Below are 57005 nucleotides of genomic sequence, written 5' to 3'. Positions count from 1 at the left end.
GTTTGAGGGCCTCCACGGGTCATCACAGCGCGAAAATAGGGTGTGTAAATCTGAAACGGCTTGCCGGATTTGTTCGCGATCTCCCACGGCTCGTTGAGAAGCTTGCCGTTGAAGCTCCGCACATCCACGCCGCGATTCGTGAGGCGCGTCTTGAGCGCGCTATCGATAGCGATTTCCGCCTCCTGATAACGCCTGTTCCAGAAAATCGCGCTCGCATCAGTGGCTATGACGATCCGCTCGACAATCTCCTCGGTCGAGCCGTGAAACAGGGCAAGGCGCGAATCAAGGCCTTCCAGAGAATGGCCCAAGGATTGGAGCGACCCATGCAGCCACCAGCGCGCCGCACCGCCCGGCTGACGCAAGCCCGGCAATTCCTGGTCCAGGACGACGAAGCATAAAATCGGGGCGCCGCTTTTGACGGCCTCATGAAGGGCAGGATTGTCGGAGATGCGGTAATCGTCGCGAAACCACATCAAAACGGGGCGAGCCAAAGCAATCCTCGATAGCAAAATTCAAGCAGGAGCCGCGATTATACGGCGACTGGCTTCGCGCATATCAGATTTTCTTGGGCAATAATCTCAAGGGGAGATGGCTCCGGCGGTAGGATTCGAACCTACGACCAACGGATTAACAGTCCGCTGCGCTACCGCTGCGCCACGCCGGAATATCTCCCAGATGCAGAAAAAGGACCTAACCTCTCTCCGCCTCGAACGGGCCCGGATTAACCGAAACGGCCCGTCGATTTGCTGAGGCCCGGAGGCATATATCAGCGTCTGGCCCGTTGCAACCCCCTTCATGAGGCGAGATGTTCATTCTGAGCAGTTGCTCTTTGGGGCAACGCTCTGCTATGGAGCACCCGCCGCATTGGCGGCTCCCCAGGATGGCCTCGTGGCGGAGTGGTTACGCAGAGGACTGCAAATCCTTGTACGGGGGTTCGATTCCCTCCGAGGCCTCCAAACTTCTTTCGTGAGGCATCCATGGTCGATTTCGCGCAAGCGCGCCGCACGATGGTCGATAGCCAACTGCGCACATTCGACGTCAACGATATTCCCCTTCTCGACGCCATGGATGCCGTTCCCCGGGAACGGTTCGCCCCCCCTGGGCGCGAGGATCTCGCCTATATCGATCAGAATGTTCCGGTCACGAACGGCCCCGAGCCACGGTTCATGCTCTCCCCGATGGTTCTGGCCCGCATGATCCAGGCGCTCGATATCGAGCCGGGAGCGAAGGTTCTCGATGTAGCCTGCGGACGCGGCTACTCATCGGCGGTGATGGCCAAGTTGGGCGCCAATGTGGTCGGGTTGGAGGCTGACGAGGCCATCGCGGGTCTCGCCCGCGACACGCTGGCGGCCGCAGGCGTCTCCGGCGTGGATATCAAGGCCGGCCCCCTCGACAAGGGTTATCCCGCCGGCGCTCCCTATGGCGCGATCCTCATCAACGGTTCGGTCGGCGTTAAGCCCGAATCCCTGCTGGAGCAGCTTTCGGAAAACGGCAAGCTTGTCTGTGTCCAGGGGCAGGGCGGTGCTGCGCAGGCGACGCTTTATGTGCGCTCGGGCGATGCTTTTGGGGCACGGTCGCTCTTTAATGCTGCGGCACCTGCCCTTACGGCTTTCCAAGCTAAGCTTGGTTTTGTATTCTAAGCTCATGATCATGTGTCGCTTTTTTGCGGCACTCGATCATGAAAATGTTAAGTGGTTACATGCATCTTGTTGTCGACTCAGTCGCGATGGTTATTGTCGCGCTTGAGTAAATGTATGCATGCGTAAATTTTTTGGCTCCCGACAACGGTTCAGCCGTTTCGGCTCTGGGGCAGGTAGCGTGGCAATGAAGCGAATTTTGAGAAGTCGTCTTTCTTTTCTCGGAGCGATGACTTCGACGATTGTTCTTGCAGGCATCGGGGCCGCCTCGGCGGAGACGCTGGAAAGCGCCATGTCGAAGGCCTATGTCAACAATCCGGACCTGAATGCCGTGCGAGCCAGCGTTCGCGCCACTGACGAAAATGTGGCTCGGGCGAAGTCCGGTTACCGTCCGACTGTGACAGGCACCGCAGACGCAGGCCGAACCTTTTCGGAATATGAGCCCCCAAACGGACGCAACAGCACGATCGAGAGACTGAACCCGCGCGGCTATGGCATTCAGATCGAGCAATCGATCTTCAACGGATTTCGCACGGTAAACTCCGTGCGGCAGGCTGAATCGTCCGTTTTGGGATCTCGGGAAAGCCTGACGAACAACGAGCAGAATACACTCTTCAATTCCGCTCAAGCCTATATGAACGTCTTGCGGGATACGGCGATCCTCGATCTCCAGCGCAACAACGTCGACGTTCTCGAAGAACAGCTGCGCCAGACCCGCGACCGGTTCAATGTGGGCGAGGTGACCCGCACCGACGTTGCGCAGGCCGAATCGCGTCTGGCAGCCGCTCGATCGCAAGTCAGTCTTGCCGAGGCAAATCTTCGTACGAGTGTCGCGACATATCGTCAGGTGATCGGTGTCGAGCCGAAGCAACTGGCTCCCGGACGTCCGTTGGATCGCCTGCTCTCGTCCAATCTCGACGCCACGCTGAAAGTCGCCCTCACCGAGCATCCGGCTATCAAAGCCGCCTTGCACAGTGTCGATGTCGCCGAATTGCAGGTCAAGATCGAGGAAGGCGCACTGGCTCCATCCGTTGGTCTTCGCGGATCGGTTTCCGAGCGTTACGACTCTCAGCTCGTCGGTGACAAGGTTATCAACGCCTCTGTCTTCGCGCAGTTGAGTGTGCCGATCTATGACGGCGGTCTTGCCTCCGCGAGCACGCGTCAGGCCAAGGAAACCGCTGGCCAGCGTCGCCTGGAAGCCGATTCCATTCGCGATCAGGTTCGGGCTGCCGTGATCTCCTCATGGGGTCAGCTCGAGGCAGCGCGAGCACAGATCATCGCTGCCCAGGCGCAGGTCGAGGCATCGGAAGTGGCGTTGAATGGCGTTCGCGAAGAAGCTCGCGTCGGTCAGCGCACAACTCTGGATGTGTTGAACGCGCAGCAGGAACTCCTGAATGCGCGCGTCACTCTCATCACCGCTCAGCGTGATCGGGTGGTCGCGTCATACGCCGTCGTTCAGGCTTCCGGTCGTCTGAATTCTCGCGCGCTTGGACTTGCTGTCAATCATTACAGCGCCAAGGTGCATTTCGATCAGGTCAAGGACGCTTGGTTCGGGTTGACAACGCCTGACGGTCGTTGATCCGTCGGGATAAGTGCCCGGCGCAGCTTGCTTCGTAATGATCGCGTGAAATAGTGATGATCAGGGGGAGGGATGATTCCCTCCCGTCTTTTTTGATCCGGATGCGGCGATGAATTCAGCAAGTCCGAAGCTTCAGGAGCCCTCCATGGAGGAGATTCTCGCCTCCATACGGCGGATCATTGCCGACGATCAGGATGACATGCGGAGCGACGGGCACGACGAGGCCCCTGCTGACGAGCGCGTCTTGAATCAGGCAGAGCCGCAGATCTTCTCTTCCGAGCTGAAGCCCGATCTGTCGGAGACTCAAATCTCCCCGGCGGTACCGGAGCCGGTCGAGCCTCGTCCTTACAGAGTCGAGATTCCGGCCTCTCCGGAGGGCAAGCCGGTCAAGCCTCAGATCTTGGCCGAGAGGGCACTTGAGCGCGTCGTATCGCCTGCATTGAAACGGGACCCGGCGTCCGTGCCTGAGGGAGGGTTGCTCTCCGAGGTTGCAAGCCACTCGATTTCCCAGACTTTCGGCAAGCTCGGCTCTCCGACCCCGGCCACCAGCACGGCCCGGACGATTGAGGATATCGTGCGGGAGATGCTCCGCCCCATGCTGAAAACCTGGCTCGACGAGAACCTTCCACCTGTCGTCGAACGGCTGGTACGGGAAGAAATCGAGCGCGCGGCACGCTCTCGCCGCTGAGTTTTTCCGGGCATCTGTTGACTTCGATAGAAGCGTCCGGTTTGTAGCCGACATGCTTGCGCCTTTTTGTGCGCCAAACCGTTGGTTTTTGCCATGATGGATAAGACGTTCGATCCTGCCGCCGTCGAGGCGCGTATCGCCGACCGCTGGGAGGAGGCCGAGGCCTTCAAGGCGGGCCGCGCCGACCGCAAGGACGCCAAGCCCTATACCATCGTCATTCCGCCGCCGAACGTGACCGGTTCGCTCCATATGGGGCACGCGCTCAACAACACGCTGCAGGACATTCTCTGTCGCTTCGAGCGCATGCGGGGGCGTGACGTGCTGTGGCAGCCCGGCATGGATCACGCGGGTATCGCGACGCAGATGGTCGTCGAGCGCAAGCTCATGGAGAACCAGATTCATCGCCGGCAACTCGGCCGCGAGGAGTTCGTCAAGCGCATCTGGGAGTGGAAGGAAGAATCCGGCGGCCGGATCAAGGAGCAGCTGATCCGCCTCGGCGCGTCCTGCGACTGGTCACGCGAGCGCTTTACCATGGACGAGGGCCTGTCGAAGGCCGTCCTCAAGGTCTTCGTCGATCTCTACAAGCAGGGCCTGATCTACAAGGACAAGCGCCTTGTGAATTGGGATCCCAAGTTCCAGACCGCGATTTCCGACCTCGAAGTGCAGCAGATCGAGATCAAGGGCAGCCTCTGGCACATCCGCTATCCCATCGAAGGTCAACCGGGCCGCTTCATCACGGTCGCCACGACCCGCCCCGAGACCATGCTCGGTGACGTGGCGGTGGCCGTGCATCCGAGCGACGAACGCTACAAGGATCTCGTCGGCAAGTTCGCGATCCTGCCGCTCGTCGGACGCCGTATTCCGATCGTCGCGGACGAATATTCCGACCCGGAGAAGGGCACCGGCGCGGTGAAGATTACGCCGGCGCACGATTTCAACGATTTCGATGTGGGCAAACGCCACAAGCTGCCGCTGATCAACGTGCTCAACACGGAGGCGGCCCTGCAACTCAAGGGCAACGAGGCCTTCTTCGACGGCGTGCCGTCCTCCGCCGATCTCGATGCGGTTCTCACTCTCGACGGCGTGGATCGCGCCGAGGCGCGCAAGCGCATCGTCGCCATGCTGGAAGAGCGCGGCGATCTCGTGGAGATCGAAGCTCACACCCACATGGTGCCGCACGGCGACCGCTCGAATGTGGTCATCGAGCCTTATCTCACCGATCAGTGGTACGTGAACGTGAAGCCGCTCGCCGAACGCGCTCTGGGCGTGGTGCGCGACGGCAAGACGAAGTTCGTGCCGGAGAATTGGGAGAAGACCTACTTCCAGTGGCTTGAAAACATCGAACCGTGGTGCGTTTCGCGTCAGCTCTGGTGGGGGCACCAGATCCCTGCATGGTACGATGCGGACAACAACGTCTATGTCGCCCTGAGCGAAGAAGAGGCAAAGGCCGAAGCGTTTGAGCGGTATGGCGTCGACGTTCCGCTGACGCGTGACGAGGACGTGCTCGACACGTGGTTCTCGTCCGCCCTGTGGCCGTTCTCGACGCTCGGCTGGCCCGATAAGACGCCGGAACTCAAGCGCTATTATCCGACGAACACTCTCGTGACCGGTTTCGACATCATCTTCTTCTGGGTCGCCCGCATGATGATGATGGGCCTGCACTTCATGGATGAAGTGCCGTTCGACACCGTCTACATCCACGCCCTCGTCCGCGACGAGAAGGGCGCGAAGATGTCGAAGTCGAAAGGCAATGTGCTCGATCCACTCGACATCATCGACCAGTTCGGCGCGGACGCCATGCGCATGACCCTCTCCGCCATGGCGGCGCAAGGGCGCGACATCAAGCTGAGCGTTCAGCGCGTCGAAGGTTACCGCAATTTCGCGACCAAGATCTGGAACGCCGCGCGCTTTGCCGAAATGAATGGTTGCGCCCGCGTTGCCGGGTTCGATCCAAGGGCCGTCAAGGAAACCCTCAATCAATGGGCCTTGAGCGAATGCGCCAAGGCCGTAGCTGAGGTGACCGCCGGCATCGAAGCCTACAAGTTCAACGAAGCGGCGAATGCAGCCTATCGCTTCGTCTGGAACGTGTTCTGCGATTGGACGCTCGAACTCGCAAAGCCCGTGCTGCAAGGCGCGGATTCGCTCGCGAAGGACGAGACGCGCGCCACCATCGCCTTCATCTTCGATGAGATCTGCAAGCTCCTGCATCCGTTCATGCCCTTCCTCACGGAGGAGCTGTGGGCGATCAAGGGCACCGAAGGTCCGACGCGCGAAAGCGTTCTGGCGCTTGCCACGTGGTCGCATCTCGACGGTTTGACGAATGCGGCGGCCGAGGCCGAAATCGGATGGGTCGTCGATCTCGTCACCGAAATCCGCTCGGCGCGCTCTGAGACGAACGTTCCGGCCGGCTCGCAGATCCCGCTCGTGCTCGTCGCGGCTTCCGCTGACGTTCGTGCCCGCGCGGAGCGTTGGGGCGACATGATCAAGCGTCTGGCGCGCATCTCCGAGATCAATCACGCGGATGCGGCTCCCAAGAGTTCGGTGCAGCTTCTCATTCGCGGCGAAGTCGCGGCCCTTCCGCTGGAAGGTGTGGTCGATCTCTCGGCGGAACGTGCACGTCTCGCCAAGGAAATCGTGAAGCTCGACGGAGAAGTCGCGAAGATCGACGCCAAACTCGGAAACGCGGATTTCATCAAGCGTGCGCCGGAAGAGGTCATCGACGAACAGCGTGAGCGTCGCGACGAAGCGCTCGCCCGCAAGGCGAAGATCGAGGAAGCGCTCAACCGTCTGAAAGACGACGTGTGAGGCGCGTTCTGCGAGGAGCCGTGAGCGGCTGCATCGCGCTGCTGCTCGCGTTCGTCGCGGTTGTCATCGTCACGGCAAGGCCGAGCGATCCAAAACTCTTTCCCGCCGGTGAGGACGGTCTCGACATCGCCCTCATCAGCAACGGCTACCATGCGGGATTGGCCATCCCGCTTCCCGCCATGGCCTCCGTCGCGGGAAATGATGGGTTGGCTGCTCTGATTCCCGTTGTGACGCGTTTCCAGCATTACGATTGGATCGAGATCGGGTGGGGCGACGCCGATTTCTATCGCGCAACACCGAGCGCGGCTTCCATGCAGTGGCAGCTAGCGCTCAAGGCGCTTTCCGGCCCGGGCAGCGGATCGGTTCTGCATGTGGTCGGCATCGAAGATCGGCCGGAGCGATTTTTCGACAATGTGACCCGGATCAGGATTTCGAAGTCCGGCCTCGCGCGTCTGCTGTCGCGGGCCAACAGCACTTTTGCGCTCGGCCCTGACCGTCAGCCGGAAGCTCTCGGCCCGGGCCTTTATGGGCCGAGCCTGTTTTACCGGGCCATTGGCGATTTCAACCTTTTTCGGGTCTGCAATCATTGGGTTGCGGATCTTTTGGACGCGGCTGGAATTCCGACAACGCCGGCCGCCGCACTGCTGCCGGTCGGAATTTTGACGGATCTCAAATGGCGCTCGGCCAATGCCTTATCCTCGGCATACTGATCGACAGAGAGCGGCGATTATGGACAGCAAAAGCGAGATGAGAGCGGTGCCTGGGTTGCTTCAAGAGTTTAGGATGGATGGTCTTGGTTCAGGCGAAAGCGATACGCGCTTCATCAAGCGCGACGTGCTCCTCGTCACGCTTGTCGCTCTTGTCGCGCGCATCCTCTGGCATCTCTATGCCCCGAACCGGGATTGGCCGGACACGGCTGTCTATCTGGAGACGGGGCAAGCGCTTTTGGCCACAGGGCGCATGTCCTCGTTCAACTACATGCCGCTTTATCCGATCCTGATCGCGGCGTTCGGATATAAGTACATCCTCACTTTTCAGATCTTCGTGTCCGCGCTCTCGGCGGGGCTTCTCTATCTTCTCACTTTCGAGCTTTTTCGCTCGCGCGTTGCGGCGCTTTTCGCGTCGCTGATTTTCTGCGTGTACCCGCTCATCGTTTTCTACGCGAACATGCGCCTGAGCGAGACGCTCTATATTTTCCTGCTGCTGCTCGCTTGCCTCGCATTTTATCGAGGAAACTTTTTCATCGGATCGGTCGTTCTCGTCTGCTCGATTCTGATCAAGCCGATCCTCGATCTTGCGGCTCCCTTGCTCATCGTTGCGTTCTGTTTCGCACGGGGGGAGGGGCAGGTCAGGCCGATTGTGAAGCGTCTTCTCCTCTATGCTGGTGTCTATGTGGTTCTGATGGCCCCCTGGTGGTGGCACAATTGGCTGCTCTATCACCGCTTCGTGCGTCTCAGCGTGACGACGGGCAATCTCCTGATCATCGAGAACACACCGCTCTTCGACAGCGTCGGGCTAAATTTCGAAGCGCTGGCGCCGGCTTGGGAACAGTTTTCCAACATTCTCGATCCCATCGCGCGCGATAACGCCATGGTGGCGACCGCGATGCAGTACATTCGCGATAATCCACTGCATTGGATGTGGCGCTGCGTGGATCGGTTCCTGCGCTTCTGGAGCCCGCTGCCGGGCTCTCAGTCGGGTGCCGTGAATATTCTGGCTTTCGCGACCACGTTCCCGGTCATGGTTATGGCGGCGCTGGGGCTGCTCAAAATGAAAAAGGCGCAACTCGTGCTGGTCGCGCCTTTGCTCATCATCATCGTCTATTTCGCGGCCGTCAATGCCGTGACGCACGGCATTCCTCGCTACCGCCTGCCGCTGGATCCGTTGTTGCTGATGTTTGCTGGGTTCTCGTTCATCGGTCTCAGAGCAGCGCTCATCCCGTGGCAAAATCCACCAGCAGCTTCACGTTGAGCGCGACGATGATCGCGGCGATGACGAAGGCTATGGTGGAGAGCCAGAGCGGACTTACCAATTCGCCCATCTTCCGCTTCGAGGCTGTCATGGTCACCAACGGGATCACGGCGAAGGGCAGTTGCAGGCTCAGGATCACTTGACTGAAGATTAGGAGCTTCGCGGTCCCGCTCTCACCATAGGCGATGGTCACCGCCGCAGCCGGCACGATGGCGATACTGCGGGTCACGAGGCGGCGTAGCCAGGGCGCGAGCTTGAAGTTGATGAAGCCCTCCATGACGATCTGTCCCGCCATGGTCGCCGTGACGGTGGAGTTCAGGCCGCAGCAGAGAAGTGACAGACCGAACAAGGTCGGCGCGATAGCCGAGCCGAGAAGCGGCGCGAGCAGGGATTGTGCCTCACCGAGTTCGGCAATCTCCGTGCGTCCCGTGTGGTGGAACGCAGCCGCAGCAAGGACCAGAAGGGAAGCGTTAATGACCAGCGCAAACGTCAGCGCAAGGGTCGAATCGAGCGTTGCGAAGCGCAGGGCCTCACGCCGCTGGGGCAGGGTTTCGCCATAGGCGCGCGTCTGCACGATGCCGGAATGCAGATAGAGGTTATGCGGCATGACCGTCGCGCCGAGAATGCCAAGCGCCAAATAGAGCATGTCCGGATTGGTGACGATCTCGGTGGTGGGCGCAAAGCCGCGAATGACGCCGCTCCATTCAGGGTTCGCCATGGCGATCTGAATACCGAAACAGACCGCAATGACCCCGAGAAGCGTGATCACGAAGGCTTCCACCCAGCGGAACCCAAGATTTTGCAGGTAGAGGATCAGGAACACATCGAGCGCCGTGATCAGGACGCCGATTTCGAGCGGAACACCGAAAAGGAGATTCAGACCGATGGCCGTGCCAATTACCTCGGCCAGATCCGTCGCGCAGATGGCAAGTTCCGCCAGGGCCCACAAACCCCAGGCGACAGGCGCCGGGTAGGCGTCCCGGCAGGCCTGTGCGAGATCGCGCCCGCTCGCCACGGCAAGACGCGCGCAGAGGGCTTGCAGGACGACCGCCATGAGATTGGAGATCAAGGCAACGGACAGAAGTGCGTAGCCGTATTTGGCGCCGCCCGCGATGGATGTGGCCCAGTTGCCGGGGTCCATGTAGCCGACGGCCACAAGATAGCCCGGTCCGAGAAAGGCCGCAGCGCGTTTCCAGGTGGAGCCCGGCCGAACCGCGATGGAACGGCTTACCTCCGGCAGCGAGGGCATATCTCTGGCCCTACGCCAACCAGTATCGGGAGACAAAGAGGTCGGGCGTGAGGAATCCATCTGCGGGCTTTCTGCAGTTGCGAGCGAGTTGCAAGAAGCTAGCGAGTCGCTGCGCACGGGGCAAGAGGAGATTCTCTGTTCAAAAGAGGATTCTTGATTGAGAGGAAGGTTTTTAAGGGCAGGTCGCTGGAGAGAGCGCTGGGCGCGAGAGAGGGTTCGGCGCGGTCTACGCCTTGTGTCGGGATGTGAACGGGTCGGATCGAGGGTGACAAGGCGCGGCTCTTTTGCTCTAGCTAGGGGAACGTCCGACCTTCGCCAACGGATCGGGGAGCCGCATGCTTGAGAGTGTTCTTATTGCCAATCGCGGCGAAATCGCCTGCCGCATCATTCGCACCGCCAAGCGTCTCGGCATCAGGACCATTGCCGTCTATTCGGAGGCGGATGCCGATGCCTTGTTCGTGCGTATGGCGGACGAGGCCCATCCGATCGGCCCGCCGCCCGCGCGTGAAAGCTATCTGCAAATCGACAGGATCATCGAGGTCGCCAAGGCGAGCCGCGCGGCTTCCATCCATCCCGGCTACGGTTTTCTCTCCGAGCGCGCCGAATTCGCGGAAGCCTGCCTCAAGAACGGCATCGCCTTCATCGGCCCGCCGCCGGCTGCGATCCGCGCCATGGGCCTGAAGGATGCGGCGAAGGCGCTTGTCCAGAAGGCGAATGTGCCGGTCGTTCCCGGCTATCACGGTGCGAAACAGGAACCCGACTTCCTGCGCCAGAAGGCTTACGAGATCGGCTATCCGGTCCTCATCAAGGCGGTCGCCGGCGGCGGCGGCAAGGGTATGCGCCGCGTCGACAAGGCCGCCGATTTCGATGCCGCTCTGGAAAGCGCCCAGCGCGAGGCCCAGAGCGCCTTCGGCGATCCGCGTGTGCTGGTGGAAAAATACATCCTTTCCCCCCGCCATGTGGAGATTCAGGTCTTCGCGGATAGGCACGGCAACGTGGTGCATCTGTTCGAACGCGATTGTTCGCTCCAGCGTCGCCATCAGAAGGTGATCGAGGAAGCGCCCGCTCCCGGCATGACACCCGAGATGCGCGCTATCATGGGCAACGCCGCCGTCGAGGCAGCACGTGCGGTAGGCTACGTGGGTGCCGGCACGGTCGAGTTCATCGCCGATGGTCGCGAGGGCTTACGCCCCGACCGGTTCTATTTCATGGAGATGAACACCCGCCTTCAGGTGGAGCATCCGGTGACGGAAGCGATCACCGGTCTCGACCTCGTGGAACTGCAATTCCGTGCGGCGTCGGGCGAGCCTCTGACGTTCCAGCAGGACGATCTGACCATCAAGGGCCACGCGGTCGAGGCGCGGCTCTACGCGGAAGATCCCGAGAGAGATTTTCTGCCCTCCACCGGCAAGCTCTGGGCCCTGGAATTCCCGGAAGGCGAGGGCATCCGCATCGATACAGGCGTGCAAGCGGGTGACACGGTCACGCCGTTCTACGACCCGATGATCGCCAAAATCATCGCCCATGGCACGACCCGCGACGAAGCGCTGGACCGGTTGGCAGCAGCCCTAGAGCACACCATCGTCGCCGGACCGAAGACGAACGTGGCGTTCCTGAAGAACCTCTGCGAGGCCAAGGAATTCCGGACCGGACCCTTCGACACGGGCTTCATCGACCGCAATCTGCAAGCGCTCGGCGCGGTGCCCCAGCCGGTGGATCTTCAGGCTGCAATTTATGGGCTGACAGAACTCGTCGGAAGCGAGGTTCTTCGATTGTCGCGGCTTCAAAAGGCAAACCTCAATCTCCCTCTTCGCAGAAGCCCCTGGGCTGCATTGGACGGTTTCCTTTTGAGTGGGCATTGGCGACGCGGGATTCGTGCCGTGGTCAACGGTGAAACGGTCGATGGCGTAATGGAATGGCTCCCCGACTCGGCAGCCCTGTTCAAGGGCAAGTCCGCCATCGGCCTAGGGCCGATCGCCCCGTCATCGGAATATTCCGATTGGTGGGAGAAAGCTTTCGAGGCGAACTGGCTGGATCCTTATGCCGCTCCAACACGTGCGCCTGAATTGGGCGTGACGATTGTCGCTGCAGGTAAGAAGGCAACCCCGCAAGACGAAATGCTGGTTCTTCGGAACGGGCGCCAGACATCGGTTCGGATGTTCGACCCCTTCGATGTCGATCTCGAACACATGGATGCGGGTAGCGCAGTCAAAGCGCCCATGCATGGCAAGCTGATCGCTCTGTTCGTGAAACCGGGCGATATCGTGGAGAAGGGGCAGCGGCTGGCCATCGTCGAGGCGATGAAGATGGAGCATCCGCTCGTCGCGCCGCTCTCCGGCGAGATTGCCGAAGTCCTGGCGGAGGAGGGGGCACAGGTTGCCGAGGGGGCACGCCTTATTTCTCTTAAAGTGGATGAATAAGCTGCGGCCCATCGCCCGGCTTTCCTGAGCGTCCGAACCGTGGTTGAAGAGCGTCATGCCGCTTCATCTGATCAAGCTTTGCGTCGGCTGCGAGTCGATCTCCGACCTCGATGAATGGATCGAGGAGAACAGGGCGCTGAGCCGTCGGCTCAAGCGCGACTTCGAGCAGACGCATACCACCCGCATGGTGCCCAAGCGTGTCGAGGAATTGCTCGATGGCGGCTCGCTCTATTGGGTGATCAAGGGGCACGTGGCTGCCCGGCAGACGCTTCTCGATATCCGCCCCTTCACGGATGGCGAGGGGATCGGGCGTTGTCGTCTGGTGCTCGAACCGAAGGTGATTCCGGTCGAGCCGCGCCCCTATCGCCCGTTCCAGGGGTGGCGTTATCTTGCGGCCAAGGACGCTCCGCGCGATCTTGGGCGTGATTCGGGCGATCTCGCCGAAATGCCGGAAGAGATGCGCCGCGAATTGTCTGGTCTTGGACTATTGTGACATGAAATTGGAGCCAACCATGAAGGGATCGCAGATCGCCTTGGCCCTTGCCGCCTTGTTCCTGGCTTCCCCAGCCATGGCGAAGGATTGCCGGCTTCCTCAACCGGCCTTGGGCGCTGCCGCCCAACAGGCGTCCGATTGCGCAACTCGCAAAGATGTGAAACCGCAGGTGGATAACCGCCTCAAGAGGGGCGAGCGAGGCTTCATCGATCTCGGAAACGGCACGCAAGTGCGGGTCAGCGGCCGGGTTCGGGTGGATACGGAGTACCGCCGCTAACTCCTTTGATTGAGGCTGGGAGAGCCTGGCCCCGAAGTGTGCGACAGGATTAACCTCCTTGCGCATGGAACCGCCTTACCGCACTCCGCATTGGCTCAACAGTAGAGCTGAGTGGAGGTGGCTATGCTTCTCACAGCATCAGAGGGACGGCACTGGCGCTACGAAGTCTGCGAACACGAGGACGGGTATCTCGTCCAGATGCGCGACCTCGAAACTGGCGATCTCGATACTCAGTTCTCGACGATCTTTCGAACGATGCCCGTCGCCTTCGCCTTTGCGGAGATGTCCGCGGCCTATGAGCGCTTTGCTGCCGACGAAGACGATACGGCCAAGGACCAGCAGGCTCAAGTCGATGTCGTGACGTGCGAACGCCACTTCATTGATCTGAGCGGTCGTCTCCAGGATTCCGGCATCAATGGTATCGTGATCGAGAGCTGGAAACGCGAGAAACAGCGAGGCGCGGCGCGCACGTTGCATTAGAGCGTCGGACTCTATCTGCGGGGATGGTGGCACGTCATGGTGACATGGTCACACCATGGATTGACGTTCAAGGCGCTGTCGCGAACGTCGAAACCTGCCTCCGATATCTCACGCTGGAGGTCTTCCAGCGGCTTCAACGTTCGATAGGGCTTCCCATTCTCCAGCAAGCAATTCGTTTTCACGCCTCGATATTGTCGATCAAACGCGTCTTACCCAACCGCGCAGCGACGAGGATGCGGATTTTGCCGGAGAGGTCGGAGGCGGGGCCTAGGGTCTCGGCGTCTCGCGCTTCGAGATAGTCGATCTCGAATTCGGCCTTCGACAACACGGCGCGGCCCGCCTCGAGCGCGCCATCCACATCGCCGGTCTCGCGAATTTCCTCAGCGCATTGCCTGAGCGTCTGGTTGAGAACGGTGGCCTGCTCGCGCTCGTCCTCGGACAGGTAGCGGTTGCGGGACGACATGGCGAGGCCGCTATCTTCGCGCAGGGTCTGGCCGGGGACGATGGCGACGGGGAAGTGCAGGTCCGCGACCATGCGGCGGATCACCTGGAGTTGCTGATAGTCCTTTTCCCCGAAGACCGCGACGTCCGGCTGAACCTGAAGAAAGAACTTCGCCACCACCGTCGCGACACCTTTGAAATGGGTCGGGCGGAACCGGTCCTCCAGGTCCGCGCTGGCGGGGCCTGCGACATTGACCGAGGTCGCGTCGCCCGGCGGATACATGGTCTCCACGCCCGGCGCATAAACGAGATCGGCGAGGCCAGCGAGCTTGCGGCAATCCTCATCGAAGGTGCGAGGGTATTTGGAAAAATCCTCGTTAGGTGCGAATTGCGTCGGGTTCACAAAGATCGAGACGACGACCCGCTCGGCATGCTCGCGTGCAAGCTTTGCGAGGGAGAGATGGCCTTCGTGGAGCGCGCCCATGGTCGGCACCAGCGCGACGCGCTCGCCCGCCTTCTTCCAGGCGGCAACCGTTCGCCGGAGATCGGCAAGGGTCTCTACAACAGGCGTCGACGTCATAAGGGCCTCCCCGTGTTTGTTGCCGAGTGGCTAAAGCATGATCCGGAAAAGTGGAAGCCGGTTTTCTGCAAAGATCATGCTGGGGCAAAAAGCATGATCCGGAAAAGTGGAAGCCGGTTTTCCGCAAAGATCATGCAATAGGGACAGGAGCAAAACGGATGTCCCGCGATCCCAATCTTTCTATCTTTCCATTTACAAGATGGTCCGCAAACATCACATGAACCCATCAGGATCGAAATCATGATGCTGCTTTACGGTCTCGCGGCGGTCGCTCTCGTATGGTGGCTGTCCAAATTCTTCGCCCGCACCGATGCGGGGGCAATGGCGCGAGCCTTGCGGATCGTCGGGGGGATTGGTGCGCTCGGCGCGGCCATTCTTCTGGGCGCGAGAGGGCGCCTCGATATGGCGATCATCCTCGGCGGCCTCGGTGCCTGGGCGCTGGGCTGGGCCAAATTCCCACTGCCCTGGCAGCTCAAGGGCGGGCAGGACGGTCTGCACCGTATCTCGAGGATGCGCTCGGCCCTGATCGAAGTCGAACTCGACCATGGAACCGGGGCCGTTCGCGGGCTTGTGCTGGCCGGCAGCTTCAGCGGCCGCCAGCTGGATGAACTCGACAGGGCAGGTCTTATCCGCCTCTATGACGAGTGCCGGTCCATGGATCCGGAGGGTCTTCCCCTTCTAGAGACGTATCTTGACCGCCGGTTTGCCGGTTGGCGTGAACACGCTCAGCGAAATGGTGACGCGGGGACGCGCCGCCAGACGCAAACGGGCGCGATGACGAAAGAGGAAGCCTACGAAGTCCTGGGGCTTCAAGCGGGGGCGAGCATCGACGATATCCAGCGGGCGTATCGCACGCTGATGAAGAAGCTCCATCCCGACCAGGGGGGAACGACGTACCTCGCGGCCCGGGTCAACCAGGCCAAAGAAGTTCTGCTGAGCCGACATCGCTGATACTCCACGCGCGATCCGGTTATGGGGCAGACGGCGGCATCAAACACATGCCGTCGTCTAGGGTCTTATCAGCTCCGCGAGGCGAAGCAGGAGAAGCCGCTGCGCTTAAGGGCCTTACAGGCGCTCTCGGCTTCACCGGATTCACTGAACCCGGAGAAACGCGCGCGGTAGAGGGTCGAACCGTCGCGGGAAACCTTCTCGGTGAAGGCCGAGGCCTTCAAAAGGATCTTGCCGGCCTTTGACTTGGCGGAGTCCAGAATGTCCTTCGCTTTGTCCTCGTCATCCGTCGCGCCGAGCTGGATGATCCAGGCGGTGAGAGCGGGCTTCTTTGCTTCCACTGCCTTGGGCTCAACTTTGGGCTCGATAGCCTTCAGCTCCATTTTGGTTTCGAGCGAGGCAACCTTTACGGGCGCAGGAGCAGGTACAAGAGCCGCCTGGACGCTCTCCTGAGACTTTGCCTCGATCACGGCTTGAGGCGGCAGAGCGGCTGCTTCGGCGTGCAGGGCGGCATAGGCCTGCGTGTCCTTCGGTAGGGCATCGGGACCCTTCTGCCAGCGCACCGGAGAGGAAGGGGTGGTGGTGGACGAAGCGCCCGCCGCCGATGCAACGACAGGGCGGAGCGAATTCAGATCGAGCGGCTTGCGTGCCGGGGCTTCCGCGACCGGCTGAGGAGCCGGAGGAGGCACGGGAACCGCAACCGGCGCGGGGGTGGCTGCGATCGTCTCGATATTCATCGGCATGACCGCCGGGCGTTGCAGCGGCGAGGCGTCGGCCACCATCACGCGGCCACCGCCGTCCCCGATGGAAGGCGCGGTGCGAGCGCCCGCATAGGCGCGCCCCAGGTTGGCATCGATGAGCGACGCCATGGCATTGTCGCGACTACCGGCGGAGCGGCCGCCGAGGACGATTGCGACAACGTGACGGTCATCCGTCTTCACGTTGGTCATCAGATTGAAGCCCGACGCGCTCGTGAAGCCGGTCTTGATGCCGTCTACGCCTTCAACCCGACCGAGCAGGTTGTTGTGGTTCTTGTGGCTCGCGCCGGCATAGCGGAACACATGGGTGCCGAAATACGGATAATATTTCGGGAACCGGTCCTGGATCGCGCGGGCGAGAATAGTGAGGTCCCGTGCCGTCGTGACTTGTCCGGGGTTCGGAAGGCCGGAGGCGTTGCGATAAACCGTGCGGTTCATGCCGAGCGCCCGCGCCTTGCGCGTCATCTGCTCGGCGAAAGCCTGCTCGCTGCCGCCGAGATTTTCCGCGACGGTCACGGCGATGTCGTTGGCGGATTTCGTGACGAGAGCCAGAATCGCGTCTTCGACTTCGATCGTGCTGCCTGCGGGCAGGTTGAGCTTCGACGGAGCCTGGCGGGCCGCGTTGGCGGAAATGCGCAGGGGCGTATTGAGCGTCAGCTTGCCCTGTTCGAGTTGCTCGAACAGCAGATAGAGCGTCATCACCTTCGTGATGGAGGCCGGGTGGCGCAACTCGTCTTCGTTCAGCGCCTGAAGGGTGCGCCCCGTCTTCACGTCGACGACCATGGTGGCATAGGGGGGATTGTAGCCCCCACCGGCTGAGCGCTTCTTGCGCGCGGCTTCAGCGGGCGAGGAAAGCGCAACGGCGACCGCGGCCGTGAGGCCTACGGCGACTGCGATCTTCCTGGATCCTGCCCAAACGCGAACCAAATTCATCCTGTTACCGTCCCTGTCTCGTAGGTCTCAGGCCCTGGCCGGCCGTCCCATTGATTGGGATCGTTGCCGACACAACACAGTCTTCGACGGTAGGAGTTTGCGGTTACGGGTGGGTTAACATGAGTGACGAAACGACATTTTGTGCGCTGCACAATGATCCTTGACATTTATTGTGCGCTGCACACATAATGACTGTACCGTGTAAGCTACAGCATTCGCAAGAGGACAGCGTCAGCGCTGAAAATGAAAATGTTCCCAGGTATCGAACAAGCCCAGAAACTCGGCCAGGACAATCTGGACGCAACCGTGAATGCGCTCGGCGCATTTTCGAAGAGCGCGCAGAAGATTGCCGCTGAAACTGCCGATTACGCCAAGAAGAGCTTCGAAAACGGCTCCTCTACGCTCCAGAAGCTCACCGGCGCTTCGTCCGTGGAAAAGGCTGTTGAAATCCAGAACGCGTATCTGCGCGGCGCTTATGAGGATTTCGTCTCCCAGTCGACGAAGCTCGGCGAGCTCTACTCCTCGCTCGCCCGCGAGGCTCTGAAGCCCTACGAAGGCTTCATGGCCAAGCCTTTCGCCGCCTAAGAGCGCACTGAACCGACGCTTTTCGAAAGCCCGGCCTTGCGCCGGGCTTTCTTGCTTTTTGGCACATTCTCGATTGAGGCGCGACCTTTGGCGCGGGCTTTGTTAGAGATCGAGTCTTCCGCTTTTGCCTGCGACCTCCCATCTTGTTGATCTGGAGAGCCGGAACGGGCGACACTAGGTTCTGTTTTGACGGTTGAGGCGGCAAACGAGCCGTGCGATTTTTAAGTCGCCGGATATCGGCAACGAAGGGGCGGTCGAATTATCATGCTGACGACGCGGAGCACCTTGATCTTAAGGGATTGGATGCCCCTCTTCGCGGCTGGGTCGAAGAACCCGGGCGGGGATGATGAGGACGGGCGCACCGGCACCGCAATCATCAGCAAGACCAAGACGCGTACCAAACGGCCCAATTTGTACCGTGTTCTCTTGTTGAATGACGATTACACTCCGATGGAATTCGTGGTGCATGTGCTCGAACGCTTCTTCAACAAAAACCGCGAAGACGCGACCCGCATCATGTTGCACGTGCATCAGAACGGCGTTGGGGAATGTGGTGTTTTTACCTACGAAGTGGCGGAGACTAAAGTGACGCAGGTCATGGATTTCGCCCGCAAGCACCAGCATCCCCTCCAATGCGTCATGGAAAAGAACTAGCGAATTACCGGGACATTGGGTCTCAAAGGACAAGCCATTGCCGAGCTTCTCTCGCAGTCTTGAACAAGCCCTCCACCGAGCTCTCGCTCTCGCAGGTGAGCGCCGTCATGAATATGCGACGCTCGAACATCTTCTCCTCGCCCTGGTCGACGACCAGGACGCGGCAGCCGTCATGCGCGCCTGCAATGTCGATCTCGATCTCCTACGACGCAATCTGGTGGAATATGTCGATACCGAGCTCGCCAATCTCGTGGCGGACGGACGGCAGGATTCTAAGCCGACAGCCGGGTTCCAGCGTGTCATTCAGCGCGCGGTGATCCATGTGCAGTCCTCTGGCCGCGATGAGGTGACCGGGGCGAACGTGCTCGTGGCGATCTTCGCCGAGCGCGAGAGCCATGCCGCCTATTTCCTGCAAGAGCAGGACATGACCCGTTACGACGCGGTCAACTACATCAGCCACGGCATCGCCAAGCGCCCCGGCGCGGCGGAGCCCCGCGCACCGCGGGGGGCCGAGGAAGAGCCCTCCAACGAGCGCCCAGCCTCCGAGGAACAGGAAGGGCGCCCGAAGAAAAAGGGCGACGCCCTGGAGGCTTATTGCGTCAATCTCAACAAGAAAGCGAAAGACGGAAAGATCGATCCGCTGATCGGCCGCGAGGCCGAGGTGCAGCGCACGATTCAGGTCCTCTGCCGTCGCCAGAAGAACAACCCGCTCCTCGTCGGCGATCCCGGCGTCGGCAAGACCGCCATCGCAGAAGGTCTCGCCCGCAAGATTGTGCAGGGCGAGGTGCCGGAAGTGCTGCGGGATGCGACCGTGTTCGCTCTCGACATGGGCACGCTGCTTGCCGGCACTCGCTATCGCGGCGATTTCGAGGAACGCCTGAAGCAGGTCGTCAAGGAAATCGAGGCGCATCCGAACGCCATCATGTTCATCGACGAGATCCACACGGTGATCGGCGCGGGTGCGACTTCGGGCGGGGCGATGGACGCTTCCAACCTTCTCAAGCCGGCTCTGGCGCAAGGCTCGCTGCGGTGCATCGGCTCGACCACCTACAAGGAATACCGGCAATATTTCGAGAAGGACCGGGCACTCGTCCGCCGTTTCCAGAAGATCGACGTGAACGAGCCGACGATCCCGGATACCATCGAGATTGTGAAGGGCCTGAAGCCTTACTTCGAAGAGTTCCACAAACTCCGTTACACCAACGACGCCATCAAGGCGGCGGTGGAATTGTCCGCACGCTACATTAATGACCGCAAGTTGCCGGATAAGGCGATCGACGTGATCGACGAGACCGGCGCGTCGCAGATGCTTCTGCCTGAGAACAAGCGCAAGAAGACCATCGGCGTGAAGGAAATCGAAGTCACCATCGCCACGATGGCGCGTATTCCGCCGAAAACTGTATCGAAGGACGATGCGACCGTTCTCGCGAACCTCAAGGACACCCTGAAGCGTGTCGTCTATGGCCAGGACAAGCCCATCGAGGCGTTGACCTCGGCGATCAAGCTCGCTCGCGCGGGTCTGCGCGATCCCGAGAAGCCCATCGGTGCCTACCTCTTCGCCGGCCCGACCGGCGTCGGCAAGACGGAGGTGGCGAAGCAATTGGCCGTGAGCCTCGGCGTGGAGCTGATCCGCTTCGACATGTCGGAGTATATGGAACGCCACACGGTCAGCCGTCTGATCGGCGCCCCTCCCGGCTATGTGGGCTTCGATCAGGGCGGTCTTCTGACCGATGGGATCGATCAGCATCCGCATTGCGTTCTGCTTCTCGACGAAATCGAGAAGGCTCATCCGGATCTGTTCAACATCCTGCTCCAGGTCATGGACCACGGGAAGCTAACGGACCACAACGGCAAGCAGGTCGATTTCCGGAACGTGATCATCATCATGACCACGAATGCCGGTGCCGCCGATCTCGCCCGCCCAGCCTATGGTTTCACCCGCACCAAGCGGGAAGGGGACGATACGGAGGCGGTGAACAAGCTGTTCGCGCCGGAATTCCGCAACCGTCTCGACGCCATCATCTCCTTCGGCCATCTGCCCAAGGAAGTGGTGGAGAAGGTGGTCGATAAGTTCGTCCTGCAACTGGAAGTTCAACTCGCCGACCGCAACGTGACCATCGAACTCACCGACGAGGCTCGCGAATGGCTTGTCGAGCATGGCTATGACGAAGCGATGGGCGCTCGGCCCATGGCGCGCCTGATCCAGATGACGATCAAGACGCCGCTTGCCGACGATGTGCTGTTCGGCCGTCTGAAGGATGGCGGTGCGGTAAGGGTCATCGTCAAGACCGATGAGATCGGCCTGAAGACACTCGGCTTCGAGTATCTTGAGGGGATGCCCAAGCCGAAACCTGAAAAGGCTGTGGCCAACACTGCCAAGAAGAAGAGCAAGACTCGGACAACTGGAAGTGCTAAGGCCAAAAAAACACCCAAGCCGAAAGGCTCAGGCGGAAGCGGTGGCGCGATCCGCACAGTACCCAAGGTTCCACTGGTTAAGGCATGACGACCGATCTACACGAGGGCCCTCTGGAAGTCGCGACGGAAATCGCGGCTCCCGTCAGACGCACCTGGCGCGAGCAGCGGGAACGCCGCCGTCGTCGGCGCATCTGGATGGAAGAGCTTTTGGGTTGGATCCTCGTGCCGGTGATCGTTGTCGGCTGCTATTGGGCCGTGGAAGGCGTGATGATCGCACTCGGCACCTCACCGACGGCGATCCTCAATGGGCTGAATCAGGTGACGTCCGGGTTCTGACCCGAGACATTTTGCAAAAAATTGTACCACTAGCGACATGCTCGGACCTCGTCCGGGCATTGTCGTTTCGGGGCAGGTTTTTTTGACATTGCGGATTTCGGTTCGCAGCCACTAATGGCGATGCAGATCGAGACCTCATCCTGAGGAGCAGCCTTAAGGCTGCGTCTCGAAGGAGGTTCCAGTGTACTCCGGAGACGCCTCGCCCTTCGAGACGATGCTTCGCATCCCTCAGGGTGAGGCTGTGGGTTGGTTCTCCCCAAAGACCGACCGGCTCTACTCATCCTCGCGCTGCTTGAACGGCGTCGCCGACGACAGCTCTTCCGCGGCCTCGGCCACATAGTCCCGCTCATGATCGAGATAGTCTGCGATGGCTTTGCGCAGCGATGGATTGGCGATGTCGTGCGCCGATGAAGTCACGACAGGGCGATAGCCGCGCGCCAGCTTGTGCTCGCCCTGCGCGCCGGCCTCGACCCGCTCCAATCCTTTAGCGATGGCAAACGCGATGGCCTGATAATAGCAGACCTCGAAATGCAGGAACGGATGATCCTCGATGCAACCCCAATTGCGTCCGTAGAGGCGTGTATCGCCGATGAAATTGATTGCGCCCGCGATGATGCGACCCTCGCGCTTGGCGAGCACCAACAGAATGCGATCTGCCATGCGCTCGCCGATGAGCGAGAAGAACTTTCGGTTCAGATAAGGCCGCCCCCATTTGCGCGAGCCCGTATCCATGTAAAACGCGAAGAACGCATCCCAATGCGCTTCCGTGATCTCGGTGCCTGTCACCCACTCGATGGTGATGCCGTTTGCCAAGGCATCGCGCCGCTCGCGGCGAATGACCTTGCGCTTACGCGAGGAGAGGGCGCTCAGAAAATCTTCGAAACTTCCATAGCCCTCGTTGAACCAGTGAAACTGCTGGTCGTCTCGCCGCAGAAAGCCTTGAGCCTCAAAAGCGCGAAGATCGTTCTCTTGTAGAAACGTCGCGTGGATCGATGAAGCATCGCTGCGCTCCCGCAGCACGCGCAACCCGGCGATCAGATGCGCTCGCACCTCGTCCTCCGGCGCACCCTTCGCGACCAGAAGGCGAGGGCCGGTGACGGGAGTGAAAGGCACGCTGACCTGAAGCTTCGGATAGTAATGACCACCCGCGCGCTCGAAGGCATCCGCCCAGGCATGGTCAAAGACATATTCGCCCATGGAGTGCGATTTGAGATAGCAGGGTGCTGCGCCCACCAACGTCCCCGTCTCATCTTCAACCAGGACATGGAGCGGCATCCAGCCTTTGGATTTACCGACGCAACCGGATGCTTCCAGGCTTTCGAGAAAGGCGTGCGAGACGAAGGGATTGAAGGGATCCGCTCCAACCTCCGTGGAGCGTGCACACGCGTCCCAGGAGGCTGCCGGGACGACGCTCAAGCCTTGCGCGATTTTGATCTGGAAAGGCACTGGATCGAAAGGATCTCGCCGCTGACACCTGGCGCATGATCCGGAGAAATCCGGCTCTCCAAAACGATCATGCCGAAACAAAAATAAAGCCCGGTCAGGTTCGAAGACATGACCGGGCTCTAGCGTATGACCGCTGTGGGATCCTGACAAGCGTTACGGCAGGAAGCCTTCGAACACCATCTGGTCCGCATGCTTTTCCGCGCGGGCGCGATCTTCCGGATTGCGTACGGTCCAGGTCATGACCGGGAGGTTGCCGAGAAGCTTCGCCAGATATGGTCCCGCCGCCGGCAGGTCCTTCACGTGCCACGAAATGAATTGCGGCTGCGATTCCGCAAAGTGCAGAAGGTTCGCGAGGCGATACTTCAGCTCCGGCGAAAGGATCTCGTCGGTCTTCGAGGCATAGTGCAGCTCTGCGATGATGCCGCGCGTGATGTGCGGTGCAATCTTGCGCACGGTCTCGACGATGTCCGGATCGAACGACTTGACCACGAACGGGCCTTTGTAGTCGGCTAGGATTTCGCAGACGCGCTTCGTCAGACGCATGTCGCCGTTGAACTTGCTCTTGATCTCGATGACGAGCGGCACGCGCCCGGCGATCTTGTCGAGATAGCCTTTCAGCGACGGAATCTTGTCGCCACCGGTCGAGCCCGCGATATCAATGCCGGCCAATTCGGATAGCGTGCGCTCCGCGACAAGGCCCGTGCTGCCCGTAAGCCGGTCAAGCTCGAAGTCATGGAAGACGATTGCTTCGTTATCGCCGGTGAGCTGCACGTCCAATTCGATCGGGAAGCCGTAGCCGATGGCGGCTTCCGCGGCCGAGAGCGTGTTCTCGATGATGCCGCCCGCTTTGTTGTGCAGGCCGCGATGGGCGATGGGCTTCGCGACGAGCCAGCTGGGTGTGCTCATAGGACTTCAAACATTCCTTCGACTTCGACAGCAACGTCGAGCGGCAGTTCCGCGACGCCGACGGTGGAGCGGGCGTGGCGGCCCTTGTCGCCGAAAACCTCGACCATGACATCGGACGCGCCGTTCATGACGGGTGCCAGTGCGGCGAAGGTCGGCACTGCGTTGATGAAACCGCCGAGGCGCACGACACGCACGACCTTGTCGAGATCGCCGACAGCGGCGCGTAGTTGTGCGATCAGATTGATGGCGCAGTTACGCGCAGCCGCTTGACCGGCTTCGGGCGAGACTTCCGCGCCGAGTTTGCCCTTATGGGCATCGTTCAGCTTGCCATCGATGCCGAGGCAAAGCTGGCCGGAAATAATCACCAGGTTTCCGGTGCGGACGAACGGCACATAATTCGCAACCGGTGCGGCTGGTGTCGGAAGGGCAATGCCCAGTTCCTGCAATCTCTTCTCGATATTGCTCATGAGTGACTCCTCGACGGCCTTGTGACAGGCCTTAAACCGGCCAAGCTTTGGCGGATCGTCCATCGAGAAGCAAGCCGGACGTTGCCCACGATCGACCGCAGGCCTATCTTGAGCAACTCAGGCGAAGCCCAAAATCGGGCGTCTGCCAAAGGAGTTGTCATGCGTCGTTTGATCCTGGTGTCGAGTGCTTTTCTGGCGACGGCATTTTCCGTCTCGGCCCAGACGCCACAGACAGGGGTCCATCTCGTGCCCCACAGGGCCGTTTACGACATTTCGCTAGGTAAATCGACGGGAATGCGAGGTATGGACAGCGCCAGAGGGCGAATTGCACTCGAATTCGCCGGTGACGCCTGTGACGGTTACACGATGAAATACCGTCAGGTGACCGTGCTCAACGGCGCGGAAACCGGTCCTCGGACGCTCGATGTGCGCACCGCCACGTTCGAGGCCGGTGATGGCAATTCAATGCGGTTTCGAATCGAGTCGACCCTGGAAGGCATGGTGAAGGACAATGTGGATGGCGATGCGAGCCTGAAAAACGACGGTTCGCTCGCGGTCAATTTGAAGCAGCCTAAGCGCGACACATTCGCCGCCCCAGGCACCCTAGTTTTCCCGACCGAGCATCTGAAGCGTCTGATCGAGGCGGCACGCGCAGGCAAGACGACCCTGAACGTCAGGCTCTATGACGGCTCCGACGACGGTAAGAAGATCTACGACACTCTCGCTTTGATTGGCCGCAAGATCGAGGGTGGCGCGGCCGGGAGTCTTGAGGAGCCGGCCCGGCAGGATGGCATCGTGAAGGAGCCCCGCTGGCCTGTGACGATCAGCTATTTCACCGCAGGCGAGGGGGATCGCACACCCGCCTACATCATCTCGTTCGATCTGTACGAGAACGGCGTCAGCCGCGCGTTGAAGCTCGATTACGGCGATTTCGTCCTGACCGGCGAATTGAAAAGCCTGGAATTGCTGCCTGTCTCGACCTGTCAGCGCTGACGGCCGCGCAACGTGATACCCTTCTGCAAAGCGGCGGTGCCGAATTTGTCGCGAATTCGGTCGATGGCGGTTTCCATTTTGGCCTGACGCACCACGCTTTGATCGGCCAGATCGCCCTTGTCCGCCTCCGACGCGTCACACAGATCCGCCGCGCCGATGCCGATGAGGCGATAGGCTGTGCCGTCGCAGGCGGTTTTCAACAATTGTCGCGCCGGGTCGAACAGCCGTGCGGCGAGTTGCGTCGGCGGGAAGCCTGAGCGGGTCCGCGTCAAGAGATGGAACTCCGCATCCTTCAGCTTCAAAGTCACGCTCTGTCCCGCAAGCTGCGCGGCTTTCAGTCGAGACGAGACCTTTTCCGCCAACCGCCAGAGAATGGGTTCCAGATCTTCGAAGGAACGCAGGTCCACGTCGAAGGTGGTTTCCGCGGAGATGCTCTTGGTCTCGCGCTCGGTCTTCACACTCCGGTCGTCCTGACCCAAGGCCAGTCGCGCGAGTCGCTGTGCATCGCGGCCGAGCGCTTCGAATAAGGTGCGCTGCGATGTGTCCCGCAGGTGTGAGATCAGCGTCACCCCCGCTTTTGCCAATCGCGCTTGAGCGGCGGCGCCGACGCCGGGAAGGATCGAGACCGGCTTCTCTGCCAGGAAAGCGGGGGCTTCTTCCCGTCCGATGATCGAGAATCCGCGCGGTTTCTCGAAGTCCGAGGCGATCTTGGCGAGGAACTTGTTGTACGAGAGGCCAACCGAAATGCTGATGCCGATCTCATCCTCGACGCGTTTGGCGAAACGGGCGAGGGTCAGCGCCGGACTTGCGTGATGCAGCCGCTCGGTGCCTGAAAGATCGAGAAATGCCTCGTCGATGGAGACAGGCTCCACCAGTGGCGTCATCTCGAACATCAATTGGCGCACCGCTCGCCCCGCGATTCGATATTTCTCCATGTTGGGCTTGACCACGACCGCGTGGGGGCAGGCCTTCAGTGCCTTGAACATGGGCATCGCCGAGCGCACGCCGTAGGTGCGCGCCACGTAGCAGCATGTGGAGACGACACCCCGCTTGCCACCGCCGATGATCACCGGTTTGTCGGCAAGGCTCGGGTCGTCCCGCTTCTCCACCGCCGCGAAGAACGCGTCGCAATCCATGTGGGCGACAGAGAGCGTGTCGCGCTCGGGGTGCGCGAGAAGGCGAGGGGAGCCGCAGGCCGTGCAGCGGCGCACCGAGGCCGAGGCGGCGACGGTGAGACAATCCCTGCAAAATGGCGCGGTTAGATCCACGAAGAAACCTTATCTCGATGTTCGGGATGCTCAGTCTAAGCTCTCTTAAGAATCTCCTGAACTAAGCTTGCCGTTTCCAAAAAGTTGCTCAGCCCGGAATACGCTCCGCCAGCCAGCCGCAATACCCAAACAACCGAACCAAAGACCCAGGATGCCGATGAGCGAAAACAATTGAAATGAAAGCCAATAATTTAGAACGCTTACATAATCTTGGTAAAACTTTACTGAAAATCGACCGCGCTTTCCTTCGAATATTATGATTTCTTGATAATAAAAGACTATAAATGTTGTATAGGCGCATAAAAAGGATAGTAAAAAAGTGGCTAAAACCGCTCTCAGATATGTTTTTTTCGTTAAATTAAGTTTTGAAGCGCTTTGAAGTTTTGTAAAAAGGAATGCCACCAGGCCAAGCGCTAAGGCAATGCCATATATTGTTATATATGCTGAGGTTGTTTGAGCGTGTAGAGCTGCAATACATTGCGACGAAAGCTGGCGGAGTGTTTTGGTTTCTCTCAATGCTGCTGGATAATAGTTCTGTAGTATGTGGGTTGCGTCAAGGCTGTCCCAAGGCGCGCCGAGAGTGCATTGAAAATTCGTGTAGGCTTGATGCGCCCATAGCATCACGTAGCCTGTACCGAAGAAATTTATCGCGGCCGACACTTGCAATGGCAAAAAAGGATTCGGCTTTCGAGTTTTGCTTCGCATGGGGTGTCTGGCCTTGTCGAGGTCTGAGGCGTGTCTCGGTAGTTTTTAGTAAAATTCCGATGGCGACAGGATCTGATGCGCCTCGACGATACGCTCCGGCTTGACGGAAAGCTCCTCGGCAAGCGCCAGGAGCAGCGCTTCGTCCGAGGCGACATAGTCGAGGATTGCGGCGAAAAAGCCGGGTTGGGAAGCCGCGTCGCGGATAGAATCAGGTTGTAGACCCGAAATGGCTAGAAAGCGGCTCAGCCGGTCTTCATCGGCAATAAGCCGCGTGAAGATGTTCAGCGCCACGCTTTCGGCTTCTTCAGCGTTTATTTTCCTTAATGCCATCTTCTTGTCCGGATTTGCATTTTGCCAACCCCCATTTCCATTTCATCAATAAGTGACCGGCTAGTTTCGGACGAATGATCGAGCCGGTGAAGTCTGTTTTTGGCTCAGGGGCTGCGGCAATGAAGAAAACTGTGCTTATTGTTGAGGACAACGAACTCAACATGAAGCTCTTCAACGATCTCCTTGAAGCCCATGGCTATGCCACCCTGAAAACGGGCCATGGGATCGAGGCGATGGAGCTTGCCCGCGCCCATAAGCCGGATCTGATCCTCATGGATATCCAGCTGCCTGAGGTCTCGGGTCTCGAGGTCACGCGCTGGCTGAAGGCCGACGAGGATCTAAAATCCATTCCCGTCATTGCTATCACGGCTTTTGCCATGAAGGGTGACGAGGAGCGTATTCGTGAAGGCGGTTGCGAGGCCTATCTGTCGAAGCCGATCTCCATCGCCAAGTTTCTCGAAACAGTGAGAACCTATCTCAACGCGGACGATAAACCCGCATGACCGGGCGAATTTTGATCGTCGATCCCGACTTTCAGCGCGCGGCCGCAATCGAACGCTCCCTCGCGGGAAAAACTCTCGACGTCACGATAGCAACGAACGAATCCGACGGCCTTGCCATCTGTCGTAACGGGTTGGCGGACGCTGTCCTCGTGGCAGGAGAGTTGCCCGGGTTCAACGGGTTCGCCCTGTGCGCGCAGATCAAGAATGATCCGGCGTGCCGCCATGTGCCGATTGCCATCATCGGCGAAGAGACACCGTCATGTGGCCGGATCAGAGCCCTCGATGTCGGGGCAGATGACTACCTTGTTATTCCGACGCACGAGGGCCTGGCAGGCCAACGTCTCGGAAACTTCGTTCAGATGGCGGAAATCGCGGGGTGTGTTCGCGCCGCCGAGTACGGTGTCGCGAGTGTGGGCGACGGTTCTGTCGACTTGCCCCAACCGCACAACATTCTGCTGATCGATCCCGATTCCGCATCCCGTCAGCGCCTCACGGAAATTCTTTCGCCGACGTGCCATGTGACCTCTGTCGACCGCAAAGGCCGGATCCTCGCGGACAGGTCGGCGGCTGCGTTCGATGTCGTTTTATGCGATGCGTCGGTCCTCAAGGCGGCGGGAGGCGACTTCCGGGCGCGCTTGGGTAAACGGGACGCCTTCGGATGCCGAGCGCGGATGATCCTCCTGGGTGTTCCGCCCGAGGCCGCAAACGTCTGGGGTGCCGACGACGGGCTAATACGCCCCATCGATCGCTGCGCCGCTCTCATGAACGTCGGTCTTGCTGCGCGAAAGCGCTCTCTGATCAAGGAATTGCGGGCCGCGGAAATCCGGCTTCAACTGCATGCGATGCTGTTTCGCTCGCCATCGGCTCAAGTCGAAGAAGACCCGCTTCGCCTCGCCGCATAGGGCGGGGGCTTTAATCGAAGGGTTTTGCTTCGAATCTCACCTTAGGTAAGATCGATGTTTCGTTGATTCGGCCTTATTGCATTGCTCTGCAATTTCTGTTCTTCTTAAACACAGGAAAGTTCGCCTGTGGGCGGACACCTTACTTTCAGGCGATCTCATTTCGCCATGAAAGTTCGGGAACTAAGATTTTGAGCGCGGTCGGTGGCCTCCTTTGCCCCCTCCAGCTCGAACAGACGCCCCGATGCTCAGGTCCGCCGCATCTCCTGGGACTTCGTGGGCTCGGCCAAGCTGGAGGCGGTTTCGCCTCCTCAGCCCCGTCTCCAGCTGGCCACCTTTCCACGCTTTTCAATCAGACCTCTCATTCTCCCTTCAGCCGGGAACAATTCGGCTCGCCTTGCTTTGGAAGATAGACCTATCCATGGCCCCTTAGCCCTCTGATAGGAATGCTCGCTGTGACGTTGCCACTTTTACGGAGGCTGTCATGAAGGGAGTCCTTGCCACATTTGCACTCGCCGGAGCCGTTCTATGCTCCAGCTCAGCGGTCGCACCGGCAACTGCCGCTCCGTTTCCAAATCTCTCAGCTATCTTGGACGGGAACGAGTTGACCACGCCGGTCCGCTGGGTCTGCAACAGGCATCATCAATGTGTCTGGAGAGGTTACACCCAGAACCAGTTCTATTACGGACCGCGAGGCTGGAAACATTGCGACTATCGCTGGCGAACTGGCCGCAACGGCCCTTATCGGGAGAGAATTTGCTTCTAGGACCGCTGCCCCGTCGCTGAAGCTGACGTGGGGTCGAACCACGAGAGCGTGGTCCCCTTGCTGCTCCCCAAAAGAAAAACCGCCCCATTGCTGAGGCGGTTTAATTCCAAAGATCAGATTTTTAACGAAGCTGATTACTTGATCTTCGCTTCGCGGAACTCGACGTGCTTCTTCGCGACGGGGTCGTACTTCTTCATCACGAGCTTGTCGGTCTTGGTGCGGGAATTCTTCTTCGTCACATAGAAATAGCCGGTTTCGGCGGACGAGACGAGTTTCACTTTGATCGTTGCGGCTTTGGCCATGGTCGGGACCTCTTGTTGGGTAGTTCGGCTTTGCCGAAACACAAAGGGCCGGGTTCACCCCGGCCGGAATTTCACGCTGTCCATGCCCGATAACGCCCGCTGCGTCAAGGGTTTCGGCATGTCAAAGCGGATTACAACAGTTCCCGGACGGAACGGCCACGCTTCTGATGAAAGAAGGGAACCGGAAGTTCGTGGATGAATCCGGCCGCGATTCGGCTCTCCAACTCTTGCAGTACGGTCCGCGTGATGTTGGGCAGGTCGAGCTTTTGCGCCTGCGTGAAGGTGACCCAGGCGAGTTCAACCAGTTCGGATTCGGGCCCGATTACGCCATCGACCACGTCGGCAACGCAATCGCTGTCCACGGCAAAGAACCGGGCATCGAACCTCTTCACGCGCTTCGGCGGCGTGATCGCCCGCGCGACGAATTGCAGCGTATCGAGTTCGGGAAAGACGCCGCGCTCCTGAAACGTGGCCCAGGGGCCGGGCGGCACGCTTTCAGGGGCGCCGTAATCCTTGGAGCCGAGCATGAGCCCGGTCTCCTCGAAAGTCTCGCGGATCGCGGCCAGCGCCAAGGCGCGGCAGCGTTGCCAGGAGGGGCGGGACACGCGCTCCATCAAGGCCTGTTCGGCGCGCGGATGAAGCGAGCCGGCGACCGACATCTGCCGGTCGGAAGGCTCGACACGGCCGCCCGGAAATACGAACATGCCCGGCATGAATTTGTGGCCTTCATGACGGCGACCCATCAAGACCTTGGGTGCGCGGCCATTGCGGTCGATGATGATGAGGGTGGCCGAGTCGCGTGGGCGAAGGGCGGGTGCTGACGCGTCGGGCGCCGTGGAGACGAGACCGTCCGTCTCAGGTTGAAATTGAACCTTCGACACCAGACGCCTCCTTCGCATTCTTGTTGCTTTTGGCACGTGCCGCGCCGAATCCGTGCATGCCTAGCGCGTATTGCAGCCCGACGACAGCACCTTTGGTCGGTTGGAGCAGACCGAGACACAGGGCGAGCGTGAGAGTCGGCCAGAATGCGATCTGCGCCCAGAGCGGCACATCGAAGTTCGTTTCCGCCACCAGCACGCCGTAGCCGATCAGGTGGCCGACGATGAAGATGACGATATAGGGCGGCAGGTCATCCGCCCGGTGATGGTGGAATTCGGTCTCGCAGCAATCACACGCGGTGTTGACCTTCAAGAAACGCCCGAAGAGGCGGCCCTTTCCGCAAGCCGGGCAGCGTCCCATGAAGCCACGCTTCATGGCGGTCGCCAATTCCGGGGTCCCTGCGATGATCCGCTCGGTCTGCATGGCTTGTCCTTCGAACGGGCGCATCAGCGCCCGCGCTTCGATTTGACCTTCGTCTTTGTCTTCTTCGACGTCGGGCGATGGCTGGGTTTCGAACGACCCTTGCTGCTGCCCCCGCCGCGCTTGCCGCTATAACGCCCTTCGGAGAGAATCTCGAAGCGCAAGGCGCCCGCGACCGGAGCTGCTTCTACCAGCTTGACGCGCACTTTGTCTCCGAGGCGGAAAGTCTCGCCGGTGCGCTCGCCGCGAAGGGCATGGTTGCCTTCCTCGAAACGGTAATAATCAGCCCCGATGGTTCCTGCCGGGATGAAACCGTCCGCGCCGGTCTCGTCGAGCTTGATGAACAGACCAGCCTTTGTGACGCCGGAGACCTGACCGTCGAAGGTCGCGCCGATCCGATCGGCGAGGTGATGGGCGATCAGGCGGTCGATGGTTTCCCGCTCGGCCGCCATGGCCCGCCGCTCCGACATGGAAATGCGGGAGGCGATTTCGGCGAGTTCGAGGCGCGTGACATTCGGCGAAAGCCCATCCTTGCCGAATTTCATCGCCGTGATCAGTGCACGATGCACCACGAGATCCGCATAGCGCCGGATGGGTGAGGTGAAATGGGCGTAGCGGCGCAGGTTCAGGCCGAAGTGCCCGTAGTTCTCGGCGGAATACTCGGCCTGAGATTGGGAGCGCAGCACGACTTCGTTGATGAAGAGCTGGTTTTCCGTGCCCTCGACGCTGGCGAGAACGCGATTGAAGAGTTCGGGCTTCAACACGTTGCCCTTCGGCAGTTTCAGGCCGATGGAAGCCAACACCTCGCCAAGTGCCCGCATCTTTTCGAGGGAGGGCTCGTCATGGACGCGGTAGATCAGCTCGAAATCCGCTTTCTCCAGCGTCTCGGCGGCCGCCACGTTCGCGAGGATCATGAATTCCTCGATGAGCTTGTGCGCCTCCAGCCGCTCCGGCACGAAGACCCGATCCACCGTACCGTCGGGCTTCAGAACGATCTTGCGCTCGGGCAGATCAAGGAAGAGCGGTTCGCGGATGTCGCGCGCCTTCTTCGCGGTTTCAAAAGCGGCCCAGAGAGGTTTCAGGATCGCGTCGATGAGCGGGGCGGTCGTATCGTCCGGCCTTCCGTCGATGGCCGCCTGCGCTTGCTGGTAGGAGAGCTTCGCCGCCGAGCGCATCATGATCCGGTGGAAGCTGTGATGCTTCTTGCGCCCGTCCGCATCGAGCACCATCCGCACCGCAAGCGCCGGGCGTGGCACGTGAGGGCGCAGCGAGCAGAGATCGTTCGAGATGCGCTCAGGCAGCATCGGCACGACCCGGTCGGGAAAATAGACCGAGTTGCCGCGCTCCACTGCTTCCCGATCAAGGGCGGTACTGGGCCGCACATAGGCCGCCACGTCGGCAATGGCGACGGTGACGACGAAGCCGCCGGGATTGTGCGGATCTTCGTCCCGCACCGCATGAACCGCGTCGTCATGATCCTTGGCGTCGGGCGGATCGATGGTGACGAGCGGCAGATCGCGCCAATCCTCACGGTCGGCCAGGCCCAGATGCTCGGCCTTTTCCGCTTCCGCGAGAGTGGCTGGCGCGAAGACGTTGGGGATGCCGTGAGCATGGATTGCGATCAGGCTCACGGCCTTTTCGGAGGACAGCGAGCCCAGACGCTCCTTCACCTTGGCGTGGGGAAGGCCGATACGGCCGCCCTTGAGAACCGTTACCGCAACAAGATCGCCGTCCTTCGCCTCACCCTCGTCGCCGGGGCGGATGACAAGCTCGCGTTCGCGGGTCTTTTTCTCGACGGGTATGAGCCGCGCGCCACCTTCCGGCAAAGCGCGGAAAATGCCGAGCACCTGGGCGCGGTGCTTCTCCAGAATTTTGACGACGCGGCCGGTATAGTGATGGATATCGTTCTTCAGCGGCGAGACGCGGATCAGCGCGCGATCGTTGACGCCGGGCGTCGGCTGGCCGCGCTGCGGCTTGTGGGGCAGGGTGACGAGAATGGTCGGGATGGGGCCGTGCTCCTCGTCCCACTCGGCCGGTTCGGCGATCAACTCGCCGTCCTCGTCCCGACGTTTGATGTCGGCGAGCACCACGGGTGGAAGCTGCCCCGCCTTGTGCATGGTCTTGCCGCGCCGGTCGACAACGCCCTCGATCTCCAGATCCTTCAGCATCTGCTTGAGCCAGATCTTGTCGCCACCCTGAATATCGAAAGCGCGCGCGATCTCGCGCTTGCCGATCTTGCCCTTCGCCGTCGTGATGAAGGCAACGAGATCTTCGCGGGAGGGGGGCGTGGAATGGAGTTTCTGACGTTTGGCCAAAGGGGGATGTTTCTCAGGGTCTTCGATGCTTCAAAGTTCGGTGCTTTGTCGCATGCGAGGGACGCAGCGGCTAGAGCTTGATCAGGTCTCCTTGAAACATGATCAAGCTCCAGGTTCTTTGATTTCGCATGATCCGGGCGAACAACCGGATTCCACTTGTTCTAATCATGCTCTAGGGCGTCACGCAGGAGCCATGAGAGATTGGCATAAGGCTCGCAATGACGCATCGTAATGTGGTGCCATTGTCAGGATCTCGCGAGGAAACCATGCTGCCTAAATCGTCTTTCTGCCTTTCCCTTATGTTTGCGATGCTCACCGCATCCGCCAATGCCCAGGATTTCGATATCAAAGGCTTTTTCGCGAAAGCCGCCGAGAGCGGGCGCGCGGGCCTAGCGCAGAAGACGAAAATGGTGGACGCCAAGCCCGCCGAGGCGGGCGAAATCGTCGTCACCGTTATCAAGTCGGAGGGCGTCGAAACGAAGAGCAAGCCCGCGGAAAGCGGCGACATGGTCGTGCGTAACCGCTGCCCCGAGACGGGCAACGAGCTTTATCTGGTGAAGGCGGCGACGTTCGCCAAGCGCTACGGCACGGCTCTAAACGACGCGGATGCACAGGGTTTCAAAGCCTTTCGCCCGAGCGGAACGCCGATGCGGTTCATAACTCTTTCCGCGTCCGAGGGCCCGTTCACCTTCAACGCGCCATGGGGCGAGTCGATGATCGCAAAACCCGGTGACACCATCGTCCAGGACCCAAACAATCCGTCCGATACCTATCGCGTCGCCGCTGCCGCGTTCCGCTGCACATATGACGTCACCGAGCAGCCGAAGGCGGGCTCGTAGGAGGGCCTGCAGACCTGGTCAAGCCGCCGCCAAAGCGTTCGCGAGCGAACCTCGCGGCTAAGTTGAGAGGAATATGAAAAAAAGAAAGGCCCCTTTCGGGGCCTGAAGGGGCCGGCTCGTGGGGGCAGAATGAGCCGGTAGTGTCTGGTCAACGCCGCTTAATAAGGATGGTTCCACCTTACATTGAATTTTTTTATCGGCACGATTGGAAAATTTTATTCAACCTGTGATTTGCAACTAAATATCGAGTTGCGCTTCGTCTGCAAAGGCCGCGCGTTCCGAGATGAAGGTGAAGCGCGCCTCGGGTTTGTTACCCATCAAACGCTCGACGGCGTCACTGGTTTCCGGACGGTCGTCCGTCTCGACCATAACCTTGAGAAGCGTGCGCTTTTTGGGGTCCATAGTGGTTTCCTTCAGCTGGGCCGGCAGCATTTCGCCGAGGCCCTTGAAGCGGCCGATCTCGACCTTGCCGCTGTTCTTGAAGGTGGACTTGAGGAGCTTGTCCCGATCCGCTTCCGTGCGCGCATAGACCGTCTTGCCGCCATGGCTGAGGCGGAAGAGCGGGGGCACGGCGAGATAAAGATGCCCGGCATCGATAAGACGCGGCATCTGGCGGTAGAAGAAAGTGATGAGGAGGGAGGCGATATGCGCGCCGTCCACGTCCGCATCGGTCATGATGATGACCTTCTCGTAGCGAAGATCGGCGTCCCGGTAATGGGAACCCATGCCGCAGCCGAGTGCCTGCACGAGATCGGAAAGCTGCTGGTTCTGGTGCAGCTTGTCCCGACCCGCGGAGGCGACGTTCAGGATTTTGCCGCGCAGGGGCAGGATGGCCTGGGTCTTGCGGTCTCGTGCCTGCTTGGCCGAGCCGCCCGCCGAGTCGCCCTCGACGATGAAGAGTTCGGAGCCTTCCGCGCCCGCATTGGAGCAGTCGGCAAGTTTGCCGGGAAGGCGCAGCTTGCGGGTGGCGGTTTTGCGCGCGACTTCCTTTTCCTGGCGTCGGCGCAGCCGCTCCTCTGCCCGATCGATCACCCAGTCGAGCAACCTGTTGGCCTGCTGCGGCGAAGCGGCGAGCCAATGGTCGAAGGCGTCGCGGATGGCGGCCTCGACGATTCGGCCTGCTTCCAGCGTCGCGAGCTTATCCTTGGTCTGGCCCTGGAATTCCGGCTCGCGGATGAAAACCGAAAGCATGGAGGCGCAGGTCGCCATCACGTCGTCGGTGGTCACCGCCGCCATGCGCTTCTGCTGATTGACGCGCTCCGCATGGTCGCGCAGACCGCGCAGGAGAGCGATGCGCAGGCCGTTTTCGTGCGTGCCGCCTTCGGGTGTCGGAATCGTATTACAGTAGGATGACGAGAAACCGTCCTCGTTCGCCATCCACGACACCGCCCATTCGAGCGAGCCGTGGCCGCCCTGTTTGGTAATCTTTCCAGCGAAGACCTGATCGGTGACGAGTTCCTTGCCCTCGATATCGCGCGCCAGATAATCCTTGAGGCCGTTCGGGAAGCGGAAGACCGCCTCGGCGGGAACGTCCGTCGCATCGAGAAGGGGCGGGGCGCATTTCCAGCGGATTTCGACACCACCGAACAGATAAGCCTTCGAGCGCGCCATCTTGAACAGGCGACGCGGCAGGAAATGAGCCTCCTTGCCGAAGATCTCGTGATCCGGCTTGAAACGCACCCTCGTGCCGCGACGATTGGGAGCGCGGCCGACCGTCTCGAGTTTCGTCTGAGGAACGCCGCGCGAGAAGATCTGACGGTAAAGTGTCTGTCCGCGCGCGACCTCGACCTCCAGCGTCTCGGAGAGCGCGTTGACCACCGACACGCCGACGCCGTGCAAGCCGCCGGAGGTTTCATAGACCTTCGAGTCGAACTTACCGCCCGCGTGGAGCGTCGTCATGATGACTTCGAGCGCCGACTTTTTCGGGAATTTCGGGTGAGGATCGACCGGGATGCCGCGCCCGTTATCGGTCACGCAGAGCCAGCCGCCTTCCTCCAGTTCCACTTCGATGAAGGTCGCGTGGCCCGCGACCGCCTCGTCCATGCAGTTGTCGATCACCTCGGCGAAGAGGTGGTGCAGCGCCTTCTCGTCGGTGCCGCCGATATACATACCCGGACGACGCCGGACGGGCTCCAGCCCCTCCAGCACCTCGATGGTGGAGGCATCATAATCACTCTCGCTCAGCGGCGCGACTCTCGGCGCGCTGCGAACGGGTTTGGCGGTGGCATTCTTGGCGGGCGTCGCGCGCTTTGCTGCGGCGCCACGGCCATCACCGAAAAGATCGTCGTTGTCAGTCATTGAACCTTGGGACCGAAATGATTCGTGCTTCCTATCACTATATCGCATGAAGCATAAATACGGGAACAAAACGAAAACGAAAAGATTGCCTGTCGTCACAAATTTGAGGTAACGTCATGACATACTCTCCGCGGAGAGAAAACGAACGGTTCGGCCTTTGGACCTCAACAATCAACGGAACTGTTTAGGTCGTATTCACGTTGGCCGGTTAAGCTCGAGGTTAAGAGAGGGGGATTCGAACGTGACGACAAGAACAGTTTTCGGATCGGCACAGAACCTGCACTTGACCCGCACCGCCCGCGTGGCAGGCGAGGCCTTTGCGTTCAACGAACCGGAGGCGATGCCCGTTGCCGAAAGCCGCCCTCTTTCGTCCGGGGCTCTACTATGGTTGGCGATGGGGCTGATCGGCGCCCTCGCGCTCTGGCTGGCTTTCTGAGCCCGCCATTGTCATTCCATTTGTTTCATTCGAGCTGTCAAGAAGCCGGATGAGCGAGCGTTCGACCGGCTTTCCCATGCTCAAGAGGCACAACGCGATCACGCTGCCCGTCGCGGTGATAAACCACGCTCCAAGGGCAGACGTCACACCGAGAGCCGCGGCGATCCAGACCGTGGCTGCCGTCGTCAAACCGTGAACCTCGAAGCCGTCCCTACCGCGCATGATAGCACCGGCGCCGAGAAAGCCGACGCCCGTCAGAATACCCTGTATGACGCGGCTTACGGCATCCTGTTCAAACTGCAACTCGCCGAAGACGGTGCCGGAGAGAACAACCGTTGCGGCGCTGAGAGATACAAGCCCCAGGGTCCGCATGCCGATCGGTTTATTATGCCTGTCGCGGTTGAGGCCGATGACCATTCCTGCCAGGGTCGCAGCGCCCAGGCGGAGTAGAATCTCCACCTGGTTGTGATGCACTGCGAGTTTCGACAGCAGCCATTCCGTCATCGGATCAACCGGCTTTCGCGGCTTTTTTCGATGCCTTCTTCGGAGCTGCCTTTTTCGCTGCGGGCTTCTTCGCTGCGGTCTTCGTTGCCGTTTTCTTCGCGGCAGGCTTCTTAGCGGCTGCGGGTTTCTTCGTCGCGGTCTTCCTGCCACGCGCCTTCTTGCTCGGGCCTGCCGCGCGACGGGCCACAAGGAGTTCAATCGCCTCTGCCAGCGTCACGGCCTCCGCCGAAACGGCGCGGGGAAGCGTGGCGTTCGTCTCGCCGTCAGTCACGTAAGGACCGAAGCGCCCGGCCTTGACGACAATCGGCTTACCCGAAGTCGGATCATCGCCGAGCGGACGGCCCGGATCGGCCGCGCCACGACGACCGCCGCCTGCGCCGCTTTCTTTCGCGATGATGAGATCGATGGCGCGGTTCGCGCCGATCTCAAGCACGTCGTCGTCCTTGCCGATATTGGCGTAGGTCTTGCCGTGCTGCACGTAAGGCCCGTAACGCCCAATATTGGCGAGGATCGGCTCACCGGATTCCGGATGCATCGCCACCGTGCGGGGAAGCGCCAGAAGCTTGAGGGCCTTTTCCAGATCGACGGAGGAGGGCGATGTGCCCTTCGGTATCGAAGAACGCTTTGGCTTTTCGCCCTCGCCCAATTGCACGAAGGGGCCGAAACGGCCATCGCGGAGCGTGACCTGCTGACCGGTATCGGGATCGTCACCCAATACCTTCACGCCGGGCTGACCGCCTTCGGAAGTCGCATCACCTTCGCCGTTCACGCCGGTTGCGGCGAGTTGGCGGGTGTATTTGCACTCGGGGTAGTTCGAGCAACCGATGAACGCGCCGAACTTGCCGAGCTTCAGGGAGAGTTGGCCCGTGCCGCAAGTCGGACAGCCGCGCGGGCTGGAGCCATCGCCCTTGTCGGGGAAGATGTGCGGGCCGAGAAGCTCGTTGAGCGATTCCAGCACTTCCGTCGTGCGCAACTCCTTCGTTTCGGCGATGGCCGCCGAGAAGTCGCGCCAGAAGTCGCGCATCACCTGCTTCCAATCGATCTCGTGATTGGAAACCCGGTCGAGCTGCTCTTCGAGATCGGCGGTGAAATCGTATTCCACGTAGCGTCGGAAGAAGCTCTCCAGAAACGCCGTGACGATGCGGCCTTTGTCTTCCGGAACGAGACGCTTCTTGTCGATGCGTACATATTCGCGGTCACGCAGAACCTGAAGCACGGCGGCGTAGGTCGAGGGGCGGCCGATGCCGAGTTCTTCCATCCGCTTGACGAGGCTCGCCTCGGAGAAGCGCGGCGGTGGCTCGGTGAAATGCTGGGTCGCTGCGATGCGGCGGCGCTCCAGCGAGTCGCCTGCCTTCATGGGCGGCAGACGGCCTTCGTCCTCATCCGCCTCGTCGTCTTTGCTCTCGTTGTAGAGCGTGAGGAACCCGTCGAACTTCACCACTTGGCCGGTGGCGCGCAGATCGAGCTGGCGCGGGCCGACCCGGGCCGTGATGTCGACCGTGGTGCGTTCCAGTTCGGCCGATTCCATCTGGCTCGCGATGGTGCGCGTCCAGATCAGATCGTAGAGGCGGGCCTGTTCCGGCTCCAGATACTTCGCTACGTATTTCGGCAGGCGGCTCATATCGGTCGGGCGCACGGCCTCGTGCGCTTCCTGCGCATTCTTGGCTTTGGTGGTATACTTGCGCGGCACGCCCGGAACGTAGCGCTCACCGTATTCCTTGCCGATCACCCGGCGCGCGGCTTGCACGGCCTCCGGGGCCATATCGACGCCGTCGGTACGCATATAGGTAATGAGACCGACCGTCTCGCCGCCGATATCGACACCCTCATAGAGCCGCTGCGCGAGGCGCATGGTCTGCGCGGGAGCAAGCCCGAGCTTGCGGGAGGCTTCCTGCTGCAAGGTCGAAGTGGTGAAAGGCGGGTAGGGGTGACGCTTCGCAGGCTTCGCTTCGACGGTCGCGACGCCGAAGGTCGCGAGTTCGAGATCGCGCTTGAAGGCCTCCGCCTCCTCGCCCTTGCCAATGTCGAGGCGGGTAATCTTCTTGCCGTCCGCGCCCACGAGGCGGGCGTCGAACACGCCGCCTTCCTTGGTTGCGAGGGTGGCAATGAGCGACCAGTATTCGCGTGCTTTGAAGGTTTCGATCTCAAGTTCGCGGTCGCAGACGAGTCGGAGCGCCACGGATTGTACGCGCCCCGCCGAACGAGCGCCGGGCAGTTTGCGCCATAGAACGGGCGAAAGATTGAACCCTACGAGATAATCGAGGGCACGGCGCGCCATATAGGCGTCGACCAGGGCCTGATCGATCTCACGGGGCTGGCGCATGGCCGTGTGCACCGCGTCCTTGGTAATGGCGTTGAAGGTCACGCGCTCGATCGGAATGTCCTTCAGCACCTTCTTTTCGCGCAGAGCCTCGACTACGTGCCAGGAAATAGCTTCGCCCTCGCGATCCGGGTCGGTGGCGAGGATGAGCTTTTCGGCTCCCTTGATCGCCTTGGCGATATCGGCGACGCGCTTTGAGCCGCGATCTTCCAACTGCCAGATCATGCGGAAATCGGCCTCCGGGTCGACCGAGCCGTCTTTGGCCGGCAGATCGCGGATATGACCGAAGGAAGCCAGGACCTCGTAGTCCTTGCCCAGATATTTGTTGATCGTCTTAGCCTTTGCGGGCGACTCGACGACGACGACTTTCATGAACGTATTCCTGGCAGGAGCCGGGAAAGCATCATGCTCTCACGACAACGGAAACGGCAGTCAGCCCCGACTGCCACAGGGTGCGGATAAGTGGTTGATGATCGCCGACAAGTCAAATCGGGCTTGACCGGCATCGCCCCTATGTGGGCGATAACGCTCTGTTGAGCAAGGGTTTCGCCGCCTGGCCGAGCGGATTAGCCCCCGTCATGTGCGGCGGCTGGGCTAGGCGTGTCGTTGCGTAAGCTTCGGCAATCTCAGCCGGACCGGAGCGGGCAAGGGCGGCTGTGGCGGCAAGCGCGAAGAGCCGTTCGGCGATAAGCCGCGCCCTCGCTTCGGCGTCGGGAGAGCGCAAGGATGTCTGAATCAGATTCGCTGTTTCCGCGACGCCGGGAAGGCCCCAGGCTTCGCCTGCCAATTGCTCCAGAACCGCCAAGGCGGCATCTGTTTCGCGCTCGGCCGCCCGCAGGATGTCGAGGGCGATCACGTTGCCCGAGCCTTCCCAGATCGCATTGACTGGGGCTTCCCTGTAGAGGCGAGGCATCGGACTCTCCTCGACGTAGCCGTTGCCGCCGAGGCATTCCATGGCCTCATAGATCAGGCGGGGAGCCGCCTTGCAGATTCCGAACTTGGCCGCAGGCGTCACGACACGGGCGCGGGCCGCCTCCATTGTATCCGACGCCGCACCGTCGAAGCTTTTCGCGAGGCGCATGGCGAGTGCCGTCATCGCCTCCGTATCGAGGGCGAGGTCGGCGAGCACCGCCTGCATGGCGGGTTGGTCGATGAGCTTCTTTTGAAAGACGCTCCTGTGCCGGGCGTGGTGCATGGCAAGCGCGAGACTCATCCGCACGAGCCCGGCGGAGGCGACGGCGCAATCGAGCCGGGTCAACTGCACCATGTTGAGAATGGTGCGCACACCCTTGCCCTCCTCACCGATGCGCCACGCGAAGGCATCGACGAATTCCACCTCGGAGGAGGCGTTCGAGCGGTTGCCGAGCTTGTCCTTCAGGCGTTGGAGGTGAATCCCGTTGAGGCTGCCGTCGGGCCGGTGGCGGGGCATGAGAAAGCAGGTGAGGCCGCCGGGAGCCTGGGCCAGAACCAGAAACCCGTCCGACATGGGCGCGGACATGAACCACTTGTGCCCGGTCAGGCGATACTCATCCCCATTCGCAGGGTCGGCCCGGGTCGTATTGGCGCGGACATCGGTGCCGCCCTGTTTCTCGGTCATGCCCATTCCGAGGGTGACGGAATGCTTCTCCCAGAAGGGGATGAAGCGCGGGTCATAGGTTCGGGAGCGGATCTTCGGCAGCCAGTCTTTCAATCGTTCAGGCGCGATGGCCAGCGCTGCCACCGCCGCATGGGTCATGGTCATCGGGCAAACGTGCCCGCTTTCCACACCGGCAATGGTGTAAAGAAGCGCTGCGCGGGCGAGGTGTCCCTGCGGGCTTGGCGGTTCAGGCGCATTCTCTTCCCAGGTCGAGGAGTGAAGTCCATCCGCCATGCTTTCCCTCATCAGGGCATGATAGGCGGGATGAAACTCGACCCCGTCGATCCGGTAGCCGCGCGCATCGTGCGTCCGAAGCTTCGGCGGATTTTCGTTGGCGAGGCGGCCCAGCTCGAGTCGCTCGGCGGTTCCCCACCGGGCGCCGGCCGCAATCAGGCTTTCCTGTTCGGTTAGCCCGTTGGCCCTGAGGGCATCCAGCAGAGGCTCGTTCGAGGCGACCAGATTGATATCCGCAAAGGGCGGTGTCTGGTTCAGCACCTCATGGGTATCGGACCTTTGAGGAAGATCCATCGCGCGCTCCGTTCTGGCCGACCGAGATTATATGGCATGCGAGGAAAGGCGGGAGTGGTCAGAGACCCAGGGCCTTTCGCAATTGCGGCGCGACCGCGTTGAGCCTCGCGACGAAGTCCGGGTCCTTCATAAGAGCCGCTGCGACGAGGCGTCCTCCCGTGCGCCCGGCTTCGGTATCGGAGGGATAGTGGAAACCGCAAACCACGCGGCTCCACCCGTAGTCGAGGCCGCGCTTTTCGAGCTCGGCCGTCTTTTCCGGGGCCACATGAGTGAGGAGGGCCGCGTAAAGCGTCCCCGTTCCCGCATGGGTCGATGGGAAGGAACTGCTCGGCGGCAGCTTGGTCGCGCAGGTTTTGATGTCGGAATTCGCCTTGAAGGGGCGGGGGCGTTCGAAGCGACCTTTTACGGGAGCGAGTGCTTTCTCCAGTGCTTTCGTGGCGTCCTTGAAGAGGCGGCGAGCCTTCTTCAATTCATCCTTGTCGATGTCGGCGTTCATCTCTTCGAGAAAGCCTGACAAGGTCTGGCGCGCATCTCTGATCGCCAGTTCCTCGCGCACGGGTGTCCGCTCGGCTTGCGCGGACAACACGGCCTGCATATCGCGCGCGGCTGTCGTGGCGTCGGGCGGCGTGCCGATAGCGGTCGTATCGATCGTCACCGCGAAATGAGGCTTGTCCTTCGCCTCGGCCTGAAGCGCTGGAACTGTCGAAATAGCGAGAAGAGCGACGAGGAGAAGCGAGGCGTTGCGTGTCATGTCTCACCCATCGGATCGAACGCGCAACAGGTCAAGATTAGTTCACGGAAACCAGTTTGGCGCTTGCCGCCGGAGCTTCCCGCTGCAATGTGATGGGACAGGGGAATTAGAATGACGAAGATCATCGGGTTGATCGGCGGTATGAGCTGGGAAAGCTCGGCGCAATATTATCGCATCATCAATCAGGAGATGCGTGAGCGCTTGGGCGGTGTGCATTCCGCTCGGAGCTTGATGTTCTCTGTGGACTTCGGAGAGATCGAAAAGCTGCAGCACAAGGGCGACTGGGCCACGCTGACAGCCGAAATGATAGATGCGGCGCAACGCCTGGAACGCGGTGGTGCGGATTTCCTGCTGATCTGCACGAACACCATGCATCGCATGGCCGACGAGGTGGCGGAGCGCATCTCGATCCCCCTGCTTCATATTGCGGATCCCACCGCCGAGGAGATCAAAGCGGCGGGCTATGAGCGCGTCGGTCTGCTTGGCACTGCATTCACGATGGAGCAGGATTTCTACAAGGGCCGGCTGACCGACAAGTACGGGCTAAACGTTCTGGTGCCGAACGACGCGGATCGCGCAGTCGTGCATGACATCATCTATCGGGAATTGGTTGCTGGGCAGGTATTATCGACCTCGCGCGCTGCTTATCGCGACATCATCGCCCGTTTGGTCGAACGCGGTGCGCAAGCGATCATCCTTGGCTGCACGGAGATCATGCTGCTTGTGCAGCCCGAGGACAGCTCGGTCCCCTTGTTCGACACGACGACGCTTCACGCGAAGGCGGCGGTGGAGCGGGCGTTGGGCAACGGCGGCTAACTGCCCTAAAGCCTTAGACTTTGCTTGCCGCTGCCATCGACTCCGCCTATAGCCATTCTTTCAAGATGAACACAGCGCACCCGCCGATCTTCCCGCATCGCCATTTGCTCGGAATCGAGGGGCTTTCGCCTTTGGATATCAAGGCGTTGCTCGATCTGGCAGATAAACAAGTCGAAGTCAGCCGCCAGGTCGAAAAGAAGAAGACGACTCTACGTGGTCGCACTCAGATCAACCTGTTTTTTGAGCCCTCGACCCGCACGCAATCTTCCTTCGAGATCGCCGGCAAGAGGCTCGGCGCGGATGTGATGAACATGTCCGTCGCCTCGTCCTCGGTGAAGAAGGGCGAAACGCTGATCGACACTGCCGCAACGCTCAACGCCATGCGGCCCGACCTGATCGTCGTGCGTCATCATGCGGCGGGCGCGGTCAACCTTCTGGCGCAGAAGGTCGATTGCTCGGTCGTGAATGCGGGCGACGGTGCGCACGAGCATCCGACCCAGGCTCTTCTCGATGCGCTCACCATCCGTCGCAACAAGGGGCGGTTGGAGGGGCTCACGGTCGCGATCTGCGGTGACATCGTGCATTCGCGCGTTGCCCGCTCCAACATGATCCTGCTCGCCGCCATGGGGGCGTATGTTCGCCTTGTTGCACCCTCGACGCTGCTGCCGCCGGGCATCGAACGCCTCGGTTTCGAGATGCACACGGACATGAAGCGTGGCCTGCGCGATGCGGATATCGTGATGATGTTGCGCCTTCAACGCGAGCGCATGAACGGCTCCTTCGTTCCGTCGGTGAAGGAATACTTCCGCTTCTACGGCCTCGATCAGGAAAAGCTCTCCTACGCGAAGCCCGATGCGCTGGTGATGCATCCGGGACCGATGAACCGTGGCGTCGAGATCGCATCCGACGTTGCAGACGGTGCGCAATCGCTGATCCGCGAGCAAGTCGAAATGGGCGTGGCCGTCCGCATGGCGGTGCTCGAGGCCTTGGCGAGCCATTTGCCGAACAGATAAGGGACAAATCCTCTCCCCGAAGCGGGAGAGGGTGGCGAACGGAGTGAGCCGGGAGAGGGCCGTGAAAGAAAAACGAAAGAACGATGTTTCGCCAGGGCTCTCAGCCCCTCTCCCGACCTTCTTTGCAGGCCACCCTCTCCCGCAGAGGGGAGAGGGCAAGGAGGTCGCGCATGACCGCTGATCGCCCACTCCTCCTCAAAAACGCACGCCTCGTCGACCCCGCCACCGGGCGCGAGGAACGAGGCGGTGTGCTCGTTCGGGACGGCCTGATTGCTGATCTCGGCCCTCAGGTCACAGCCGCGACCGATGCGGAGGTCTTCGATTGCGGCGGGCAGGTTCTCGCGCCCGGTCTCATCGATATGCGCGCCTTCATCGGCGAGCCGGGGGCAGCGCACCGGGAAACGTTCAAGAGCGCTGGTGAGGCGGCGGCGGCTGGCGGCGTCACCACCATCGTCACCATGCCCGAGACCAATCCGGTGCTCGACGATCCCGCAATCATCGATTTCGTCATGCGTCGCGCGCGCGATACCTCCATCGTCAATGTGCGCCCTGCAGCGGCTTTGACAAAGGGACTCAAGGGTGAGGAAATGGCCGAGATCGGCCTCCTGCGCGAGGCTGGCGCGGTAGCCTTCACGGATGGCGCGCGTTCCGTCACCAACGCGCAGGTGATGCGTCGCGCGCTCACTTACGCTCGCGATTTCGATGCGCTCATCGTCCACCACGTGGAAGACCCGGATCTCGTCGGGCAGGGCGTGATGAACGAAGGCGAATTCGCTGCGCGGCTCGGGCTTCCCGGCATTCCGCGCGAGGCTGAGACCGTGATGCTGGAGCGCGACATGCGCCTCGTGCGTCTGACAGGCGGGCGCTATCACGCGGCGATGATTTCCTGCGCCGGCTCGGTCGAGATCGTCAAAAACGCCAAGGAGAGGGGCCTTCCCATCACCTGCGGCGTGTCGATCAATCATTTGGCCCTGAACGAGAACGACATCGGCGAGTATCGCACCTTCTTCAAGATGTCCCCACCGCTCCGCCATGAGGACGACCGGCTGGCCATGATCGAGGCTTTGACTGAGGGGCTTGTCGATGTGATCGTCTCGGATCACAATCCACAGGATGTGGAGACCAAGCGTCTGCCTTTCGCCGAGGCGGCGGATGGGGCAGTCGGTCTCGAAACCTTGCTTTCGGCGGGCCTGCGCCTGGTTCATTCCGGACACATCTCATTGCCGAAACTCCTGCGGGCGCTCTCGACAAGACCGGCTGAAATCCTTGGCCTGTCGGCAGGACGGCTCGCCCGTGGAGCACCGGCCGATCTAATCGTCTTCGATCCGGATACGCCTTACGTGCTCGATAAGCGGAATTTGCGCTCGTTGTCGAAGAACACACCTTTCGAGGATGCCCGTCTGGAAGGGCAGGTGACGAAGACGATCGTTGCAGGCAGGATGGTTTTCGATCGCAGCCTCTCCTGAAGGGATCGGAATGTCTGACTTCACAAATCTCTCGCTGATCCTCAGTGCCTTGGCGCTTGGATATCTTCTCGGCTCGATTCCGTTCGGCGTGATCTTCACGCGCATGGCGGGGCTGGGGGACATTCGAAAGGTCGGTTCCGGCAATATCGGGGCCACGAATGTCCTTCGCACCGGCCGAAAGGGAATTGCGGCCGCAACCCTGCTAGGGGATGCCTTGAAGGGGACGGTGGCGGTGCTGATTGCTCGCCATTGGGGCAACGACCTCGGGGCCATCGCCGCTCTTGGCGCATTCCTCGGACACCTCTTCCCCGTCTGGCTCGGCTTCAAAGGCGGCAAGGGCGTCGCGACCTTTATCGGCTGTCTGATCGGTCTCAATTGGGTCGCAGCCCTGGTGTTCGCGGCGCTTTGGCTCGGGCTTGCTTTCACGACACGGTATTCGTCCCTGTCCGCGCTTATCGCGAGCGCCGTTTCGCCGGTAGTGCTCTGGGCATTGGGCGATGAGCGTGCCGCCGCCGTCTCCGTCATTCTCGTCGTGCTTCTGTGGTGGAAGCATGAGGAAAACATCAAACGCCTTCTGGCTGGCACCGAAGGGAAGATCGGACAGAAGGGATGAGTGGCGTGCTCCTGACCGATGAACAGCGGCTCGATTGGCTGCGTCTGATCCGCTCGGAAAATGTGGGTCCGCGTACCTTTAGGGCGCTCATCAACCAATTCGGCGGCGCAGGAGCGGCGTTGGACGCATTGCCGGATCTCGCCCGCAAGGGCGGACGCCTCCTCCTCAAAGTCACGACACGGGCGGAGGCCGAAAAGGAATTGGCCGAGGCTGCACGAATGGGCGCGCGGTTCATTGCGCTGGGCGAGCCGGATTATCCTAAGGCATTGCAAGCCATCGACACCGCCCCGCCGATGGTTGCCCTTCGCGGGTCGGCAGAGGTTTTAGCAAAGCCGTCTGTCGCTATCGTGGGATCGCGTAACGCGTCCGCTACCGGCCTGACCTTCACGGAGCGGATGGCGCGGCAATTGGGCGATGAGGGATACGCCATCGTATCCGGCCTCGCGCGTGGCATCGACACGCGTGCGCACAAGGCGAGCCTTGCCTCCGGCACTGTCGCGGTGCTCGCGGGCGGTCACGCGCGGATCTATCCCTCGGAGAACGAGCCGCTCGCGCGCGCCATCGTCGAGCAGGGCGGCGCAGTTATCTCCGAAATGCCCATCGGCTGGGAGCCGAGAGGACGGGACTTCCCACGGCGTAATCGAATTGTATCGGGCCTGTCCTATGGCGTGGTTGTCGTCGAGGCGGCGCGACGTTCCGGGTCGCTCATTACGGCGCGTTTTGCGCTCGAACAGGGCCGCGAAGTTTTCGCCGTGCCCGGTTCTCCCCTCGATCCCCGGGCGGAGGGAACAAACGATCTGATCCGGGACGGGGCGACGCTCTGCGCCGACATCAGCCACGTGACCAGCGTCCTTCAACCCTTGATCGCAACGGGTGTTCGCGCCGACGGCAGCGCGCAGGAGAGTGGCGCCCAACCATGGATCGAGGAGTTGTGGGATGAGTTCGATCTCCCTGGGATCGCTCGCGCTCCGGTCGGCGTCGTCGCCCCCCACGGCCTCGAGTCGGAGAGCGCGAATGAGGGGCATTCCGTCGATTCGGGTACGGTGATCCATCTGCTCAGCCCATCACCGGTTGCAATTGACGATCTCGTCAGGCTCTCGGGACAATCAATCAGGGTGGTTCAGATGACTTTGCTGGAACTCGAACTCGCCGGGCGTTTGGAACGTCATGGCGGCAATACCGTATCGTTGCTAGGCCATTCCTAACGCGAAACCAAAAGTTGCATCCGCGTGATCCTCGACCTTTGCGCTACACTTGGCCGCGAGGGGCGGAGCGAGAAGCCTCAAGGCGAGCCATGTCGAGAAGGTAAGCCAAAAGATCGAGCTTCGCCCGCCGCGCCAGATAGGACAACTCTGCCGTGAACTGAGCGATGTAATAGGCGGCTTCCTCCGGAGAAGCCGGCTCGTTCTCAAGCGCCTCGGGTTCTGTCTCAATAGACTTCCGCAAGGGAATGTTGTCCTTGGAACGGGCAAGAGTTTTCGGCATGGCGAAGTCGGTCACTGAACTGCTACGGGAATTCTAGATAGCAATGCAACTAAAAAGAAACAAGCTTAAAAGATCTAACTTTAGGTTGTATTTTATTATCTCCCGTTAAATCAGAATTGTCATCATCGCTGGCATCGACACCATGGCGAGGATCGTCTGGAGAGTCAGGATCTCGGCCATTAGGGACGCATTGCCGCCAAGTTGCCGCGCCAGCACATAGGCCGCACTCGCGGAGGGGACCGATGCTGCGATGACCGTGACCGTGATATCGGAACCGGAAACCCCGAAGAGCTTCGCCAACGCGACGGCCACACAGGGCATGACGACAAGCTTGAGGCCGCTTGCCACCGCATGAGGGGCTCTCGGCTTCGCGAGACGTCGGATATCGAGACCGGCACCAACCACCAAAAGCCCCGCCGCCAGAGCCGCACCGGCAAGGGCGTCGAGAAAAGTGTCCAAAGGGCGGGGCAGGGTAATGCCAAGTCCATTCATGCCGAGCCCGATAGCGCAGGACCAGATGAACGGATTGGAGAGGAACGTGAGGGTGATCTGTTTAGCGCTCTGCTTCGGCCTATCGGCGAAGCGCACGAACACGTAGAGCGCGAGCATGTTCAGAAGCGGCACCATCGCGGCGATGGCGACCGCCATGAGCGTGACGCCACGCTGGCCGAACAAGCTCTCGGCGACGGCCAACCCTGCGAATGTGTTCCAGCGCGTCGCGCCCTGAAAGACGGAGGTGAAGCTCGGTCCGTCGATGGCGAACGCCTTTTGCAGCAGAGGACGCGCCACGAGTACCAGCGCACTCATCAGCAGAATGGCACCCATGAGAGCGCCACCGACCCCCGTGACCGGAACGCTCGACAGATCGGCCCGCGCGAGGGTCTTGATGATCAGGGCCGGGAAGAAGATCACGTAGGTGATCCGTTCTATCCCAGGCCAGCACTGATCGTTTACGAATCCGCTCGCGCGGCTCGCCCAACCGGTCGCGATGAGGAGAAAGACGGGCACGAGGCTCGCGAAGATGGCGGCCATGAACGAGAACCTCGGACGTTGTGGGAATGCTGCGCCACGGGATTAGAAGGTGTCATTGTCTCTCGCAAGCGTTGAGATGAGGCAAGAGAAGATCTAAGCAGGGGCGTTAACGAAGGACCATCGGGCGAAGAGCCATGATCGAAGTGAACGAGTTCATTTCGCTCGATGAGAGCGAGATTCAGGAGAGTTTCGTTAGAAGCTCGGGGCCGGGCGGTCAGAACGTCAACAAGGTATCTAGCGCGGTACAATTGCGCTTCGACGCGCGCCATTCACCGTCCCTCCCGAACGATGTCGCCATACGATTGATGAAACTAGCCGGAAGCCGGCTTACGCAGGACGGCGTCATCGTCATCGTGGCGCAAAATCATCGCAGCCAGCCGCGCAACCGCGAGGAAGCGCTCGCGCGCCTCGTGGATCTGATCCGGCAGGCGTCGGTCACCCAAAAACGCCGCCGCCCCACAAAGCCCACCAAGGCTTCAAAAGAAAAGCGCCTCGAATCCAAAGGGAAGCGGTCCACTATTAAAGCTGCGCGACGTTCGAAACCGATCGCGGATTAGGGTCACAAGTTGGTGTCGTGGTTGGCTGGGTTCTTCGGCCTCTCCGCACCCGTTGCGACAGAGACGCCGGTCGGACAGTATCGCATCCGCTGCAATTGAAGAGAGCGACATGATCCGGCAAGCCGAAGCAAGCGATGAACCTGAGATCAGAGATTGCGCGGAGCAGGCCTACGCTCGCTATGTGCCGTTGATCGGGCGCAAGCCAGCTCCGATGGTTGCCGATTTTGCCGCGCAGATCGCTGCAGGAGAGGTCTACGTTGCGACGGATGACCAGAATACCTTTCAGGGCTTCATCGTCTTCTATGCCGAAGGGGAGCATATCCTACTGGAAAACGTGGCTGTTCTTCCTCGTGCGGCCGGACACGGTGTAGGCAGGACGCTGATCCGCTTTTGCGAAAAAGCCGCGCGGCAGCGCGGCATGAACGCCGTGCATCTCTATACCAACGAGAAGATGACCGACAATCTCTCGATCTACCCCAAACTCGGATATGTCGAGGTAGCGCGCCGCACGGAAAACGGCTTCAATCGCGTTTACTTCGAAAAATCCCTCACCTGACCACGGGCGGATTGGTCCGTCGCTATCCTTGTTTCGACAAACGCCCGCTATCGGAAGAGGCGATCGCCGCCGTTTCTGCTCAGTTGTCTCGACGATGCTCGCTTTACAACCGCGGTCCGTAGAGGTGGGGCGGATACGCGCTTGAGCGACGCATCCGACCCTAGCTTTAGGCCGCCGCGGGTTCCGCAGCGGTACGAGGAATGCCGGCGATCAACGCTTTAGCGACCTCCCGCTCACCCAGCACGATGCTCGATGCGCCATATTTGAGCAGGTGTGCCGATTCCGCGTCGGAGTGAGCGCGCGCGATGATCGGCAGGGTCGGATTGATGGCACGGGCTTGTTCCACCACCTGACCGCTTTCAAAGGCGTCCGGGATCGCCACGAGCAGGCACCGTGCGGCCGCGACATTGGCGGCAGCCGCGACCGACGGGCTGGCGGCATTACCGATGATCGCCTCTATTCCCTGTTGCTGAAGCTGCGCCGCCTTGTCCTCATTGTTTTCAACGACGAGGAACGGGACGTTGGCGGCATGCAGCTTCTTGCTGATGAATTTTCCGACGCGGCCGTGCCCCACGAGGATGACGTGGTTGGTGAGCGCCGTCATCTGGCGCGGGGCTTCGATAGCGGCCTCTTGCGCTGTGTCTTCGCCGACCTCCGGCAGGATCGGTTCCTTCTTCATCCAGAGATCGAGCAGGCTGAAGAGGAACGGGTTGACCAGGATCGACAGGATAGCGCCTGCTAGAATGAGATCGCGTCCGCGTTCGGGCAACATTCCCAAATCGACGCCAAGGCCCGCGAGAATGAAGGAGAACTCGCCGATTTGCGCCAGGCTTGCCGCAATCGTCAGAGCCGTTGTCTTTGGGTGGCCGAAGAGGCGCACGATGGCGAGAGCCGCCAATGACTTGCCGACGACAATGATGAGGAAGGTCGCCAGAACCGGCCCGAAATCCCGCACGAGAATCCATGGGTCGAAAAGCATGCCGACCGAGATAAAGAACAGGACTGCGAAAGCGTCGCGCAGGGGCAGCGACTCCGAGGCGGCCCGTTGGCTGAGTTCGGACTCGCTCAGGATCATGCCCGCGAAGAACGCACCGAGTGCAAAGGACACGCCAAATAAGGTCGCGGCGCCGTAAGCGACGCCGAGCGCAATCGCGAGCACCGAGAGCCGGAAGAGCTCGCGCGAGCCCGTATGGGCGACGTAGTGCAGGATCCAGGGAATGACCCGGCGGCCGACGATGAGCATGAAGGCGACGAATGCACCCACCTTGCCGAGGGTGATCAAAAGCGGAAAGGCGAGAGCGAGGGGCCCTTCCGGAGCGCCTTTCATCAGGTTCGCGATGGCGGGAAGCAAAACGAGGGTGAGGACCATCGCGAGGTCTTCGACGATGAGCCAGCCGACCGCGATATGGCCACGCTCCGTTTCGACAAGGCGGCGCTCCTGCAAGGCTCGCAGCAGCACGACCGTACTGGCGACCGAGAGCGCGAGACCGAAGACCAATCCGGCGCCGACCGACCATCCGAGCAACCAGGCGAGGCCCATGCCGAGAAGGGTGGCAACGGCGATCTGTCCCAGCGCGCCGGGAACGGCGATGGCTTTGACGGATAGGAGTTCCTTGAATGAAAAGTGCAGCCCCACCCCGAACATCAGGAGAATGACGCCGATTTCCGCCAATTGATTGGCGAGCCCCTGATCGGCCACATAACCGGGCGTGAACGGACCGACGAGAACGCCGGCGACGAGATATCCGACAAGGGGGGAGATGCGAAGCCGATGGGCGAGAGCGCCGAGGCCGAAAGCCAGCACGAGACCGACGACGATGGTCGAGATCAACGGGGTATGGTGCGGCATCAGCTCTCCTTTGCGCTCAAGATTAGGGTCGTTGTAAACATTGGGAAAATGACTGACTCGTCAACCAAAAACCGCCCTGCGACGCCGAATTAATCTCGACGTTTCGATTGAGGATGCCTATCTTAGGTCCCGGATATGACACTCATTCTTGCCCGGGCCTTGAACCCGGTCGCCAGGAGAGAACAATGGCTCTACCCGGTTTCAAGGTTCTGACCTTGACCGACGCGGCGGCAAACCGCGTCAAGGCAATCATCGCGAAGGCCGAGCGGCCTATCGTGGGCGTCCGCGTCGGCGTGAAGAACGGCGGCTGCGCCGGCATGTCCTACACCATGGAATATGCCGAAGGCGTCAATCCGCTCGACGAGGTGCTGGAAGACAAAGGCGTGAAAGTCCTGATCGATCCGAAGGCGGTGCTCTTCCTGCTCGGCACGGAAATGGATTTCCAGACCACGAAGATGTCGTCCCAGTTCGTGTTCAACAATCCGAACCAGACCTCGGCCTGCGGGTGCGGCGAATCCGTCGCGATCACGCCTGCAGCGCCTGACACGCTCGAAACCGTGCAATGATCCATGGATGCTGAGGATATCCGCGACATCTTCAGCGGCTTCGGCCCTGTGCGTATTCGCAAGATGTTCGGTGGGCAGGGAATCTATCGAGACGACCTGATGTTCGCTCTGGAAGCGGACGGCGAGCTTTATCTCAAGGTCGATTCGGACACGGAGACGATGTTCCGCGATCTGGGCTCACGGCCGTTCGGCTATGCGAACCGCGACGGCAAGGTGACCACCCTGAGCTATTGGCTCATGCCCTCTTCAGCCTTCGATGATCTCGATGAAGCAGCACGTTTCGCAGCCGACGCCCTCGCAGCCGCACGGCGGGCCAAGGTGAAGAAGAGCGCGCCGAAGAAGAGGCGAGGTTAGCTTCGCGCTCTCCTCCCCCCTTGCGGGAGGAATTGGAGGTGGGGGTGGTTCGACGGGGCGACCGGGACGTCGCGCCTGTATGAACTACAACCGAACGCGCACGCGCTCCGACTTTCCGACCTCCACCCCGGCCCTCCCCGCAAGGAAGGGAATCTGCCTCAACGCTTGCCGTTCTTCTCGATCCAGTCGGCGAAGGCGGCCATGAATTTCCCCAAGAACTCTCGTGTTCCCTCGTTCACAAGTCTGCCGTTCTCATCGAGCAGGCTCGCCACATTGCCCACATAGGCCTCCGGCTGCTGCATGGCCGGGACATTCAGGAACACAAGCGACTGGCGCAAATGGTGATTGGCCCCGAACCCGCCGATTACTCCTGGTGAAACGCTGACGATGGCGCCTGGCTTGCCATCCCAGGCACTTTGGCCGTAGGGGCGGGAGGCGATGTCGATGGCGTTCTTGAGTACGCCCGGGACCGAGCGGTTGTATTCGGGAGTAACGAACAGAACCGCGTCGACCGCCTTGATCTGCTGGCGGAGCGAAACCCAGGCTTCCGGCGGCGAGGCATCCACATCCTGATTGTACAAGGGCAGGTGGCCGATCTCGACGAAGTCGAGTTTCAGGCCGGCCGGCGCGAGCTCGACGAGCGCTTTGGCGATCTTGCGGGTGAAGGATTCTTTACGCAGGCTGCCGACAAGAACGGCGACGTCGCGGTTGGGCATGGGATTCTCCGGATAAGCGAGGCGGTATTCCGCCGGGAAGGTTTATCCTAGAGCTTGTTCGCGAGCGGGGCAGGGTCAAGGTTCCCGTTCGCCATTTCGTGAGTAACCGTGGCTATTTCGCCTTCTTCACGGAGGCGGGGCGCATCAGAAACGCGGGAACGTGGTCACCGAGGCCAAGCACCGGCGGTTCGTTGTCGCTGTCCCTGTCGCGGCGGTGTTCGCCACGGCGCTGTTGAGGCGCAGCCTCCTGACGGCGGGGCTGTTGTTCGCGCGGTTGCTGCTCGCGTGGTTGCTGCTCGCGTGGCTGCTGCTCGCGTGGCTGACGCTCCGCGGGTTGCGGCGCGGCGGCTTCCACTTCGCGAGCCTCGCGCGGTTCGCCTCTGCGACCGCGACCACCGGAGCGGCCCTTGTCGCGACCTCCTCTTTCCCGTCCGCGCGAGGAGCGCTCTTCAGAGGCGGGGAGTTCGGCGAGCGTCGGTCCGGCCCACTCGAGCTTCTTCTCGATCAGCTTTTCGATGGCGCTCAGGGACTTGTCGTCCTTGCGGCTCACCAGCGTGAAGGCGGCGCCTGCTCGTCCGGCGCGGCCCGTGCGGCCGATGCGGTGCACGTAATCTTCCGCGTGGTGGGGAACGTCATAGTTGAAGACGTGGCTGACCGCCGGAATATCGAGCCCGCGCGCGGCGACATCGCTGGCGACGAGCAACGGCGTCTCGCCTGAGCGGAAGCCGGCAAGAGCATCCATGCGGGAGCGCTGGTCCATGTCGCCATGGAGCGCCGCAGCGTTGAAGCCGTGCTTTTGCAGCGAGCGGTGAAGCACCGCCACATCGCGCTTGCGGTTGCAGAAGATGATCGCGTTCTGGAGATCGACCGCATCGCGGATGAGGCCGCGCAAGATCTCGCGCTTCTCGAAATCCTCCGATCCCGTCGCCACGAGGCGCTGGGTGATCGTGGAGGCCGTGGACGCGGCGCGGGCGACTTCGATGCGCTCCGGATTGTGCAGGAAAGCATCCGCCAGACGTTGGATCTCCGGCGGCATGGTGGCCGAGAAGAACAGGGTCTGCCGGGTAAAGGGCACAAGCTTCACGATGCGCTCGATATCGGGAATGAAGCCCATGTCGAGCATGCGGTCGGCTTCGTCGATGACGAGAAGCTCGACGCCCGAGAGCAGAAGCTTGCCGCGCTCGAAATGGTCGAGCAGGCGGCCGGGCGTCGCGATCAGGACGTCGACGCCACGGGTGATCTTGGCATCCTGATCGCCGAAGGACACGCCGCCGATAAGGAGAGCCACTGACAGGCGGTGATTGACGCCGTATTTGTCGAAATTCTCTTCCACCTGCGCCGCGAGTTCGCGCGTCGGCTCCAGGATCAAGGTGCGCGGCATGCGGGCCCGCGCACGGCCTGTTTCGAGCAGGGTCAGCATCGGCAGGGTGAAGGCTGCGGTCTTGCCGGTGCCGGTCTGCGCGATACCGAGCACGTCCTTGCGCGCAAGAACATGCGGAATGGCCTGCGCCTGAATAGGCGTAGGCTCCGTGTACCCTGCGGCGGAGACCGCCTGTTGTACTTTATCGCTAAGTCCGAGTTCGGCGAACGACATCGATGATATAACCGTTGAGGGCCAGAGTAAGTTTTCCGTGCCAGCCGCTCTCTACGGCAACAAACAGGCGCGAGACGAATTTTCGCCCGAAACCGAGTTTCAAACGAAGCTGCGCGGACCATAGGACAAGTCGACCGCTTGTCAATCCAAGGAAAGGGATCGATGTCGCAGTCTCTCATACTTATTCCGGGCCTTCTGAATACAGCTGGTCTCTTCGCGGAGCAGATCGAAGCCCTCTCTGGGTCGTGGGCGATTACCGTGGCAGACCACACGCGCGACGACAGTTTGGCCGGGATGGCGACACGTCTTCTCGCCGACGCACCGCCGACATTCGCTCTGGCTGGGCTTTCCATGGGCGGCTATCTCGCCATGGAAATCATGCGTCGGGCGCCGGAGCGCGTGACGAGGCTCGCCCTTCTCGACACGTCCGCCAGGCCCGACACCGAAAGCGCGCGGCGTGATCGGGAGCGCCTTATCCAACTGGTAGAGAAGGGGAGGTTCTCGGATATCCCGCCCTTGCTCTGGGCGAAAACCATATCACCTGCCCGGCAATCCGATCGCGACTTGAAGGCGCGCGTCATCGCCATGATGGAGGAGGTGGGGCCTGACGCCTATATGCGCCAGCAGCACGCCATCATGGCCCGTCCCGATTCACGAGAGACGCTGGCGACTATCGAGATCCCGACCCTTATTCTGGTCGGCTCAGAGGATACGGTCACTCCACCGGAGGTTGCCCGCGAGATGGCCGATTTGATCGAATGGTCCTCGTTGGTGGAAATTCCCAATGCAGGCCACCTATCGTCAATTGAGCAACCCAATCTCGTTACGAGTGCTTTGAGGCACTGGCTGCAGGCTGGTTAGCGATGCGCCCAAGTCTCAATTGGTCTGTCTGCAGTTATGGTCAACTATTCGTTACACGCATAGCGTAGCGTTAGATGCGTCGCGGTGTCTCGATAAAGATCTGAAAAAAAACGAAAATTTCCGAATGAGACTTCAGTAATACCCTCTCAATCGTGCTAAATGGCAATTTATTCCTTGAGTTTCGCTCGCCAAATATGTGACCATAGGTTGCTTCAAATGTGACTGTTGTAGAAAAGTGACAGACCTAGAAGTTGGACTAGGCTATTAGCGTAACCGGACTTAGACACAATCATGGGTCACAAAATGAAAAAAATTCTCCTCTCCTCGGTCGCTCTCCTCGGGTTCACGGCTGGCGCTCTCGCTGCCGATCTTCCGTCCCGCCGCGCACCGGCCCCGATCATTCCGGTGATCCCGGCCTTCACGTGGACTGGCTTCTACGTCGGTGTGAACGCTGGTTTCGGCTGGAACTCGTCGAACGATGACAACGTGTTCGTTCCGGGCGTCGGCTTCGTCGGTAACGGCGGCAGCAACGGCGGCTTCGTCGGCGGCGGTCAGATCGGTTACAACTACCAAGTCGGTCAGTTTGTGATCGGTGCCGAGACCGACCTTCAGTACGCCGACCTCGGTCACCGGAACAACGACGTGTTCGTGGGCACCTTCGGCTTCAACAACAAGAGCAGCGACAACTACTTCGGTACTGTTCGCGTGCGTGCCGGTTACGCCTTCGATCGCGCTCTGATCTACGCCACCGGCGGTTTCGCTTACGG

The 57005-nt window shown here is 60.8% G+C and carries 54 protein-coding genes and 2 tRNA genes (1 of these 56 running past the window's edge); 31 read left to right on the top strand and 25 right to left on the bottom strand.

Features of this window, described 5'->3' with window-relative positions; genetic code table 11:
• Together AB4072_RS00280 and AB4072_RS00275 are read right to left on the bottom strand one after the other, a co-directional pair.
• Positions 1-491: the 5' portion of a cryptochrome/photolyase family protein gene (locus AB4072_RS00280; protein WP_441964909.1), read on the bottom strand. It extends 967 nt beyond the left edge of the window; only the first 491 of its 1458 coding nucleotides appear in the window; the start codon lies at positions 489-491; the stop codon falls past the left edge of the window.
• Positions 492-589: 98 nt separating this feature from the next.
• Positions 590-664: transfer RNA gene (locus AB4072_RS00275), tRNA-Asn, on the bottom strand.
• Between the two features lie 218 nt (positions 665-882).
• Here AB4072_RS00275 and AB4072_RS00270 point away from each other — a divergent pair.
• The 7 genes from AB4072_RS00270 (at position 883) to AB4072_RS00240 (ending at position 8680) form a co-directional block, all read left to right on the top strand.
• A tRNA-Cys gene (locus tag AB4072_RS00270) sits at positions 883-956 on the top strand.
• Positions 957-977: 21 nt separating this feature from the next.
• On the top strand, positions 978-1640 hold the full coding sequence (locus AB4072_RS00265) for a protein-L-isoaspartate O-methyltransferase family protein (protein ID WP_441964908.1): 663 nt from the start codon (positions 978-980) through the stop codon (positions 1638-1640).
• A 184-nt stretch (positions 1641-1824) separates the two neighbouring features.
• Positions 1825-3216, top strand: a complete 1392-nt coding sequence (locus tag AB4072_RS00260) for a TolC family outer membrane protein (RefSeq protein WP_441964907.1) — start codon at positions 1825-1827, stop codon at positions 3214-3216.
• Between the two features lie 145 nt (positions 3217-3361).
• Positions 3362-3904, top strand: a complete 543-nt coding sequence (locus tag AB4072_RS00255; protein ID WP_441964906.1) for a DUF2497 domain-containing protein — start codon at positions 3362-3364, stop codon at positions 3902-3904.
• 93 nt (positions 3905-3997) lie between these two features.
• The gene (locus AB4072_RS00250; protein WP_441964905.1) at positions 3998-6709 is read left to right on the top strand and encodes a valine--tRNA ligase; all 2712 of its coding nucleotides are present in this window, start codon (positions 3998-4000) and stop codon (positions 6707-6709) included.
• Between the two features lie 20 nt (positions 6710-6729).
• A complete protein-coding gene (locus AB4072_RS00245) occupies positions 6730-7419 on the top strand; it encodes a DUF2459 domain-containing protein (protein ID WP_441964904.1) in 690 nt (229 codons plus the stop codon).
• 73 nt (positions 7420-7492) lie between these two features.
• The gene (locus tag AB4072_RS00240; protein WP_441964903.1) at positions 7493-8680 is read left to right on the top strand and encodes a hypothetical protein; all 1188 of its coding nucleotides are present in this window, start codon (positions 7493-7495) and stop codon (positions 8678-8680) included.
• Here AB4072_RS00240 and AB4072_RS00235 read toward each other — a convergent pair.
• The gene (locus AB4072_RS00235; protein WP_441964902.1) at positions 8643-9989 is read right to left on the bottom strand and encodes an Nramp family divalent metal transporter; all 1347 of its coding nucleotides are present in this window, start codon (positions 9987-9989) and stop codon (positions 8643-8645) included. The genes AB4072_RS00240 and AB4072_RS00235 overlap by 38 nt on opposite strands.
• A 275-nt stretch (positions 9990-10264) precedes the next feature.
• Between AB4072_RS00235 and AB4072_RS00230 the strand changes: the two genes are divergently transcribed.
• From AB4072_RS00230 to AB4072_RS00215, 4 genes are all read left to right on the top strand, one after another.
• Positions 10265-12349, top strand: a complete 2085-nt coding sequence (locus AB4072_RS00230) for an acetyl/propionyl/methylcrotonyl-CoA carboxylase subunit alpha (RefSeq protein ID WP_441964901.1) — start codon at positions 10265-10267, stop codon at positions 12347-12349.
• 55 nt (positions 12350-12404) lie between these two features.
• Complete coding sequence (locus AB4072_RS00225; RefSeq protein WP_441964900.1) at positions 12405-12842, top strand: DUF1489 family protein; 438 nt, start codon at positions 12405-12407, stop codon at positions 12840-12842.
• Positions 12843-12861: 19 nt separating this feature from the next.
• The gene (locus tag AB4072_RS00220; protein WP_441964899.1) at positions 12862-13119 is read left to right on the top strand and encodes a hypothetical protein; all 258 of its coding nucleotides are present in this window, start codon (positions 12862-12864) and stop codon (positions 13117-13119) included.
• 123 nt (positions 13120-13242) lie between these two features.
• Positions 13243-13599, top strand: a complete 357-nt coding sequence (locus AB4072_RS00215) for a hypothetical protein (RefSeq protein ID WP_441964898.1) — start codon at positions 13243-13245, stop codon at positions 13597-13599.
• A gap of 178 nt (positions 13600-13777) precedes the next feature.
• Here AB4072_RS00215 and panC read toward each other — a convergent pair whose 3' ends face one another.
• Positions 13778-14620, bottom strand: coding sequence for a pantoate--beta-alanine ligase (gene panC / locus AB4072_RS00210; RefSeq protein WP_441964897.1), 843 nt, complete (start codon positions 14618-14620; stop codon positions 13778-13780).
• Between the two features lie 240 nt (positions 14621-14860).
• On the opposite strand from panC, the gene AB4072_RS00205 reads away from it, so the two are divergent.
• The gene (locus AB4072_RS00205; protein ID WP_441964896.1) at positions 14861-15571 is read left to right on the top strand and encodes a DnaJ domain-containing protein; all 711 of its coding nucleotides are present in this window, start codon (positions 14861-14863) and stop codon (positions 15569-15571) included.
• Between the two features lie 68 nt (positions 15572-15639).
• Here AB4072_RS00205 and AB4072_RS00200 read toward each other — a convergent pair whose 3' ends face one another.
• Positions 15640-17259 carry a serine hydrolase gene (locus AB4072_RS00200; RefSeq protein ID WP_441964895.1) on the bottom strand — a complete coding sequence of 540 codons (1620 nt, stop codon included), beginning with the start codon at positions 17257-17259 and terminating at the stop codon, positions 15640-15642.
• 249 nt (positions 17260-17508) lie between these two features.
• Here AB4072_RS00200 and AB4072_RS00195 point away from each other — a divergent pair, with 249 nt between their 5' ends.
• The 4 genes from AB4072_RS00195 (at position 17509) to AB4072_RS00180 (ending at position 21249) form a co-directional block, all read left to right on the top strand.
• On the top strand, positions 17509-17844 hold the full coding sequence (locus tag AB4072_RS00195; protein ID WP_441964894.1) for a phasin family protein: 336 nt from the start codon (positions 17509-17511) through the stop codon (positions 17842-17844).
• Between the two features lie 303 nt (positions 17845-18147).
• Positions 18148-18498, top strand: coding sequence for an ATP-dependent Clp protease adapter ClpS (gene clpS, locus AB4072_RS00190; protein ID WP_441965696.1), 351 nt, complete (start codon positions 18148-18150; stop codon positions 18496-18498).
• Between the two features lie 37 nt (positions 18499-18535).
• The gene (gene clpA, locus AB4072_RS00185) at positions 18536-21001 is read left to right on the top strand and encodes an ATP-dependent Clp protease ATP-binding subunit ClpA (RefSeq protein WP_441964893.1); all 2466 of its coding nucleotides are present in this window, start codon (positions 18536-18538) and stop codon (positions 20999-21001) included.
• The gene (locus AB4072_RS00180; protein ID WP_441964892.1) at positions 20998-21249 is read left to right on the top strand and encodes a hypothetical protein; all 252 of its coding nucleotides are present in this window, start codon (positions 20998-21000) and stop codon (positions 21247-21249) included. Before clpA ends, AB4072_RS00180 begins: the two co-directional genes overlap by 4 nt.
• A 273-nt stretch (positions 21250-21522) precedes the next feature.
• Here the strand turns inward: AB4072_RS00180 and AB4072_RS00175 are convergent, their stop codons facing one another.
• The 3 genes from AB4072_RS00175 to AB4072_RS00165 form a co-directional block, all read right to left on the bottom strand.
• A complete protein-coding gene (locus AB4072_RS00175) occupies positions 21523-22695 on the bottom strand; it encodes a GNAT family N-acetyltransferase (protein ID WP_441964891.1) in 1173 nt (390 codons plus the stop codon).
• Between the two features lie 153 nt (positions 22696-22848).
• Positions 22849-23601: a glycerophosphodiester phosphodiesterase family protein gene (locus AB4072_RS00170; protein WP_441964890.1), complete on the bottom strand. Its 753-nt coding sequence runs from the start codon at positions 23599-23601 to the stop codon at positions 22849-22851.
• Positions 23598-24068: a RidA family protein gene (locus AB4072_RS00165; RefSeq protein WP_441964889.1), complete on the bottom strand. Its 471-nt coding sequence runs from the start codon at positions 24066-24068 to the stop codon at positions 23598-23600. Before AB4072_RS00165 ends, AB4072_RS00170 begins: the two co-directional genes overlap by 4 nt.
• 159 nt (positions 24069-24227) lie before the next feature.
• Here AB4072_RS00165 and AB4072_RS00160 point away from each other — a divergent pair, with 159 nt between their 5' ends.
• On the top strand, positions 24228-25061 hold the full coding sequence (locus AB4072_RS00160) for a cell envelope integrity EipB family protein (RefSeq protein WP_441964888.1): 834 nt from the start codon (positions 24228-24230) through the stop codon (positions 25059-25061).
• Here AB4072_RS00160 and AB4072_RS00155 read toward each other — a convergent pair.
• Genes AB4072_RS00155 through AB4072_RS00145 form a run of 3 tightly spaced genes read right to left on the bottom strand, consistent with a single transcriptional unit; the run spans position 25052 to position 27364 of the window.
• Positions 25052-26329, bottom strand: coding sequence for a DNA polymerase IV (locus AB4072_RS00155; protein ID WP_441964887.1), 1278 nt, complete (start codon positions 26327-26329; stop codon positions 25052-25054). The two genes, AB4072_RS00160 and AB4072_RS00155, sit on opposite strands and share 10 nt — an antisense overlap.
• Before the next feature lie 45 nt (positions 26330-26374).
• Positions 26375-27034 carry a hypothetical protein gene (locus tag AB4072_RS00150; protein ID WP_441964886.1) on the bottom strand — a complete coding sequence of 220 codons (660 nt, stop codon included), beginning with the start codon at positions 27032-27034 and terminating at the stop codon, positions 26375-26377.
• A 45-nt stretch (positions 27035-27079) separates the two neighbouring features.
• The gene (locus tag AB4072_RS00145; protein ID WP_441964885.1) at positions 27080-27364 is read right to left on the bottom strand and encodes a DUF3572 domain-containing protein; all 285 of its coding nucleotides are present in this window, start codon (positions 27362-27364) and stop codon (positions 27080-27082) included.
• A 119-nt stretch (positions 27365-27483) separates the two neighbouring features.
• Here AB4072_RS00145 and AB4072_RS00140 point away from each other — a divergent pair, with 119 nt between their 5' ends.
• Positions 27484-27867, top strand: coding sequence for a response regulator (locus AB4072_RS00140; protein WP_441964884.1), 384 nt, complete (start codon positions 27484-27486; stop codon positions 27865-27867).
• The gene (locus AB4072_RS00135; RefSeq protein ID WP_441964883.1) at positions 27864-28769 is read left to right on the top strand and encodes a response regulator; all 906 of its coding nucleotides are present in this window, start codon (positions 27864-27866) and stop codon (positions 28767-28769) included. The genes AB4072_RS00140 and AB4072_RS00135 overlap by 4 nt, the downstream gene beginning before the upstream one ends.
• A gap of 897 nt (positions 28770-29666) precedes the next feature.
• Here AB4072_RS00135 and rpmG read toward each other — a convergent pair.
• The 4 genes from rpmG to rnr all read right to left on the bottom strand — a co-directional run bounded on the left by rpmG (position 29667) and on the right by rnr (position 33448).
• On the bottom strand, positions 29667-29834 hold the full coding sequence (gene rpmG, locus AB4072_RS00130) for a 50S ribosomal protein L33 (RefSeq protein WP_441964882.1): 168 nt from the start codon (positions 29832-29834) through the stop codon (positions 29667-29669).
• A 131-nt stretch (positions 29835-29965) separates the two neighbouring features.
• Complete coding sequence (locus AB4072_RS00125; RefSeq protein ID WP_441964881.1) at positions 29966-30715, bottom strand: NUDIX hydrolase; 750 nt, start codon at positions 30713-30715, stop codon at positions 29966-29968.
• Complete coding sequence (locus AB4072_RS00120) at positions 30690-31136, bottom strand: DUF983 domain-containing protein (RefSeq protein WP_441965695.1); 447 nt, start codon at positions 31134-31136, stop codon at positions 30690-30692. Before AB4072_RS00120 ends, AB4072_RS00125 begins: the two co-directional genes overlap by 26 nt.
• A 23-nt stretch (positions 31137-31159) precedes the next feature.
• Positions 31160-33448, bottom strand: coding sequence for a ribonuclease R (rnr, locus tag AB4072_RS00115; RefSeq protein ID WP_441964880.1), 2289 nt, complete (start codon positions 33446-33448; stop codon positions 31160-31162).
• A gap of 218 nt (positions 33449-33666) precedes the next feature.
• On the opposite strand from rnr, the gene AB4072_RS00110 reads away from it, so the two are divergent.
• Positions 33667-34287, top strand: coding sequence for a hypothetical protein (locus tag AB4072_RS00110; protein ID WP_441964879.1), 621 nt, complete (start codon positions 33667-33669; stop codon positions 34285-34287).
• Positions 34288-34524: 237 nt separating this feature from the next.
• Here the strand turns inward: AB4072_RS00110 and parE are convergent, their stop codons facing one another.
• From parE to AB4072_RS00085, 5 genes are all read right to left on the bottom strand, one after another.
• Entirely contained in the window at positions 34525-36585 is a 2061-nt protein-coding gene (gene parE / locus AB4072_RS00105) for a DNA topoisomerase IV subunit B (protein WP_441964878.1), read from the bottom strand.
• A 382-nt stretch (positions 36586-36967) separates the two neighbouring features.
• Positions 36968-37525 carry an MgtC/SapB family protein gene (locus tag AB4072_RS00100; RefSeq protein ID WP_441964877.1) on the bottom strand — a complete coding sequence of 186 codons (558 nt, stop codon included), beginning with the start codon at positions 37523-37525 and terminating at the stop codon, positions 36968-36970.
• 4 nt (positions 37526-37529) lie between these two features.
• Positions 37530-40217 (bottom strand): type I DNA topoisomerase, encoded by a 2688-nt coding sequence (topA, locus tag AB4072_RS00095; protein WP_441964876.1) that lies wholly within the window; start codon positions 40215-40217, stop codon positions 37530-37532.
• Between the two features lie 139 nt (positions 40218-40356).
• A complete protein-coding gene (locus AB4072_RS00090) occupies positions 40357-42009 on the bottom strand; it encodes an isovaleryl-CoA dehydrogenase (protein ID WP_441964875.1) in 1653 nt (550 codons plus the stop codon).
• A 58-nt stretch (positions 42010-42067) separates the two neighbouring features.
• Positions 42068-42760 carry a phosphatase PAP2 family protein gene (locus tag AB4072_RS00085; protein ID WP_441964874.1) on the bottom strand — a complete coding sequence of 231 codons (693 nt, stop codon included), beginning with the start codon at positions 42758-42760 and terminating at the stop codon, positions 42068-42070.
• 111 nt (positions 42761-42871) lie between these two features.
• Here AB4072_RS00085 and AB4072_RS00080 point away from each other — a divergent pair, with 111 nt between their 5' ends.
• The 5 genes from AB4072_RS00080 to dprA all read left to right on the top strand — a co-directional run bounded on the left by AB4072_RS00080 (position 42872) and on the right by dprA (position 47873).
• Entirely contained in the window at positions 42872-43576 is a 705-nt protein-coding gene (locus AB4072_RS00080) for an aspartate/glutamate racemase family protein (protein ID WP_441964873.1), read from the top strand.
• A 65-nt stretch (positions 43577-43641) separates the two neighbouring features.
• Complete coding sequence (locus AB4072_RS00075; RefSeq protein ID WP_441964872.1) at positions 43642-44589, top strand: aspartate carbamoyltransferase catalytic subunit; 948 nt, start codon at positions 43642-43644, stop codon at positions 44587-44589.
• 170 nt (positions 44590-44759) lie between these two features.
• A complete protein-coding gene (locus AB4072_RS00070) occupies positions 44760-46055 on the top strand; it encodes a dihydroorotase (RefSeq protein ID WP_441964871.1) in 1296 nt (431 codons plus the stop codon).
• A gap of 10 nt (positions 46056-46065) precedes the next feature.
• The gene (plsY, locus tag AB4072_RS00065) at positions 46066-46668 is read left to right on the top strand and encodes a glycerol-3-phosphate 1-O-acyltransferase PlsY (protein WP_441964870.1); all 603 of its coding nucleotides are present in this window, start codon (positions 46066-46068) and stop codon (positions 46666-46668) included.
• 5 nt (positions 46669-46673) lie between these two features.
• On the top strand, positions 46674-47873 hold the full coding sequence (gene dprA / locus AB4072_RS00060; protein ID WP_441965694.1) for a DNA-processing protein DprA: 1200 nt from the start codon (positions 46674-46676) through the stop codon (positions 47871-47873).
• Between the two features lie 43 nt (positions 47874-47916).
• On the opposite strand, the gene AB4072_RS00055 is transcribed toward dprA, so the two are convergent.
• Both AB4072_RS00055 and AB4072_RS00050 read right to left on the bottom strand, forming a co-directional pair.
• On the bottom strand, positions 47917-48153 hold the full coding sequence (locus AB4072_RS00055) for a hypothetical protein (RefSeq protein WP_441964869.1): 237 nt from the start codon (positions 48151-48153) through the stop codon (positions 47917-47919).
• Positions 48154-48258: 105 nt separating this feature from the next.
• On the bottom strand, positions 48259-49185 hold the full coding sequence (locus tag AB4072_RS00050) for an AEC family transporter (RefSeq protein ID WP_441964868.1): 927 nt from the start codon (positions 49183-49185) through the stop codon (positions 48259-48261).
• A gap of 134 nt (positions 49186-49319) precedes the next feature.
• Between AB4072_RS00050 and arfB the strand changes: the two genes are divergently transcribed.
• Entirely contained in the window at positions 49320-49742 is a 423-nt protein-coding gene (gene arfB, locus AB4072_RS00045; RefSeq protein WP_441964867.1) for an alternative ribosome rescue aminoacyl-tRNA hydrolase ArfB, read from the top strand.
• A gap of 109 nt (positions 49743-49851) precedes the next feature.
• Complete coding sequence (locus tag AB4072_RS00040) at positions 49852-50298, top strand: GNAT family N-acetyltransferase (RefSeq protein ID WP_441964866.1); 447 nt, start codon at positions 49852-49854, stop codon at positions 50296-50298.
• A gap of 166 nt (positions 50299-50464) precedes the next feature.
• Here the strand turns inward: AB4072_RS00040 and ybaL are convergent, their stop codons facing one another.
• The gene (gene ybaL / locus AB4072_RS00035) at positions 50465-52147 is read right to left on the bottom strand and encodes a YbaL family putative K(+) efflux transporter (RefSeq protein WP_441964865.1); all 1683 of its coding nucleotides are present in this window, start codon (positions 52145-52147) and stop codon (positions 50465-50467) included.
• A gap of 185 nt (positions 52148-52332) precedes the next feature.
• On the opposite strand from ybaL, the gene sufA reads away from it, so the two are divergent.
• Both sufA and AB4072_RS00025 read left to right on the top strand, forming a co-directional pair.
• Positions 52333-52713 (top strand): Fe-S cluster assembly scaffold SufA, encoded by a 381-nt coding sequence (gene sufA, locus AB4072_RS00030; RefSeq protein WP_441964864.1) that lies wholly within the window; start codon positions 52333-52335, stop codon positions 52711-52713.
• A gap of 3 nt (positions 52714-52716) precedes the next feature.
• Complete coding sequence (locus AB4072_RS00025) at positions 52717-53067, top strand: TfoX/Sxy family protein (protein WP_441964863.1); 351 nt, start codon at positions 52717-52719, stop codon at positions 53065-53067.
• A gap of 158 nt (positions 53068-53225) precedes the next feature.
• Here the strand turns inward: AB4072_RS00025 and AB4072_RS00020 are convergent, their stop codons facing one another.
• Together AB4072_RS00020 and AB4072_RS00015 are read right to left on the bottom strand one after the other, a co-directional pair.
• Complete coding sequence (locus AB4072_RS00020) at positions 53226-53783, bottom strand: NADPH-dependent FMN reductase (protein ID WP_441964862.1); 558 nt, start codon at positions 53781-53783, stop codon at positions 53226-53228.
• Between the two features lie 112 nt (positions 53784-53895).
• Positions 53896-55377 (bottom strand): DEAD/DEAH box helicase, encoded by a 1482-nt coding sequence (locus tag AB4072_RS00015; RefSeq protein ID WP_441964861.1) that lies wholly within the window; start codon positions 55375-55377, stop codon positions 53896-53898.
• Positions 55378-55539: 162 nt separating this feature from the next.
• Here AB4072_RS00015 and AB4072_RS00010 point away from each other — a divergent pair, with 162 nt between their 5' ends.
• Complete coding sequence (locus AB4072_RS00010; RefSeq protein ID WP_441964860.1) at positions 55540-56238, top strand: alpha/beta fold hydrolase; 699 nt, start codon at positions 55540-55542, stop codon at positions 56236-56238.
• Positions 56239-56541: 303 nt separating this feature from the next.
• On the top strand, positions 56542-57005 hold a 464-nt coding region (locus AB4072_RS00005), incomplete at its 3' end, for an outer membrane protein (protein WP_441964859.1).

The organism is Microvirga sp. 2MCAF38 (assembly GCF_052115485.1).
Lineage (GTDB): Bacteria > Pseudomonadota > Alphaproteobacteria > Rhizobiales > Beijerinckiaceae > Microvirga.
This window is presented reverse-complemented; position numbering and strand designations above follow the sequence as displayed.

Bases quoted from the DNA above. Each gene is read 5' to 3' on its own strand.
- AB4072_RS00265 (WP_441964908.1), top strand. From the start codon at position 978: ATGGTCGATTTCGCGCAAGCGCGCCGCACGATGGTCGATAGCCAACTG.
- AB4072_RS00260 (WP_441964907.1), top strand. From the start codon at position 1,825: ATGAAGCGAATTTTGAGAAGTCGTCTTTCTTTTCTCGGAGCGATGACT.
- AB4072_RS00255 (WP_441964906.1), top strand. From the start codon at position 3,362: ATGGAGGAGATTCTCGCCTCCATACGGCGGATCATTGCCGACGATCAG.
- AB4072_RS00250 (WP_441964905.1), top strand. From the start codon at position 3,998: ATGATGGATAAGACGTTCGATCCTGCCGCCGTCGAGGCGCGTATCGCC.
- AB4072_RS00240 (WP_441964903.1), top strand. From the start codon at position 7,493: ATGGATGGTCTTGGTTCAGGCGAAAGCGATACGCGCTTCATCAAGCGC.
- AB4072_RS00235 (WP_441964902.1), bottom strand. From the start codon at position 9,989: ATGGATTCCTCACGCCCGACCTCTTTGTCTCCCGATACTGGTTGGCGT.
- AB4072_RS00230 (WP_441964901.1), top strand. From the start codon at position 10,265: ATGCTTGAGAGTGTTCTTATTGCCAATCGCGGCGAAATCGCCTGCCGC.
- AB4072_RS00225 (WP_441964900.1), top strand. From the start codon at position 12,405: ATGCCGCTTCATCTGATCAAGCTTTGCGTCGGCTGCGAGTCGATCTCC.
- AB4072_RS00220 (WP_441964899.1), top strand. From the start codon at position 12,862: ATGAAGGGATCGCAGATCGCCTTGGCCCTTGCCGCCTTGTTCCTGGCT.
- AB4072_RS00215 (WP_441964898.1), top strand. From the start codon at position 13,243: ATGCTTCTCACAGCATCAGAGGGACGGCACTGGCGCTACGAAGTCTGC.
- panC (WP_441964897.1), bottom strand. From the start codon at position 14,620: ATGACGTCGACGCCTGTTGTAGAGACCCTTGCCGATCTCCGGCGAACG.
- AB4072_RS00205 (WP_441964896.1), top strand. From the start codon at position 14,861: ATGATGCTGCTTTACGGTCTCGCGGCGGTCGCTCTCGTATGGTGGCTG.
- AB4072_RS00200 (WP_441964895.1), bottom strand. From the start codon at position 17,259: ATGAATTTGGTTCGCGTTTGGGCAGGATCCAGGAAGATCGCAGTCGCC.
- AB4072_RS00195 (WP_441964894.1), top strand. From the start codon at position 17,509: ATGTTCCCAGGTATCGAACAAGCCCAGAAACTCGGCCAGGACAATCTG.
- clpS (WP_441965696.1), top strand. From the start codon at position 18,148: ATGCCCCTCTTCGCGGCTGGGTCGAAGAACCCGGGCGGGGATGATGAG.
- AB4072_RS00180 (WP_441964892.1), top strand. From the start codon at position 20,998: ATGACGACCGATCTACACGAGGGCCCTCTGGAAGTCGCGACGGAAATC.
- AB4072_RS00170 (WP_441964890.1), bottom strand. From the start codon at position 23,601: ATGAGCACACCCAGCTGGCTCGTCGCGAAGCCCATCGCCCATCGCGGC.
- AB4072_RS00165 (WP_441964889.1), bottom strand. From the start codon at position 24,068: ATGAGCAATATCGAGAAGAGATTGCAGGAACTGGGCATTGCCCTTCCG.
- AB4072_RS00160 (WP_441964888.1), top strand. From the start codon at position 24,228: ATGCGTCGTTTGATCCTGGTGTCGAGTGCTTTTCTGGCGACGGCATTT.
- AB4072_RS00150 (WP_441964886.1), bottom strand. From the start codon at position 27,034: ATGCGAAGCAAAACTCGAAAGCCGAATCCTTTTTTGCCATTGCAAGTG.
- AB4072_RS00145 (WP_441964885.1), bottom strand. From the start codon at position 27,364: ATGGCATTAAGGAAAATAAACGCTGAAGAAGCCGAAAGCGTGGCGCTG.
- AB4072_RS00140 (WP_441964884.1), top strand. From the start codon at position 27,484: ATGAAGAAAACTGTGCTTATTGTTGAGGACAACGAACTCAACATGAAG.
- AB4072_RS00135 (WP_441964883.1), top strand. From the start codon at position 27,864: ATGACCGGGCGAATTTTGATCGTCGATCCCGACTTTCAGCGCGCGGCC.
- rpmG (WP_441964882.1), bottom strand. From the start codon at position 29,834: ATGGCCAAAGCCGCAACGATCAAAGTGAAACTCGTCTCGTCCGCCGAA.
- AB4072_RS00120 (WP_441965695.1), bottom strand. From the start codon at position 31,136: ATGCAGACCGAGCGGATCATCGCAGGGACCCCGGAATTGGCGACCGCC.
- AB4072_RS00110 (WP_441964879.1), top strand. From the start codon at position 33,667: ATGACGCATCGTAATGTGGTGCCATTGTCAGGATCTCGCGAGGAAACC.
- parE (WP_441964878.1), bottom strand. From the start codon at position 36,585: ATGACTGACAACGACGATCTTTTCGGTGATGGCCGTGGCGCCGCAGCA.
- AB4072_RS00100 (WP_441964877.1), bottom strand. From the start codon at position 37,525: ATGACGGAATGGCTGCTGTCGAAACTCGCAGTGCATCACAACCAGGTG.
- topA (WP_441964876.1), bottom strand. From the start codon at position 40,217: ATGAAAGTCGTCGTCGTCGAGTCGCCCGCAAAGGCTAAGACGATCAAC.
- AB4072_RS00090 (WP_441964875.1), bottom strand. From the start codon at position 42,009: ATGGATCTTCCTCAAAGGTCCGATACCCATGAGGTGCTGAACCAGACA.
- AB4072_RS00085 (WP_441964874.1), bottom strand. From the start codon at position 42,760: ATGACACGCAACGCCTCGCTTCTCCTCGTCGCTCTTCTCGCTATTTCG.
- AB4072_RS00080 (WP_441964873.1), top strand. From the start codon at position 42,872: ATGACGAAGATCATCGGGTTGATCGGCGGTATGAGCTGGGAAAGCTCG.
- AB4072_RS00075 (WP_441964872.1), top strand. From the start codon at position 43,642: ATGAACACAGCGCACCCGCCGATCTTCCCGCATCGCCATTTGCTCGGA.
- AB4072_RS00070 (WP_441964871.1), top strand. From the start codon at position 44,760: ATGACCGCTGATCGCCCACTCCTCCTCAAAAACGCACGCCTCGTCGAC.
- plsY (WP_441964870.1), top strand. From the start codon at position 46,066: ATGTCTGACTTCACAAATCTCTCGCTGATCCTCAGTGCCTTGGCGCTT.
- AB4072_RS00055 (WP_441964869.1), bottom strand. From the start codon at position 48,153: ATGCCGAAAACTCTTGCCCGTTCCAAGGACAACATTCCCTTGCGGAAG.
- AB4072_RS00050 (WP_441964868.1), bottom strand. From the start codon at position 49,185: ATGGCCGCCATCTTCGCGAGCCTCGTGCCCGTCTTTCTCCTCATCGCG.
- arfB (WP_441964867.1), top strand. From the start codon at position 49,320: ATGATCGAAGTGAACGAGTTCATTTCGCTCGATGAGAGCGAGATTCAG.
- AB4072_RS00040 (WP_441964866.1), top strand. From the start codon at position 49,852: ATGATCCGGCAAGCCGAAGCAAGCGATGAACCTGAGATCAGAGATTGC.
- ybaL (WP_441964865.1), bottom strand. From the start codon at position 52,147: ATGCCGCACCATACCCCGTTGATCTCGACCATCGTCGTCGGTCTCGTG.
- sufA (WP_441964864.1), top strand. From the start codon at position 52,333: ATGGCTCTACCCGGTTTCAAGGTTCTGACCTTGACCGACGCGGCGGCA.
- AB4072_RS00025 (WP_441964863.1), top strand. From the start codon at position 52,717: ATGGATGCTGAGGATATCCGCGACATCTTCAGCGGCTTCGGCCCTGTG.
- AB4072_RS00020 (WP_441964862.1), bottom strand. From the start codon at position 53,783: ATGCCCAACCGCGACGTCGCCGTTCTTGTCGGCAGCCTGCGTAAAGAA.
- AB4072_RS00015 (WP_441964861.1), bottom strand. From the start codon at position 55,377: ATGTCGTTCGCCGAACTCGGACTTAGCGATAAAGTACAACAGGCGGTC.
- AB4072_RS00010 (WP_441964860.1), top strand. From the start codon at position 55,540: ATGTCGCAGTCTCTCATACTTATTCCGGGCCTTCTGAATACAGCTGGT.